This is a genomic window from Flavobacterium sp., assembly GCF_044341265.1.
Taxonomy (GTDB): domain Bacteria; phylum Bacteroidota; class Bacteroidia; order Flavobacteriales; family Flavobacteriaceae; genus Flavobacterium.
In genome coordinates, this window is the sequence record NZ_JBIISA010000009.1 from 1 (window position 1) to 57671 (window position 57671).

The 57671-nt window shown below is 30.6% G+C and carries 49 protein-coding genes and 2 pseudogenes (1 of these 51 running past the window's edge); 18 read left to right on the top strand and 33 right to left on the bottom strand.

Features of this window, described 5'->3' with window-relative positions; genetic code table 11:
- Positions 1-162 precede the first annotated feature (162 nt).
- Positions 163-2415: a M1 family metallopeptidase gene (locus tag ACIQ06_RS06075; RefSeq protein ID WP_396144496.1), complete on the bottom strand. Its 2253-nt coding sequence runs from the start codon at positions 2413-2415 to the stop codon at positions 163-165.
- A 92-nt stretch (positions 2416-2507) separates the two neighbouring features.
- Here ACIQ06_RS06075 and ACIQ06_RS06080 point away from each other — a divergent pair, with 92 nt between their 5' ends.
- The 3 genes from ACIQ06_RS06080 to ACIQ06_RS06090 are packed head-to-tail and all read left to right on the top strand — an operon-like array spanning position 2508 to position 5807.
- The gene (locus tag ACIQ06_RS06080) at positions 2508-3068 is read left to right on the top strand and encodes a GNAT family N-acetyltransferase (protein WP_298306039.1); all 561 of its coding nucleotides are present in this window, start codon (positions 2508-2510) and stop codon (positions 3066-3068) included.
- Positions 3069-3084: 16 nt separating this feature from the next.
- Positions 3085-4248, top strand: coding sequence for an ATP-binding cassette domain-containing protein (locus tag ACIQ06_RS06085; protein ID WP_396144500.1), 1164 nt, complete (start codon positions 3085-3087; stop codon positions 4246-4248).
- A gap of 11 nt (positions 4249-4259) precedes the next feature.
- Positions 4260-5807, top strand: coding sequence for a hypothetical protein (locus tag ACIQ06_RS06090; protein ID WP_396144502.1), 1548 nt, complete (start codon positions 4260-4262; stop codon positions 5805-5807).
- Positions 5808-5835: 28 nt separating this feature from the next.
- Here the strand turns inward: ACIQ06_RS06090 and ACIQ06_RS06095 are convergent, their stop codons facing one another.
- The 3 genes from ACIQ06_RS06095 to ACIQ06_RS06105 form a co-directional block, all read right to left on the bottom strand.
- The gene (locus ACIQ06_RS06095; RefSeq protein WP_396144504.1) at positions 5836-6063 is read right to left on the bottom strand and encodes a VF530 family DNA-binding protein; all 228 of its coding nucleotides are present in this window, start codon (positions 6061-6063) and stop codon (positions 5836-5838) included.
- Between the two features lie 83 nt (positions 6064-6146).
- On the bottom strand, positions 6147-7661 hold the full coding sequence (locus ACIQ06_RS06100; protein ID WP_396144506.1) for a S8 family peptidase: 1515 nt from the start codon (positions 7659-7661) through the stop codon (positions 6147-6149).
- Positions 7662-7804: 143 nt separating this feature from the next.
- Entirely contained in the window at positions 7805-8428 is a 624-nt protein-coding gene (locus tag ACIQ06_RS06105; protein ID WP_396144507.1) for an outer membrane beta-barrel protein, read from the bottom strand.
- 145 nt (positions 8429-8573) lie between these two features.
- On the opposite strand from ACIQ06_RS06105, the gene smpB reads away from it, so the two are divergent.
- Both smpB and ACIQ06_RS06115 read left to right on the top strand, forming a co-directional pair.
- Positions 8574-9029 (top strand): SsrA-binding protein SmpB, encoded by a 456-nt coding sequence (gene smpB / locus ACIQ06_RS06110; RefSeq protein ID WP_396144509.1) that lies wholly within the window; start codon positions 8574-8576, stop codon positions 9027-9029.
- Positions 9030-9114: 85 nt separating this feature from the next.
- Positions 9115-10164 carry a Fic family protein gene (locus ACIQ06_RS06115; RefSeq protein WP_396144511.1) on the top strand — a complete coding sequence of 350 codons (1050 nt, stop codon included), beginning with the start codon at positions 9115-9117 and terminating at the stop codon, positions 10162-10164.
- Positions 10165-10199: 35 nt separating this feature from the next.
- Here the strand turns inward: ACIQ06_RS06115 and ACIQ06_RS06120 are convergent, their stop codons facing one another.
- Complete coding sequence (locus tag ACIQ06_RS06120; RefSeq protein ID WP_396144514.1) at positions 10200-13946, bottom strand: transglutaminase domain-containing protein; 3747 nt, start codon at positions 13944-13946, stop codon at positions 10200-10202.
- 56 nt (positions 13947-14002) lie between these two features.
- The gene (locus ACIQ06_RS06125) at positions 14003-14644 is read right to left on the bottom strand and encodes a protein-L-isoaspartate(D-aspartate) O-methyltransferase (RefSeq protein WP_396144516.1); all 642 of its coding nucleotides are present in this window, start codon (positions 14642-14644) and stop codon (positions 14003-14005) included.
- A 97-nt stretch (positions 14645-14741) separates the two neighbouring features.
- On the opposite strand from ACIQ06_RS06125, the gene ACIQ06_RS06130 reads away from it, so the two are divergent.
- The 8 genes from ACIQ06_RS06130 (at position 14742) to ACIQ06_RS06165 (ending at position 22361) form a co-directional block, all read left to right on the top strand.
- The gene (locus ACIQ06_RS06130) at positions 14742-15710 is read left to right on the top strand and encodes a Gfo/Idh/MocA family protein (RefSeq protein ID WP_396144518.1); all 969 of its coding nucleotides are present in this window, start codon (positions 14742-14744) and stop codon (positions 15708-15710) included.
- Between the two features lie 81 nt (positions 15711-15791).
- Positions 15792-16682, top strand: a complete 891-nt coding sequence (locus tag ACIQ06_RS06135) for a 3-hydroxyacyl-CoA dehydrogenase family protein (RefSeq protein ID WP_396144521.1) — start codon at positions 15792-15794, stop codon at positions 16680-16682.
- 65 nt (positions 16683-16747) lie between these two features.
- On the top strand, positions 16748-17965 hold the full coding sequence (locus ACIQ06_RS06140; protein ID WP_396144523.1) for a DUF1015 domain-containing protein: 1218 nt from the start codon (positions 16748-16750) through the stop codon (positions 17963-17965).
- Between the two features lie 38 nt (positions 17966-18003).
- Complete coding sequence (locus ACIQ06_RS06145) at positions 18004-18552, top strand: hypothetical protein (protein ID WP_396144525.1); 549 nt, start codon at positions 18004-18006, stop codon at positions 18550-18552.
- A complete protein-coding gene (locus ACIQ06_RS06150) occupies positions 18543-19223 on the top strand; it encodes a YggS family pyridoxal phosphate-dependent enzyme (protein WP_396144527.1) in 681 nt (226 codons plus the stop codon). The genes ACIQ06_RS06145 and ACIQ06_RS06150 overlap by 10 nt, the downstream gene beginning before the upstream one ends.
- A 59-nt stretch (positions 19224-19282) precedes the next feature.
- On the top strand, positions 19283-20644 hold the full coding sequence (locus ACIQ06_RS06155) for an exonuclease domain-containing protein (RefSeq protein ID WP_396144529.1): 1362 nt from the start codon (positions 19283-19285) through the stop codon (positions 20642-20644).
- A gap of 36 nt (positions 20645-20680) precedes the next feature.
- Positions 20681-21604, top strand: a complete 924-nt coding sequence (gene miaA, locus ACIQ06_RS06160) for a tRNA (adenosine(37)-N6)-dimethylallyltransferase MiaA (RefSeq protein ID WP_396144531.1) — start codon at positions 20681-20683, stop codon at positions 21602-21604.
- A gap of 28 nt (positions 21605-21632) precedes the next feature.
- Positions 21633-22361, top strand: coding sequence for an acyl-[acyl-carrier-protein] thioesterase (locus ACIQ06_RS06165; protein WP_396144533.1), 729 nt, complete (start codon positions 21633-21635; stop codon positions 22359-22361).
- Between the two features lie 29 nt (positions 22362-22390).
- Here ACIQ06_RS06165 and ACIQ06_RS06170 read toward each other — a convergent pair whose 3' ends face one another.
- The 13 genes and pseudogenes from ACIQ06_RS06170 to ACIQ06_RS06230 all read right to left on the bottom strand — a co-directional run bounded on the left by ACIQ06_RS06170 (position 22391) and on the right by ACIQ06_RS06230 (position 38323).
- Positions 22391-23095 carry a response regulator transcription factor gene (locus ACIQ06_RS06170; RefSeq protein WP_298306159.1) on the bottom strand — a complete coding sequence of 235 codons (705 nt, stop codon included), beginning with the start codon at positions 23093-23095 and terminating at the stop codon, positions 22391-22393.
- Positions 23096-23101: 6 nt separating this feature from the next.
- Positions 23102-24685, bottom strand: coding sequence for a sensor histidine kinase (locus ACIQ06_RS06175; RefSeq protein ID WP_396144536.1), 1584 nt, complete (start codon positions 24683-24685; stop codon positions 23102-23104).
- Between the two features lie 71 nt (positions 24686-24756).
- Positions 24757-25467 carry a dephospho-CoA kinase gene (gene coaE, locus ACIQ06_RS06180; RefSeq protein ID WP_396144746.1) on the bottom strand — a complete coding sequence of 237 codons (711 nt, stop codon included), beginning with the start codon at positions 25465-25467 and terminating at the stop codon, positions 24757-24759.
- A gap of 12 nt (positions 25468-25479) precedes the next feature.
- Positions 25480-26475: pseudogene (locus ACIQ06_RS06185) on the bottom strand (glycosyltransferase); the annotation flags it as partial.
- 88 nt (positions 26476-26563) lie between these two features.
- Complete coding sequence (locus ACIQ06_RS06190) at positions 26564-30565, bottom strand: GEVED domain-containing protein (RefSeq protein ID WP_396144538.1); 4002 nt, start codon at positions 30563-30565, stop codon at positions 26564-26566.
- A 94-nt stretch (positions 30566-30659) separates the two neighbouring features.
- Positions 30660-31850, bottom strand: a complete 1191-nt coding sequence (gene fabV / locus ACIQ06_RS06195; protein WP_396144540.1) for an enoyl-ACP reductase FabV — start codon at positions 31848-31850, stop codon at positions 30660-30662.
- A 61-nt stretch (positions 31851-31911) separates the two neighbouring features.
- Positions 31912-33564, bottom strand: coding sequence for a DNA repair protein RecN (recN, locus tag ACIQ06_RS06200; RefSeq protein WP_396144542.1), 1653 nt, complete (start codon positions 33562-33564; stop codon positions 31912-31914).
- Positions 33565-33585: 21 nt separating this feature from the next.
- Complete coding sequence (locus ACIQ06_RS06205; protein ID WP_396144544.1) at positions 33586-34473, bottom strand: DUF4835 family protein; 888 nt, start codon at positions 34471-34473, stop codon at positions 33586-33588.
- The gene (coaBC, locus tag ACIQ06_RS06210) at positions 34466-35677 is read right to left on the bottom strand and encodes a bifunctional phosphopantothenoylcysteine decarboxylase/phosphopantothenate--cysteine ligase CoaBC (RefSeq protein ID WP_396144546.1); all 1212 of its coding nucleotides are present in this window, start codon (positions 35675-35677) and stop codon (positions 34466-34468) included. Before coaBC ends, ACIQ06_RS06205 begins: the two co-directional genes overlap by 8 nt.
- A gap of 9 nt (positions 35678-35686) precedes the next feature.
- Positions 35687-36004 (bottom strand): DNA-directed RNA polymerase subunit omega, encoded by a 318-nt coding sequence (locus ACIQ06_RS06215; RefSeq protein ID WP_298306181.1) that lies wholly within the window; start codon positions 36002-36004, stop codon positions 35687-35689.
- A gap of 7 nt (positions 36005-36011) precedes the next feature.
- Complete coding sequence (locus ACIQ06_RS06220; protein ID WP_396144549.1) at positions 36012-36806, bottom strand: outer membrane protein assembly factor BamD; 795 nt, start codon at positions 36804-36806, stop codon at positions 36012-36014.
- Positions 36807-36927: 121 nt separating this feature from the next.
- Complete coding sequence (gene dapA, locus ACIQ06_RS06225) at positions 36928-37803, bottom strand: 4-hydroxy-tetrahydrodipicolinate synthase (RefSeq protein ID WP_396144551.1); 876 nt, start codon at positions 37801-37803, stop codon at positions 36928-36930.
- 1 nt (position 37804) lies between these two features.
- Entirely contained in the window at positions 37805-38323 is a 519-nt protein-coding gene (locus ACIQ06_RS06230) for a DUF6913 domain-containing protein (protein ID WP_396144553.1), read from the bottom strand.
- Between the two features lie 78 nt (positions 38324-38401).
- Between ACIQ06_RS06230 and ACIQ06_RS06235 the strand changes: the two genes are divergently transcribed.
- Together ACIQ06_RS06235 and ACIQ06_RS06240 are read left to right on the top strand one after the other, a co-directional pair.
- Positions 38402-39151: a 5'-nucleotidase C-terminal domain-containing protein gene (locus ACIQ06_RS06235; protein ID WP_396144555.1), complete on the top strand. Its 750-nt coding sequence runs from the start codon at positions 38402-38404 to the stop codon at positions 39149-39151.
- A 26-nt stretch (positions 39152-39177) separates the two neighbouring features.
- Positions 39178-40092 carry a metallophosphatase gene (locus tag ACIQ06_RS06240; protein ID WP_344814915.1) on the top strand — a complete coding sequence of 305 codons (915 nt, stop codon included), beginning with the start codon at positions 39178-39180 and terminating at the stop codon, positions 40090-40092.
- Here ACIQ06_RS06240 and ACIQ06_RS06245 read toward each other — a convergent pair.
- From ACIQ06_RS06245 to rpsF, 7 genes are all read right to left on the bottom strand, one after another.
- Positions 40068-40766 carry a hypothetical protein gene (locus tag ACIQ06_RS06245; RefSeq protein WP_396144557.1) on the bottom strand — a complete coding sequence of 233 codons (699 nt, stop codon included), beginning with the start codon at positions 40764-40766 and terminating at the stop codon, positions 40068-40070. The genes ACIQ06_RS06240 and ACIQ06_RS06245 overlap by 25 nt on opposite strands.
- A gap of 48 nt (positions 40767-40814) precedes the next feature.
- On the bottom strand, positions 40815-41426 hold the full coding sequence (locus ACIQ06_RS06250) for a hypothetical protein (protein ID WP_396144559.1): 612 nt from the start codon (positions 41424-41426) through the stop codon (positions 40815-40817).
- Between the two features lie 759 nt (positions 41427-42185).
- Complete coding sequence (gene ligA / locus ACIQ06_RS06255) at positions 42186-44183, bottom strand: NAD-dependent DNA ligase LigA (protein WP_396144561.1); 1998 nt, start codon at positions 44181-44183, stop codon at positions 42186-42188.
- 57 nt (positions 44184-44240) lie between these two features.
- A complete protein-coding gene (locus ACIQ06_RS06260; RefSeq protein ID WP_396144563.1) occupies positions 44241-44714 on the bottom strand; it encodes a DUF6495 family protein in 474 nt (157 codons plus the stop codon).
- Between the two features lie 98 nt (positions 44715-44812).
- The gene (rplI, locus tag ACIQ06_RS06265) at positions 44813-45253 is read right to left on the bottom strand and encodes a 50S ribosomal protein L9 (RefSeq protein WP_396144565.1); all 441 of its coding nucleotides are present in this window, start codon (positions 45251-45253) and stop codon (positions 44813-44815) included.
- A gap of 65 nt (positions 45254-45318) precedes the next feature.
- A complete protein-coding gene (gene rpsR, locus ACIQ06_RS06270; RefSeq protein ID WP_007138295.1) occupies positions 45319-45615 on the bottom strand; it encodes a 30S ribosomal protein S18 in 297 nt (98 codons plus the stop codon).
- Between the two features lie 2 nt (positions 45616-45617).
- On the bottom strand, positions 45618-45959 hold the full coding sequence (gene rpsF, locus ACIQ06_RS06275) for a 30S ribosomal protein S6 (RefSeq protein ID WP_396144571.1): 342 nt from the start codon (positions 45957-45959) through the stop codon (positions 45618-45620).
- A 191-nt stretch (positions 45960-46150) separates the two neighbouring features.
- On the opposite strand from rpsF, the gene ACIQ06_RS06280 reads away from it, so the two are divergent.
- Positions 46151-46846, top strand: a complete 696-nt coding sequence (locus tag ACIQ06_RS06280; RefSeq protein WP_396144573.1) for a LytR/AlgR family response regulator transcription factor — start codon at positions 46151-46153, stop codon at positions 46844-46846.
- On the opposite strand, the gene priA is transcribed toward ACIQ06_RS06280, so the two are convergent.
- The 4 genes from priA to nadC are packed head-to-tail and all read right to left on the bottom strand — an operon-like array spanning position 46843 to position 51650.
- On the bottom strand, positions 46843-49290 hold the full coding sequence (priA, locus tag ACIQ06_RS06285; protein ID WP_396144575.1) for a primosomal protein N': 2448 nt from the start codon (positions 49288-49290) through the stop codon (positions 46843-46845). The two genes, ACIQ06_RS06280 and priA, sit on opposite strands and share 4 nt — an antisense overlap.
- A 48-nt stretch (positions 49291-49338) precedes the next feature.
- Positions 49339-49800: a DUF2147 domain-containing protein gene (locus tag ACIQ06_RS06290; protein ID WP_396144577.1), complete on the bottom strand. Its 462-nt coding sequence runs from the start codon at positions 49798-49800 to the stop codon at positions 49339-49341.
- A gap of 43 nt (positions 49801-49843) precedes the next feature.
- Positions 49844-50788, bottom strand: coding sequence for a YihY/virulence factor BrkB family protein (locus ACIQ06_RS06295; protein WP_396144579.1), 945 nt, complete (start codon positions 50786-50788; stop codon positions 49844-49846).
- 4 nt (positions 50789-50792) lie between these two features.
- Positions 50793-51650, bottom strand: coding sequence for a carboxylating nicotinate-nucleotide diphosphorylase (gene nadC / locus ACIQ06_RS06300; protein ID WP_396144582.1), 858 nt, complete (start codon positions 51648-51650; stop codon positions 50793-50795).
- A gap of 140 nt (positions 51651-51790) precedes the next feature.
- Between nadC and ACIQ06_RS06305 the strand changes: the two genes are divergently transcribed.
- Positions 51791-53431, top strand: coding sequence for an XAC2610-related protein (locus ACIQ06_RS06305; protein WP_396144584.1), 1641 nt, complete (start codon positions 51791-51793; stop codon positions 53429-53431).
- 233 nt (positions 53432-53664) lie between these two features.
- On the opposite strand, the gene ACIQ06_RS06310 is transcribed toward ACIQ06_RS06305, so the two are convergent.
- The 3 genes and pseudogenes from ACIQ06_RS06310 to ACIQ06_RS06320 form a co-directional block, all read right to left on the bottom strand.
- On the bottom strand, positions 53665-54138 hold the full coding sequence (locus ACIQ06_RS06310) for a hypothetical protein (protein WP_396144586.1): 474 nt from the start codon (positions 54136-54138) through the stop codon (positions 53665-53667).
- A gap of 78 nt (positions 54139-54216) precedes the next feature.
- Complete coding sequence (locus ACIQ06_RS06315; protein WP_396144589.1) at positions 54217-55620, bottom strand: FAD-binding oxidoreductase; 1404 nt, start codon at positions 55618-55620, stop codon at positions 54217-54219.
- A gap of 122 nt (positions 55621-55742) precedes the next feature.
- Positions 55743-56953: pseudogene (locus ACIQ06_RS06320) on the bottom strand (MFS transporter).
- A 117-nt stretch (positions 56954-57070) separates the two neighbouring features.
- Between ACIQ06_RS06320 and meaB the strand changes: the two are divergent.
- Positions 57071-57671, top strand: partial view of a methylmalonyl Co-A mutase-associated GTPase MeaB gene (gene meaB / locus ACIQ06_RS06325; protein ID WP_396144592.1) — the 5' portion only. 482 nt of this gene lie beyond the right edge of the window; 601 of the gene's 1083 nt are visible here — the first part of the coding sequence; the start codon lies at positions 57071-57073; its stop codon lies off the right edge, out of view.

The window sequence follows — 57671 nt, forward strand, 5'->3', positions numbered from 1 at the left end:
ACAATAAAAAACAGTTGCAAAAAGTAAAACGCTTATAACGGATGTATAAAATCCTACTATAAGCGTTTTTTTATTCTCTAAAAAACGGTGCTAATCAAAATAAACGATGTTTTTCAGTGCCCTCTAATTAAAACGTACCTTTTTTTATATTTTGATATTTAATTATTTTTTATCCTTAGTAAATTCAAAAGTTTGTCCGCTTATTGAAAGTGTAAAACCATCTTTGGTATTATTGAATTGAACAGTCAAACCTGCTTGTTCTAAAGTAAACTTGCCATTCCCTTTATCGTCTAGAGGAGTTGATGGTTGTCCAGGTGAGTTGATTACCAAACTATCATCCTCTTCAGTAAAACTAATTTTTAAAGGAATTTTAGTACTTGAGTATTCACCAACATAAGCATCAAGACCTTTGCTCTTCTCTACTCCATTCTTAGCGTCTGTCCAAACGTTGTTTTCTTCATTTACATCTGGAAATGATTTATCTGGATCTAAAGTTATTGATTCTAATTCTTCGTTAGTATCTACATTAAAAGTCCATGAGTTGTTGCGTTGCCAAATTTCTACAGGCAATGTTTTTCTTGATGTTTTTCCGGTTTTAGTTTTCATTTCTACTACAACTGGCATAGGCATTTTCTCAAGGTTTTGAATGGTTATTGTAGCACCATTTTTAGCATTACCTTTAACATACTTAACTTTTGTAATAGCTTGGTCTAAAGGCCAATTATTCATAATCCAACCTCTCCAAAACCATCCTAAATCTTCTCCAGTTACATTTTCGAAAGTTCTAAAGAAATCATCTGGTTGTGGATGTTTGTATGCCCAACGCTCAATATAAACTCTAAAAGCTTTGTCAAAACGCTCTGGTCCAACTACAGAATTTCTCAACATTTCTAATCCAGAACCTGGTTTGTAGTAAGCTAAAATTCCTAAGTTAACTTCTTTCAAGTTATCTGGAGCAGCAATTACAGGTTCCATTTCTGGATTACTCAATACAAATGCCGCTTGGTGCATGTCTGTAACTGGTTGCTTGTATTCACCGTTATTAAAATCTTGAGAACTTAAACCATTGATAAACGTGTTAAATCCTTCGTCCATCCATGCAAATAAACGTTCATTAGAACCAACAATCATTGGAAACCAAATATGTCCAAATTCATGATCAGTAACTCCCCATAAATCAGCTCCTCTTGATTCCCAACTACAGAAAACAATTCCAGGATACTCCATTCCACCTTCGTTTCCTGCTACATTAGTTGCTGCTGGATAAGGATATTCAAACCATCTTTTAGAATAATTTTCAATCGAAGCTTTTGTATATTCTGTTGAACGTTCCCAACCATTATTTCCATTACTTTCTACTGGATAAGCAGAAATAGCCAATGATTTTTTCCCACTTGGAAGATTAATTTTAGCAGCATCAACTACAAAAGCAGGTGATGAAGCCCAAGAAAAATCGCGTGAATTTTTAATTTTAAATTTCCAAGTCAAAGTTGTTTTTCCTGCAGGTCTTGATGACGCATTTGTAACCTCATCAGCAGTTCTAATCATAACTGTTTTATCACTTGCTTTAGCTGCAGTCCAACGTTTCTGTTGCTCAGCAGTATAAACTTCATTTTGGTTTAACAATTCACCAGAACCTACCACGATGTGTGATGCTGGAGCAGTAATTGATACATCAAAATCACCATATTCTAAATAAAACTCACCTGCACCTAAATAAGGTCTTGTATTCCAACCGCGAACATCATCATACACACACATTCTTGGATACCATTGCGCCATGGTGAATATTTTTCCATTTTTAGTTTCTAAAACTCCCATTCTATCCGAACCATATTCTGGCGATACGAATGCAAAGTCAATTTTAAGTTTTACAGAAGCACCATTAGCATTTAATCCCTGTGGCAAATCTACTTGCATTCTTGTATCAGTAATAGTAAATTTTGCTTCTTTTTCAGATGATTTTCCAGCAACTGTTGTAACTACTTTTATTGAATTAATTCTGAATCCACCATCAAAATCTTGTCCTTTCGCTCCATTTCTACTTCCTTTTAGTGGAATAATAGCGTTTCCTCTAGAATCTTTTTTGAATAAGTTTTGATCTAAATTCAGCCATAAAAAGCTCAATTTATCTGGACTATTATTAGTATAAGTCAAAACTTCTGAACCTTTAATTTCATTTGTTTTCTCGTCCAAAGAAGCTGTTATAGTATAATCGGCTCTGTTTTGCCAATACTTCGGACCTGGTTGCCCACTTGCCGAACGCGTTTCAGTAGCATTTTTGGTATAAAAATTGTTACCAAATGCTTCATTGTAGTTGTAGTTTGAACTAGCAGGCGTCTGCTGTGCTGTTGCAGTAGAGAAACTTAAAACTAGAGTTCCAAGAGCCAATGCTTTGATAAAAAAGTGTTTCATAAATTGAGTATTTATTTATTAGAGCAAATAAATAAAAAAATGTTACACTAATTTTAGTTTTATGTTTAATTTCACAAAATAATAATTTGTTTATGATTGAAATCAACTTTCATCCCTTTAAAAATCTTGAAACAGAACGTTTGTTATTAAGAAGAGTTTCAATAGATGACCTAAATGAAATACTAGAACTAAGAGGTAATCCTGAAACGATGAAGTTCATTCCGCGTCCTTTAGTTAAAACTGAAGAAGATGCATTAAATCATTTTAAGATGATTGATGAAAAGATTGAAAAAAATGAAGGAATTAATTGGGCTATAACTGTAAAAGGAAATCCAAAACTTATAGGAATTATTGGTCATTATAGAATTCAACCCGAAAATCATCGTTGTGAAATAGGTTATATGATTTTACCACAATATAACGGTCAAGGAATCGTTACAGAAGCTATAAAAGCTGTTTTAGAATATGGCTTCGAGGATATGAATATGCATTCTATTGAAGCTGTTATTGATCCTGACAATATTGCATCAGAACGCGTTCTCCAAAAAAATGGCTTTGTAAAAGAAGCTCACATATTAGAAAATGAATATTATGATGGTAAATTTTGGGACACTGTTATCTATTCAATATTGAAAAGAAATTTTAAAAAATAATCAACCAACACATTACATGAACGAATTTGAAAAACAATACCAAGAGTTATTAAACTTTCTCAAGTTTGATGACTTCACAATTCTTACCAAAAGAATTATTGATTTAACCTTAGATACTGAGGATTTAAATCATTACAAAAAAACTAATGATTTTTTAATTTGGCTAGACCAAAATGAAACTAATGTTGACGGCAAAAAAGAAAAGTATCAAGCTGTTCTTTCAGATTTACATGCTACACTTTCAAATAAACCAATTGCAGAAAAGCAGGTTTTAGTTTCTACAAATAGTTTAGAAAAAAGTTATGGAAGTTCGAGTTTTGGATTAGGTCCAATAGAAATGGAATTGCGTCAAGGAGAAATTCTTGGATTGGTTGGTGAAAATGGAAATGGTAAGACCACACTTTTGCGTTGTTTGTGTGGTGAACTTTATGCAACTGGAGGTACCATCAACTATCATTTTAAATATGATGACCAGTTTGATTTGAGAACAAGATTAGTTTACATTCCGCAAAGGACTGATACTTGGTATGGCTCTATGTTTGAGAACTTACAATTCACAGCCTCAAGTTATGGTTACAAACCTGAAGAAAATGAATTGATCATAGAATTAATCATCGCTCGTTTAGGATTGCGAAAATTCAGAAATCACAGTTGGAAGAGTTTATCTTCTGGATACAAAATGCGTTTTGAATTGGCGCGAATGCTTTTAAGAAAACCAAAAATATTATTGATAGATGAGCCATTGGCAAATTTAGATATCTTAGCACAACAAACTGTACTTGAAGATTTTAAAGCCATTGCAAAATCGCCTTTCCGACCTATTGGAATCGTATTGAGTTCGCAACAATTGTATGAGGTTGAAAAAACTTCTGATCAAGTGATTTTCTTAAAGCATGGAAAACAGAAAAATCTTCACGAAAAATCTGTTTCAGAAAATGAAATTCCGATTGAAAATTATTTGGTTATTGAGTTTGAAAGCGAATGGTCACAAAGCCAACTGGGAGAAACTTTTGGAAAATTAGACTTGGTTTCACTACAATTTAATGGTGGTACTTATATCGTTAGTTTCAAAGAAAGTGTAACTGTATATGATTTTATGAATCTGCTTGTTTCAGAAAAAATTCCGGTGCAGTATTTTAGAAATATTTCCAACTCAACACGTCGCTTTTTTGTATCCTAAATCTAGAAATTATGTTTAAAAATATTCAAAAATACCTCCTAATAAATCATCCCTTACTTTGGAATTTAAAAATTGTTCCTGTGAGTGCGTTTCTTATTTTATTCAATATCATTTTCATCCTTTTGGGTTATTTAAATGGCGCTATTGATTTTACAGAAACCGACAATGATTATTCTAGAAATGATAATGATGATATTATTATTTTCTTTAGTGTGATGATTTCAATTTTAACAGCAATAGTTTGGCTGGTTTATTATTTGAAAAACAATGCTTTAAAATCGTATTATCCTAAGAATAACTTTTCTTTATTTAAGGAATGGTTACTTATTCTTGTCGTTTGTTTTCTTAATAGTTCACTAATAATGGCCTACTTATATGGTAAAGATTTAAAAGTGAGAAGCTATTACACTGAAAGTGAAGCTAAAAAAAGATGTGAAATTTTGAGTCAAGGTTCCTTTTTTGTATCGGGTTCTTATAGTTATCATTACAATAACGATAATTATGAAGGTGATGCCATTGTTGCAGCTGCTAATTATGATGTTGATACAGCGACTGCAGTTGTTGATTCGGTAAAAGTTAAAGATCATTTTTTCTATAGAGGAAGAAAATATTCAAATTTTTCATTGTTAGATAAAAACATTAATTCCTATAGTTTTTTTGGATATAATGAAGATTCTTTGCGAAAAATGAAGATCAAAGATTGGTTGTTTTATAATAAAAAAGATTCTGTAAAATCGTTATTTAAAAATTACTTGGCTATTGTTAAAGAACATAAATTAAAAGCGAATATCGATGAAGAAAAATGGACCGAATTGGTTTATGATTATCCAAAATTTGAGAAGTATAAAAACATTGGAGCAGAAGAATTTGAAGTATCTTATGATTATGAAAATGAAATAAGAAGAAATCAAATAGATACTACCGAACAATACGTAAAGAAAGTTAAAGACACCTATTACTTATATAATAAATATTATGTGCCTGAAAATTCTTTAAAACATTCTTATGAGACAATTTCTAATAGTTGGACAAAACCGAGTGTGAGTATTGATACAATTTTATTGTTATTATACATAGCTATAGGTTTTTCACTAGTATTATTTTCATTTAGAGTAACCTCTGGAAGAAATTTCTTAATTGCTATTGTGGCTCTTGGAGTTGTAAATATTTTAATAGGAATCTTGACCGCGATTATATCCTCTGAATATTTTTATTTAGCAGCGTTATTATTACTTACCATTATTCTTTTTGTTTATTTTATTCTAGTAATACATAGAAAAAAAGGAAAAGGAATTTCTGGAATTACCTTAAATGCAACACTTTGGTTGTTACCATCATTTGGTCCTATAGTTTATGCAATAGTTTTGGAATTAGCCAAAAGCACTACAAATTATTATGAAATTATTGATATTGGTTTGCGAAATGAGAAATTTCCATTCATTTCATTTTTAAAAGATTATGCCTATGAATTATTATGGTTTAATGTTTTATTTATTTTCATAATGATGTTATTCTTTTCTAGAAAAATAAAACAATGGCGAGGAATTGCCGAAAACTAATAACTTTGAAAACCCTTTAAATTAATTTTTAAAGGGTTTTTAATTTTGGTAAAGTTCTAATGTAAAGCTCTTCTACTTTCTTTCTTGCCCAATCTGTTTTTCTTAGAAAGGTAAGACTAGATTTTACACTTGGGTTATCTGAAAAGCATTTGATTCTAATCAATTCTGACAAGGTATCGAATCCATAAAAATCTACTAATTGCTCTACTATTTTTTGTAAAGTTATACCGTGTAGTGGGTCTTTTGATTTTTCCATATCGCAAAAGTACTATTAAAATTGATTGCATAAAAAAACCATCAAAATTTCTCCTGATGGTTTTCTAATCATAATGATATTATTTATTGAACCGCTAAAGCTGCATTTACGTTACCATAACCATAATCTGCATTTCTATTAGGGAAATAAGTAGCTGATTGACGCATTTTATTTAGTACTTGGTCTCTTGTCCAAGTAGGATTTTTAGACCAAACTAACGCAGCAATTCCAGCTGTTGTTGCTGTTGCTACTGAAGAACCTCCTACATAATCATTTTGATTATCATAATAACTTGTAACTGGAACTGTATTACCTGAAGCTGCTCTTTGCATTTGAACAGTAAACTCAATTTTTCCACCTGAGTGGCAAACATCACATTTTTGGTTAGATGTACCTTCTTTAACACCAGTAACGGCAACTGTTTCTGCCATCCAAGCTGGGAAAATAACACCAACAAAATTGGTAAAGCTTGTTGAAGTTCCACCTGCACAGAAGATTAATTTTCCCTTACTATAAGCATATTTCACACCATCTTCAATTTTTCCAGAAGAGAAGATATGTCCCATTGACATAGAAATGATTTTCACACTAGTATTATTTGCTAAAGCAGTGAAAGCATTCTTAACACCATTTTGTTCGTGATATCCATCTAAAACAACATTAGAAGCAGCTCTATAAACAATTAGATTAGAATTGTAGGCAACGCCAACAGGTAAACCATTATCGTTTCTTGGTGCTGCTGCAACAGATGACATACTTGTTCCATGACCACATTGATCATTTGGTCCGTCTGTACTTGTGCTCCAAGGCCAAATTGAATCTACATAAGTACCATATTTTTGAATTGTTCTTCCAGTTGAAAGACCATCATTAAAATTAGTACCTAATAAAGTTTGATTAGGAGAAACTCCTGTGTCAATGATTCCAATTGTGATACCTCTACCTGTAGACGTATTCCAAGCGGTTGGAATATTATGTTGGTAAAACGACCATGGCACTTTAGCACCTGGAGTAACCGTAGTAAAATCGGAAGTACTTAATGTTGACGATTCAAATCCACATCCAGAAGAGCTTGAAGAACTAGATTCTGCTAAAGATACTTTTTGTTGTGCAGTTTCAAAATATTTATAATCACCTGGTTCAACGTAACGTATTTTTGCTGTTTTTCTTAAAGCTATAATTGTTTCTTGTTTTTCAATATAAACATCAACTAAATTCAAATAGCCATCACTTGAAAGCAAAACATCTTCCTTAGACTTTCCTTCATAATGCGCAACTAGATTCAGAATACTAGCTTGTGTTTTAGCATTATCTGCTGATTTACTTCTATCAAAATCTGTAGCTGAATTACCAAAACCAATAGTTATGATATGATTTCCTCTAAATGATGCACTCCAAAGTAAATGATTTGAAGCATTTTTCCAACTGAAGCTTCCTTTTGTAGCAATAGCTTCATCTATTTCAGAATTTACTTGTTGTGCTGTTAATGGATCTCTTTGAGCAGCATCGACTGAAATTTCATCAAATGAATCTTCTTTAGAACATGAAGCAAAGACAAACACTGATAAAATGATAATTTTTAGAAAATTTTTTGTCATACTAGTATTTTTTTAAGGTTGGTTTTACGAATGTAATAATTTTTTAAATATAATAGCAAAAAAAAGTCATCATTAAAAAATGATGACCTTTCCGTCCGAACTAAATCGGGACTAACCAATAACTCTAAATATAATCTAATCTCTTAGAATAAAAATTTAACACCAACTCTTAATCCACCAACACTTCTGTTTCCTGGATTTAAATCGAATGGATTTGCATTAAAACTAAAGTCGCTTGTACTATCACCAACATTTGGATTAGTTGAAGTAGAAGTTAAATTCACTAATGAAAAAGTAGTTTCAACAGTCATCCATTTATTAACGATAAAATCAAAACCTGGAGCAATATCTACTCCAAAAGAAGTAACTTTATCATCAGAAAGTTTATCTTTTCCCATTGTAATAGGAAGTGAAGCTTGACCGAAGAAATAAAATTTTCCTCCAAGACCCCAATACTTTCTTACAAGAGGTTGAATTACTAATGCAGTTACATCATTAGTTGTAGTAGTTGTAGTACCAATAGTTGTTTCTTCTTTTGATCCAATAACACCTATTCCTAATCCTAAAGTTACATCAGGAGATACGAAATAACCAGCAACAGGTAAGATTGTGTTAGAAGTAGTTTTTGTTCCAACTTCTTCATCAGATGAAAAAGATACTTGACCAGCTACCCACCATGTTCCTTCTAATCCTTTGTTTTCTTTCTCTTGTGCATTTGCAGTTAAACCAAATAATGCTATTGCTGCAACTAATAAAATTTTTTTCATTTTGTTTGTAGTTTTAAAATTATAGGACAAATTTATTGTCAAGTTTTCTTAAAAAAACTGATATAAATCATAGTTTGAAATTTTTTTTGATACTAAATAATTTTACTTTTATTTTTCACTATTTAGTTAGTACATTTGCCTCAGAATGATAAAAACAGCCAACATACTTAATAAAAGAGCTAAATTTGATTATGAAATAATCGAAACTTATTCGGCTGGAATCGTTTTGACTGGAACTGAAATAAAATCTATTAGACTAGGAAAAGCCAACATCACTGAAAGTTTTTGTGAGTTTAATGACCATAACGAACTTTTTGCCATTAATACTTCTATAGAGGAATACTCTTTTGGTAATCAGTTTAATCATAAAGCTAGAAGCGAAAGAAAACTACTACTTAATAGAAGAGAGCTTAAATCGTTAGAAAAAAGTATTGATACTAAAGGATTAACCATAATTCCATTACGTTTATTTACTAATGAAAAAGGATTAGCAAAACTCGAAATCGGACTTTGTAGAGGAAAGAAAACCTACGATAAACGCGAATCTTTAAAAGAACAAGATACCAAACGTGATATCGAACGAATTAAAAAATCATTTTAAAATTTTTAAAAAATGTTGTTATTGTTTTTTTTGTCTTGAAAAAATGACTAAATTTGTCAAGACAAAATAAAACATTTTAATTAAAATGAAAACTTTATTAAAAAATGCAAGAGAAGAAAAAGGAATAAAAACTAGAGAGTTAGCACAACTTTTAGGTATTGATCAAGCATTGATTAGTAAGTTTGAAAGCGGATCAAGAAAACCTACTAAAGAACAAGTTGCCAAGTTAGCTCAAGCTTTAGATTTAGATTATGAAACCTTAATGGTTGCTTGGCTAAAAGAGCGAATTCTTTATGAAATTGGTTCAGATGAATTAGCTTTGAAAGCAATGATACTTGCCGAAGAACAAATAAAATATAACGTAAGTTTCGTTAGAAAATCAATTTCTAAAAATTTACAAAATATTTTAAATGAAATTGATGCACTAAAAACAAAATTAAACCAATTTCGTCAATTTGATAGTTTTAGAATTGCACAAGCATTAGAATTAGAATATACTTTTGAAAGTAACAGAATAGAAGGAAACACTCTTACATTACGTGAAACCGATTTGGTTATCAATGAAGGATTGACTATTTCTGGAAAAAGTATGCGTGAACATTTAGAGGCAATTAATCACGTTGAAGCTATAGCCTACATTAAACAATTAATGGAACGCAATTTTCCTTTAAACGAAAGAGAACTACTTTCTGTTCACAATTTAATTTTAAGAGGAATTATTCCTGAAGATGCTGGTCGCTATCGTCGTGTACAAGTTATGATAAAAGGAAGTAGCCACATGCCTCCACAACCTTTTATAGTTGCAAAAGAAATGGAAGACTATTTCATTTGGTATGAAGAAAACAAAAGTAAGATGCACCCAGTTGTTTTAGCAGCAGAAATGCATGAAAGACTAGTTACTATTCATCCTTTCATAGATGGAAATGGTAGAACTTCACGTTTGATAATGAATCTAATTCTTTTACAAAACGGATACGTGATTGCCAATATAAAAGGAGATTACGAAACTAGAATGAACTATTACAAAACGCTTGAAACAGCACAAACTTCAAATAACAAAGAAGATTTTTTACTTTTCATAGCACAAGTAGAAAAAGAATGCTTAGAGCGCTATATAAACATAATTAGTAAATAAAAACCCATTCTGTTTAGGAATGGGTTTCTTTATTTTTATTTAAATCCAACTATCTGTTCTTCTGCGGCAATTACATCTTCAACATATTTTTTATAATCTAAATAATCGGTTGTAGAAATTTTATCCCAATTTAAAGTAACTGTTCTAACTACCTTTAATGTATTTGGTTTTACTAATTCAAAGGCTATTTGGTATTTATGTCCTTTAAAAGTAAACGTTTTACCTTCTGGAACTTCTGTAAACTTTTTGTCTTGTGGAATATTTAAAATTACTTCAGAATTATATTCATTACTTGTTTCATAAGAAAAATAATCAATATCATATTTTCTACTTTCTAAAGAAATAATATCTCTTGTGTAAACTTTATCTAAAAATGGAATATCAGTAATTTTTAGATTTCCAACCGTTTGAATTCTTTCTGAAATTGAAAATTGTGTTTCAAACGTAATGTCTTTATCGTAAGTTTCGTTTTTAATTACTTTAGAAGATTGCAATGAAACAACTTTTTTTAATTTAGAATTATAATCCTCTTCTATTCTTTTCTTACGTACATCTTCTGTAGTTGCATCAGAAAACAATTCATTATAATATGATTTATTGGCTCCGCTTATTGTAAAAGTATTTGTAAAACTTTTTGATTTATCATCAATAGTCATAGTTGTTACTGCATTTGTAACATTTTTCAAAGCATTATCAAATGGAATTCCAATAATTTTAGATTTCTCGTTTTCGGCTTTGTCAAATGAAATTACAAGTGCATTGGCATTGTACAAACTACTAGGTAAAGCTTTAAATGGAAGATACTTATCTGTTAATTCTAAAAAATAATCTTTACCATCAATTGCAACCTTTACGATACAATGATTGAAGTCATTTGATGGCAATAACATAGAAGTAAATCCATTATCGTTTGTGGTCACCAAAACCAAATTAGCTTTCATTCCTGCCAATTGCGATAAAGCGACGAACAAAGTAGAAACATCTTTACAATCTCCAAGTTTTGTTGTAATAGTTTTAGATGGTTTTTGTGGAACATAACCACTTTGTCTAAAATCTAAAGAACTGTATTTAATATTATTTCCTATATAAGAGTATATTTTTTTAGCTATTTCTTCTTGAGAAATTCCAGTTACGCCATTTGGAAAAATTTCGGCAAAAGTTTTCTTAGTTATTTTATCTAATTTCAAATTTTTCTTAACCAAATCAGAATACCAATTTGAAATTTCTTTCCACGATTTAATGGTACTAATTCTAATAGTATTAGTCAAGTCACTAAAATTTGGTGCATAAGATTCAGAAAGAGCCATTGCAGGAACATTAGTTCTCTTCCAAATCATATAAGTTTTATTATTTACTTTTTTAGTTGTTGATGGAACTGTTCCGTTGATAAAATCTGAAATGTATTCTGTTCCTGGAGGATAGATAAATCCAAAAACTGTTTCTACTGCAGGATAATAGCTATTGAAATAACAAGACAAATCAAAATCTTTATAGAATCTTCCATAAGAATTCTCATATCTTTCATATTGAATGTAGATTACATCGCCTACTTTCAAATCGGTAAATACTAATGTTCCATCGCCTTCTTCGGCAGGAACTATAGAACCATCTTGCTTAACAATTTCAGATTTTAAAACACTATTACTGTAAGATTGCAAGCTGTACTCTTTCAGCTCTTCAATTCCTTTTTCTGAAGTAATTTCATAAAGAAAAGTAACTTTAGATTTTCTTCCACCTTCTGGCAAAATATTAACGATGTATTCATCAAGAAGAGTCGTTACTCCAAAATCACCTTTCAAAGTTGAATTTCTTCTTTGTTTAATCACCTTATAGATATCTTTGGTAGCCACCTCTTCTATCTCATCTGGAGTTTTTGTAATATCATAAAGTTTCTTACGCAATGAGCTATTACTAGAATTGTGTGATAGTGATTGTCTAATAAATTTTTCAGCATCTTTAACGTTATTAAGACTATTGTAAATAGTTCCTTTTTTCTCCATCAAAGAAAATGAATACGGAAAATTAGCTAAAGCTCTGTCAACCTCAACCAATGCTTCTGTATATCTTTTTTCATCAACCAAATGATTAATGTAATCTACTCTTAAATCATTAGAATAAGAATATCTAACACTAACGTCATGAATCATTTTTTCAACTTCATCTTTTCTATTTGCATCATCATAATACCCTCTTAATTGATTTAAAGCTATAAGATTCTCCTTTGAAGCAACTAAATCCTCAAGCATTTTTATGGTTTTAGCCTTATCATTTTTTAACTTTTCATAAATCCCAGAAAATGTGGTAACATAGAACTCATTGTTATCCGATTTAGCAAATAAATCTTCCAACTTTTGAATCATTAAATTGATATCAGATTTTCTTGAAGCCAAAATAAAATCAAACAAAGTTGTAACCATTTCTGATTTTACCGAGGTGGTTTTTTCACGAAATTTTTCAAGCTCTACAATGTTTGCTGAACGCATCCAATCTTGATCTTGAATTTTTTTGATGATATTATAATAATAAAACTCATCATTAATCTCCATATTTTTGGCAATCTCTTCAACTTTTTGAGTTTCCTTTTTATTAGAATAATTGGTCATTTGAAGCACTTGCATAAAAGAAGATTTAGGATATTCTTTTATTAATTCTTCAATGATATCATTTGCCAAATCATTTTTACTATTATTAGAATAGGCTTCAAATAATAAAATCTTGTATAAAACATTACTTGGATTTTTAGCAATCAAATCTTTAAAATAATCTTCGAATGTTGGATTCAATTCAACCACATTCAATTGCTCTAAAGTAGATTTATTGTAAGCTTTAAATTTATTTGAAATAGTTACATCTGAAATCTTATTGTTAGTTTCATCTGTTAATGACACAAAGAAATTATCATTACCAGAATTAGTTGAGAATTTTACTAATAACCTATTTGTCCCTTTCAACAACTTGAATTTCAATCTAAAGGCATTCAAATCGGTGTGTTCTGCCATATTATTAGCATAAATTTCAGCATCATTCACAAAGATTTTGATAGAAGAACTAGTACCAAAATTTAAATACACTTCTTTATCAGAAGGTGAATCAATGAATACTTGAGAATACATAATTCCGTCACCATATTCTGACTCATTGCTATAAAAATGATAACCTTCTTCCTGCTTGTCTACAGGAATATACCAACCAATTTTTCCGTTACTATTAGCATCAAATAATTTATCATTGTTTGCATAAACTTCTGGTTCGTATTCTGTTTCTAATCCACTATCGTTTAGGTTTTCAAAAGCACCACAATATTGCCAATCTTCAATAGCGTTCAATTTTTTAATATTATCGCTAAAACCTTGTGGGTTCTTTCTCTTTCTATCGCAAACCGCCTTGAAATAAATAACTAAAGGATCTTTTCCAAAAACTTCTGAAGCAGCTAAAAGATCTATTTTCTTGTAGGTAAAATCATTGTAACCATTGGTATTTGCATTATCCATCATGTAAGGTTTGTACCAAATTGGATACAGATAATTTTTCTCTTTACATGTAGCTAAAAATTGCTTTAAAATTTGATCGTCAAATGCTAGTGTTCCCATTTCATATTGCAACATAGCGTCCAATATCAAATAATCTACATTAGTGTTCATTTTGGCTTTTAACTCTTTATCGAAAAGTTTTCTGGCATCTTCACGCTTGTTTGACAACAACAAATCCCATACTTTTTTTTCAGCTGTTTGTGCCAATGCTATATTGACAAACAGGATACAAATGGCAACGATTTTTTTCATTAATTTGGTTGGTTTAATTTTGGTACAATATAGTAATTCTTGTGAAACGTTGTAAATTAATTCTTATTTTCTAAAAGAGGCACAAATTTAAAATCACCAAATTCGTGTTTTTCAAATTGGGTTTCGTTTTTACGAATTAACATCGTCATGATTTGCTCTTTATCTCCAACAGGAATAACTAATTTACCTCCAATTTTTAATTGTGCCATAAGTGGCTTTGGAATAATTGGAGCACCAGCAGTAACAATAATACTATCGAATGGTGCATGATTTGGCAAACCTTTATAACCATCACCAAATGACAAGTGTTTGGGACGAATTCCAAGTTTTGGTAATAAAAGTGATGTGGTTTTAAATAATTCGTTTTGTCTTTCAACTGAATATACTTTTGCTCCTAAAAGACATAAAACAGCCGTTTGATAACCACTACCCGTCCCAATTTCTAAAATTTTATCATCTTTTTTAACATCTAAAAGTTGACTTTGAAAAGCTACAGTGTAAGGTTGTGAAATAGTTTGTCCAGCACCTATTGGAAAAGCTTTGTCTTGGTAGGCAAAATCTTCAAAACTTGAATTCAAAAACAAGTGCCTTGGAATTTTTTTTATAGCTTCCAAAACATTTTTATCGGTAATTCCTTTTTCTTCAAGCTGTTTAGCAAGTTGATTTCTAAGTCCTTGATGTTTGTTTGTATCTTTCAATTTGGGCAAGTATTTATTTTGTAAAAATAGAAAACAAATTATCAATTATCAATTACGAATTATCAATTAATTACTATTTTTGATAAAATTTTATTTTATGCTTAAAGTTGGCGTTTTAGGTGCCGGTCACCTCGGAAAAATACACTTACGATTGTTGAATCAATCTGAAAAATATGAATTAGTTGGTTTTTATGATGAAAATGCTGAATATGCAGACAAAATAGCTGCTGAATTTGGGTATAAACGTTTCGATACCATTGCCAAATTAATTCACGCTGTTGATGTAATAGATATTGTAACTCCTACTCTTTCTCACTACAAATGCGCTAAAGTTTCTATTAAAAGTGGTAAACATGTTTTTATAGAAAAACCAATTGCAACAACTGTTGCAGAAGCTGAAGAAATTATTGCTTTATCGAAAGAATACAATGTAAAAGGTCAAGTTGGACACGTAGAACGATTCAACCCAGCATTTATAGCTGTAAAAGATATGATTGAAAGCCCAATGTTTATTGAAACGCATCGTTTGGCAGAATTCAATCCTCGTGGTACTGATGTTCCTGTAGTTTTAGATTTGATGATTCATGATATTGATGCAATTTTAAGTGTTGTAAAATCAAAAGTGAAAGCCGTTCACGCAAGTGGAGTTTCAGTTTTGAGTCAATCTCCAGATATTGCTAATGCTCGAATTGAGTTTGAAAATGGTTGCGTTGCCAACATAACTTCAAGCAGAATTTCGATGAAGAACATGCGTAAATCTCGTTTCTTTCAAAAAGACGCCTACATCTCTGTAGATTATTTAGATAAAATTTGTGAAGTTGTAAAAATGAAAGATGCGCCAGAAGTTCCAGGTGATTTTGATATGATTTTACAAAATGCAGAAGGCGAAAAGAAACAAATTTATTTTGCTAATCCAGAAGTTGCTCCAAACAACGCCATTTTAGACGAATTAGAAACTTTTGCTGATGCCATTGTAAATAATACAACTCCAATAGTAACTTTAGAAGACGGAACTGAGGCTTTGAGAGTTGCTTATATGATTATTGATTCGATGAACGAAAAATAATATTGACCGCAAATTCGCAAATTAAAATATAAAATTTGTGAATTTGCGGTGGAAAAAATTAAAACAAACTAAACAAACATAATGAAAACAATAGCTGTAATAGGCGCAGGAACGATGGGCAACGGAATTGCTCACACTTTTGCACAAAGCGGATTTACCGTAAAATTAATCGATATTTCAGAGAAATCTTTAGAAAAAGGAATGGCAATGATAGCTTCCAATCTTGACCGAATGGTTGCTAAAGGAACGATTACTGAAGACGACAAACACAAAACAATCGGAAACATAATCACTTACACCGACATAAAAGACGGTGTTGTTGGAACCGATTTAGTAGTTGAAGCTGCCACAGAAAATGTAACGTTGAAACTAAATATCTTCAAACAATTAAGTGAAGTTTGTGACCATAATGTGATTTTGGCAACAAATACTTCTTCTATTTCTATTACTCAAATAGCTGCGCAAGTAGTTCATCCAGAACGTGTCATTGGAATGCACTTTATGAATCCGGTGCCGATTATGAAATTGGTTGAAATCATTCGTGGTTATTCTACATCTGATGAAGTAACTAAAATTATCATGGATTTATCTGTAAAATTGGGAAAAACGCCAACAGAAGTAAACGATTATCCTGGATTTGTAGCCAACAGAATCTTAATGCCAATGATTAACGAATCTATCGAAACGTTATACAATGGAGTTGCTGGAGTTTCTGAAATCGATACCGTAATGAAATTAGGAATGGCGCATCCAATGGGACCATTACAATTAGCTGATTTTATTGGACTTGACGTTTGTCTTTCTATTCTAAATGTAATGTACGACGGATTCAAAAATCCAAAATATGCTCCTTGCCCACTTTTAGTAAATATGGTAATGGCAGGAAAACTCGGAGTAAAATCTGGTGAAGGTTTCTACGATTATTCTGAAAGTAAAAAAGCAGAAAAAATTGCAAAGCAATTTTCAAAGTAAAGAGTAAAAAGTGATTAGTAAATAGTATTTGCTAATCACTATTCACTAATCACTATTCACTCAAAATGAGCAAAATAATCCCTTTCAAAGCCGTTCGTCCAACTCCTGATAAAGTCGCGTTGGTAACTTGTCGTAATTATGATGACTATTCACCTGCGGAATTGGCTTCGTGGTTGGATTTCAATCCGTATTCGTTTTTGCATGTGATTAATCCTGCCTATGTACATTCGCAGAAGATTACTTTGGACAAACGTTTTAAAGGTGTCGCTCATAAATATCAAGATTTTAAAAACGATGGTATTTTTCTTGAAGATGAAAAACCAGCTTTCTTTTTATATGAAATTCAGACGAAAAGTCAATCTTTTACTGGAATTGTAGCAGGAACTTCAATTGATGATTATAAAAATAATGTCATCAAAAAACATGAAGATACTTTGCAATATCGTGTAGAATTATTCAAAGATTATTTGCATCAAACAGGTTTCAATACAGAACCAGTTTTGATAACTTATCCAGATAAATCGGAAATCAATAATTGGATTTTAGAAAAGAAAAAAGAACAGCCAATTTATCATTTTGCCACAACCAACAAAGAAAAACATACCCTTTGGAAAGTTGATTCTGACTCAGAAATAGCATGGTTAGAAAAACAATTTGAAAACATTCCAGAATTATATATTGCTGATGGTCACCACCGTTCTGCTTCGGCAGAATTATTATTTGATGAAGACAATCATTTAGGAAATCAGAATCTGAATTACTTTATGAGTTTTCTAATTGCTGAAAGTAATGTCAAAATTTATGAATTCAACAGAATCATTCGTGATTTGAATGGTCATTCGAAAGAAGACTTTATTCTAAAGCTATCAGAACATTTCATCATCAAAACCAAAGAACAAGAATTGTGGAAACCACAAGGAAAATTTGAATTCGGAATGTATTTAGATGGTGCTTTTTATGCGCTGTTTTACAAATTAGAAAATAACAAAAATTCATTATTAGAGAATCTTGATGCACAAGTTTTATACGATAAAGTATTGCAACCCATTTTAGGAATAGAAGATTTAAGAAACGACGAACGAATTGAATACATTCCTGGAAAACAATCTATTTTAACCATAAAAGAATTGGTTGACGAAGGCGAATTTGAAGTCGGATTCATGTTATTCCCAAGTGATATTTCAGAAATTAAAGCTTTGGCAGACAACAATTTAATAATGCCTCCAAAATCAACTTATATTGAACCTAAATTTCGTAGTGGATTGATGGTGTATGAACTATAAGTACGAAATACTGAAAAATAGTTATAACAAAATTTAAAATGAGAAAATTACTTCTATTCTTCTTAATTTCGGCTACTTCTTTTTCTCAAAACAAATCACTTACTATTAAGCAGATTGATAGTATTTGTTTAAAATCAAAAAAAAATATTGAACAGAAATTTGAAATTGAAAGGAGTGTGAGTGTTAGTCGTAAAAAGACTTTAAAAATTAAAACTGATGCCTTATTAAAAATATATAAAAAATCATATTTAGATACAATAAAAGTTGATTCAATGGCAATAGTCGGTCCAGATTATCCTATTCCAGAACCTGAAATAATTAAAGCCACTTATGAATATGAAACAATATATAACAAAAAAAGTCTTGAATATGTATTTGTAGAATTATATTATGAAAATAATAAAATTAAAAACATAAAAGTTTTAAACACATATTACAATGGTACTTATAGTATTTTTACAAACTTTTCAAGTTTAGAAAAAGATAATGATATCACATATTTCAGTTTTTGTGAAAGCTTTAATAATTGGATTTATGGTATATCTAAAAAAATAGACAATATTTTTTACGAAAGAAAATGGAAATAATAAAACAAAACCTCCTCAATATACAATCACAACTTCCTAAAAACGTTACATTAGTTGCCGTTTCTAAAACCAAACCTGTAGCTGATTTGATGGAAGCTTATAATGCAGGTCAACGTGTTTTTGGAGAAAATTATGTCCAAGAATTAGTTGAAAAACACGAAGCACTTCCTAAAGATATTCAATGGCATTTTATTGGTCATTTACAATCGAGAAAAGTAAAACTTATTGCTCCATTTGTAAATTTGATTCACGGAGTTGATAGTTTGAAATTATTACACGAAATCAACAAAGAGGCTCAAAAAAATAATCGTGTTATTGATTGTTTACTTCAAATTTTTATTGCCGAAGAAGAAAGTAAATTCGGATTGGATGAAGAAGAATTGAATGGAATTTTAAGATTTATCACTCAGAATAGTGAAATTTATAAAAATATTAGAGTCATTGGTTTAATGGGAATGGCAACGTTTACTGAAAATCAAGACCAAATTAAAAAAGAATTCCAAAACTTGAAAACAATTTTCGACAAAGTAAGTAAACTGAAAACTGAAAACTGCCAACTGAACACTATCTCAATGGGAATGTCTGGCGATTATCAATTAGCAATTGAATGTGGAAGTACAATGGTTCGAATTGGAAGTAGTATCTTTGGGAACAGAAATTATAATAATTAAAGTTGAGATTCCTTCTGAATGACAGACTGAACACTGAAAACTGAACACTGAATACTATTTTGTACTGCATACTCGACATAGAAACCACTGGAGGTCAATTCAACGAAGAAGGAATCACCGAAATCGCCATCTACAAATATGATGGTCACGAAGTCGTGGATCAATTTATCAGTTTGGTCAATCCTGAAAAGGAAATTCAGCCGTTTGTGGTTAAGTTAACTGGAATCAATAATGCTATGTTACGTTCGGCTCCAAAATTTTATGAAGTTGCTAAACGTATTATCGAAATCACTCAAGATTGCATTGTTGTGGCTCACAATTCTTCATTTGATTATCGTATTTTAAGAACCGAATTTACTCGACTGGGTTACGATTTTATTCGTCCAACGCTTTGCACTGTTGAATTATCTAAAAAACTTATTCCCGGAATGGATTCCTATAGTTTGGGAAAATTGGTTCGTGCTTTGGGAATTCCTGTAACCGATAGACATAGAGCTAGTGGTGATGCCTTAGCAACCGTCAAATTGTTCAAATTATTATTATCAAAAGATACTGAAAAAGAGATTTTAATTAGTTCGATAAAAGCAGAAATCAAAAGTGGTTTGACTCCAAAATTGCTTGATATTGTTGAAAGTTTACCCTACAAAACTGGTATTTATTACATTCACAATGAAAAAGGTGATTTGGTTTATATTGGCAAAAGCAAGAACATTAAAAAACGTGTCAATCAACATTTTACAGGAAAAACGAATAAATGTAAAAAGATTCAACTAGAAGTTTTTGCAGTAACTTATGAAGAAACTGGAAGTGAATTGATTGCGCTTTTGAAAGAAAGTGAAGAAATCAAAATCAACAAACCAATTTACAATCGTGCGCAGCGCAAAAGTATTTTTCAATATGCTTTGTATGAAGTTTTAGATGAAAATGGTTACTTGAATTTACGTCTTCAAAAAGCAGATGGTAGAAAGAAAGAAATTACAGCATTTACAACACTTCAAGAAGGAAAAAATGCGTTGTTTAGAATCACAGAGAAGTATAATTTATGTCAGAAATTGAACGGATTGTATGAAACGCAAAACGGATGTTTTCAACACAAAATAAAAGAATGTAATGGCGCTTGTTTGGGAATAGAATCACCTGACGAATATAACCAACGTGTTGAAGATTTTATCAATGAAATGACGTTTGAAAATAACAATATGATTATCATTGATAGAGGTAGAAAAGTTGATGAACGAAGTGCAGTTTTAATAGAAAACGGAATTTACAAAGGCTATTGTTTTTATGATTTGAATTATCAAATTACTAATGTTGAAGTTTTAAAAAACATTATAATTCCAATGCAAAACAATCGAGATACACGAACTATTATTCAGAGTTATTTGAGAAAAAATAAGGTGTTGAAGGTTATGAAGTTTTAAAAAGAGAATAGAAAAAGATTAGAGAAAATAGACCTTTTGAATTATTTAATTACCATTATCGGACCAACAGCTATAGGAAAAACTTCCTTGAGCATTGCCTTGGCTCAACATTTTGGTTGCGATATTATTTCTTGCGATAGTCGTCAGTTTTTTAAGGAAATGAAAATTGGTACTGCGGTTCCAAGTGATGAAGAATTGGCGAGTGCAACACATCATTTTATTCAAAATAAATCCATTTTTGAAAATTACACTGTTGGAGATTTCGAAAAGGAAGCTATTGCCAAATTAGACGAATTATTTCAAAAAAATAATATCCAAATCATGGTTGGCGGTTCGGGTTTGTATGTTGATGCTGTTCTTAAAGGATTTGATAGTTTTCCTGAAATCGATTTGAAAGTTCGAGATGAAGTTCGATTGAATTATGAAGAAAAAGGAATCGATTATCTTCAAAATCAGTTGCAAGTATTAGATAGTGACTATTTCAATTTTATAACAGAAACAAATCCACAAACATTACAAAATCCACAACGAATGATGCGTTTTGTAGAAGTCTGTATCGGAACAGGAAAACCTTATTCGTCATTTCTAAATAAAGAGAAGAACAAAAGAAACTTCACGCCTATTATAATCGGATTGGAAGCCGAAAGGTCAATAATGTATGAAAGAATCAACCAAAGAGTTGATATTATGATAAATGAAGGATTGCTTGCAGAAGCAGAAAAGTTGTTTCCAAATAAAGATTTGAATGCCTTACAAACGGTTGGCTACAGAGAATTATTCGATTATTTTGAAGAAAAAACTGCTATAGATTTTGCCATCGAAGAAATCAAGAAAAATACAAGACGCTTTTCAAAACGTCAATTGACTTGGTTCAAAAGAACCGAAAATACGGTTTGGTTTGATTATCTAACTGATAGAAAAGTTATAATTAATCATATAAATCAATACTTTAAGTCCTAATACTTAATACTCAAATCTTAATATTTCCATGCCAATTTCACCAAACTTCACCTCTATTCTAACCAAAGATTGGGAAATTAATTTTCTACAATGTTATCCAAATGGCTATTTGAAATATACTGAATTGTGCAATCTTTTTCAGTTGACAGCAGCAACACATTCGGAAGTTGGAGGCATTAGTTTTAGCGATATGCAAGAGTTTCATCAAGCTTGGGTTTTGAGTAAAATGCGAGTTGAAATTAAGCGTTTGCCAAAATGGAAAGATAAAGTAACAGTTAAAACTTGGATAAAATCGTTGGAGAATTCGCGTTCTACACGTTGTTTAGAATTGTATATCGGCGATGACAAAATTGTGGGTTGCGAAACCTTTTGGGCAGTTTTTAATACCAAAACACGTCGTCCGGAAGCTTTAGCATTGCCACACGAGCATTTTGAAAAATATCCTAATGTTAGTGCAACTGAAAAAAGTTATGCAAAAATAGATCTTCAGCAAGAATTTGAAATAGTTGCAGAACGAACTGTTTTACTATCTGATTTAGATATTGTTAATCATGCCAATAGTGTAAAATATTTAGAGTGGTGTTTGGATTGTGTAGATTCTAAAAAGCTTTTGAACCAAGAATTGACTGCTTTTGAAATGAATTACTTAAAAGAAGTTTCGATGAATGAAGTATTTACAATTGGTAAGAATAAGAACGTTTTTACAGTTAGTAAAGATGAAAAAGTGTGTTTTGGATTGGAACTTGAATTGAAATAAAAAAGCCCCAATTTCTTGGAGCTTTCTGTTTATTTTTTTACGACTAATCTAAATCCCTCACCGTGAATGTTTAAAATTTCTACATTTGGATCTTCTTTTAGATATTTTCTTAGTTTAGCGATGTAAACGTCCATACTTCTTGAAGTGAAGTAGTTATCGTCTCTCCAAATTTTTGTTAATGCTAATTCTCTTGGCATTAAATCTTCCACATAAAGTGCTAACATTTTTAGCAATTCGTTTTCTTTTGGTGACAATTTTATTGGTTCGTTACCTGGAAAATTCAAGAAACGCAACTTAGAATTCAAATGAAATTTACCTATTTGGAATTCAAACTGAACATTTTCAGCTTTAGTTTCAGATGATTTTCTTTGCATGATGGCTTTGATTTTCATTAACAAAACTTCTGAATCGAATGGCTTGTTTAGATAATCGTCTGCTCCTACTTTGTATCCTTTCAATACGTCTTCTTTCATGGTTTTAGCCGTTAAGAACACGATAGGCACTTCTTTATTTTTCTCACGGATTTCTTTAGCTAAAGTATATCCATCTTTGTAAGGCATCATTACGTCAAGAATGCACAAATCGTAAGTGTCTTTTTTAAACTTTTCAAAACCTTCCATCCCATTTTTTGCCAATACAACATCAAAATCATTTAACATTAAATAATCTTTCAGAATGGCTCCAAAGTTTTGATCGTCTTCAACTAATAATATTTTTTTATTTTCTTTTTCCATAATTTTTTAATTTATCAATGGGACTTTTATAATAAATGTACTTCCTTTTCCTTTTTCGCTTTCAACAAAAACTTGACCATTGTGGTCTTCCACAATTCGTTTTACGTAAGCTAGACCTAAACCGTGTCCTTTTACGTTGTGAATATCGCCTGTGTGTTCGCGATAAAACTTTTCAAAAATTCTTTTTTGAGCCACTTTGCTCATTCCTGCGCCTTGATCTTTTACTTTAATTAGTATAAAATCTTTGATGTTCTCTGTGTATATATCTATAACGGGCACATCTGGCGAATATTTTATAGCATTGTCTAAAATATTAACAATTACATTTGTAAAATGTACATCATTTAGTAATACTGTGGTTCTATTTGCCTCAAAATGAGTTGTAATAGCACCTTGTCTATCTTCAATAATTAAATGCACATGATCTATTGCTTCTTCAATAATATCTTGAACGTCTAATGGTTCTTTTGTAATCTCTAATTCTTTTTTCTCTAGTTTTGAAATCCTAAGGACATTCTCTACTTGAGCATGCATTCGTTTATTTTCGTCTCTAATCATTTGGAGATACCTATAAACTTTTTCTTTATCATCAATTACTTTAGGATTTTTAATAGCATCTAAAGCTAAATTGATAGTTGCAATTGGCGTTTTAAACTCATGCGTCATGTTATTAATAAAATCAGTTTTGATTTCAGAAATTTGACGTTGTTTGATTAATTGGTGTAACGCATTGGCATAAGCTATAATTATTATTAAAGTAAAAACTACCGATAACAGCGTTATAGCAAGAATCTCTGAAAACAAAAACTTCTTTTTCTGAGGAAATGTAACTAGCAACATATACTTATTATTTCCATCATTATCTATAAAAACAGGAATCGAATAAGTAGCATATTTATCAAAATTGAAATGCTCTGATTTTATTTTTGTTGCTAATCCATTACTGTAAATATTGAACTCATAAGGAGTTTTGATTCCATATTCCTTAAGTTCTTTATCTAATAATTCATTTAATTGTTCTTTAGAAACACGTTCGTTTATTGGATAATTAGCTACAACATCTTTGTAGGCAATTTCAAATTGAGCATCTTCAAGAATCTTTAAATCTCCTGCTTTTTCAATAGTCAAATCAGGAATAATTGTGTTTTGAATTCCAGAATTATCAAATGAATTATTGTTAAATACTTTAGTTTTTCTTTTAGCTGTGTAATTTTTTACTTTAAGACTATCAAGTCTTTTATCAAAGAACGTAGAAAACATATCATAATCCTCAGAAATAATGCTGTTGGAATAAATTATTGTTTTATTCGTTTTAGCATTTCTTTCGTAGTAACCGTATTCTAATAAATCTTCACTTTTTGGAGATTTTTTAGCATTATCTTTAAATCTTCCGTTTTTTTTATAAAAAGCATAACGCTCTTTATTTTGGAGTTTGTTGGCAACGCTACCTAAAACCTGTTTTACATGAAACTTAAATTGTTCTTCGTTGTTTTCTAATGAAGTATTAAACCAATATACTTGGACTAAAATTATCCCAAGTAAGGATAAACTCATTAATAATACCAACAGCCGAAAAACAAACTTATTCATCACAACAAATTTAGTATTTTAACATTTATTCTGTTAATGTATTAACCAAACATTAACATAGAGGTAAATAATTATCTATTTTTCAATAAATTGACGATTTCGTCGACTTGTTTTTTAGTTTCCTCAAAATTTTCGTTTTTAATTACAAAATTACTTCTTGCAATTCTTTCTTCATCAGACAATTGATTGTTAATTCTTTGTAATACTTTTTCTCTAGTAGTCGAATCACGCTTCAATACACGCGCTATTCTTAACTCTAGTGGTGCTGATACAGTAATAATTTTATCACAATCTTTATAACTACCACTTTCAAACAATATAGCCGCTTCTTTTACTAAAATTGGATGGTTTTGATTTGTAGCAATCCAATTATCAAAGTGTTTTTTTACTGCCGGATGAACAATAGCATTAAGTTGTTTCAACTTTTCTGGAGCATTAAAAACAATTGCTGCAAGTTTCTCTCTATCTAAAGTTTGATTATCTGTAATTAATTCATTTCCAAAAGTTTGTACAATTTGAGAAATAATTTCAGGAAATTCCATTACTTTTTTGGCTTCTACATCGGAAATATAAACTGGAATGCCTTTAGAAATAAGATATTTTGCAACCGTAGTTTTACCACTACCTATTCCACCTGTTAGACCGATTATTTTTGATTTTGTTACAACTGGTTCAACAATTTTATTAATAGGAGTAACAATTTTATCAATAACTTTTTCTACCGATTTTTGAATTGGAGTTTCCATTTGTTTTTCAAAAATCAACTCTTTTTCAGCTTCCATTGGATTGGAATTTATTTTAAAGAACAATTCAGGAAAAGCGTCTTGAGGTTTTTTTCTGAGAATATTAATCTTGAAAAATGATTTTAAAAATCCAAAGCCGTAACCAAAAAATTGCTTCCAAACAGCTACTATAGATAATAAACCAATTATTGGATTTCTGTTTTGAATACTTGATACAATAAAGATTATCACGAAATATAAAAAATATAGTTTTAATCCCCAATCAAATAGAATTATTAAAAGCCCAACAGAGATTATAAATCCAATAACAAATAAAGAAGGTAACCAATACGTGAGTTTACTATATTCTGGATACCAGTGATTTAAAATTGGTCTTGCTTTTCCAAATTTTGATACTTGAAGTGTAAATTTATCCCAGTCAATTCTTCTTTTATGATAAACAAAAGCAGAAGAAAAAAGTCTAGTTTGATAACCTAATTTCCATAATCTGATGGATAAATCTGGATCTTCACCTGGATGAATGTTTCCAAATCCTTTAGATTCTTCAAATGCTTTTTTAGAAATTCCCATATTGAAACTTCTTGGTTGAAATTTATCTATTTTCTCAGAACCACCTCTTATTCCTCCTGTTGTTAGAAAAGAAGTCATTGAAAAGTTGATAGCTTTTTGAATATTAGAAAATGATTTTAATGCTTTATCAGGTCCACCAAAACAATCTACGTAATTGGATTTTAATTCTTTATCAACTTCAGAAAGATAGTTGTTTGGAATAATACAATCGGAATCAAATATGATAAAGTAATCACCTTTGGCTTTCTGCATTCCAAAATTTCTAGAATCTCCTGGACCAGAATTTGCTTTATAATAATATGAAATAGATAATTTATCTGTGAATTTCTTTATTACCTCTTCACAGGATATTGAAGAACCGTCTTCTACAATTACAATTTCATAATTGCTTTTGTAAGTAGATAATAGTAAACTTTCTAGCAGTTCGTTTATTTCGTCAGGTCTATTATAGACTGGAATAATAATTGAAAAATACATTCGAAAAAATTTTAACAAAGATACTCTTTCTATAAAACAAAAGTCCCGCCGAAGCAGGACTTTTTATTTATTTAAGAATAAGTTATAATTATTCTTTCACAACTTTAATCGTTTTTACTTGATTTTCAGATGTTAATCTTACTAAATAAGTTCCAGATGGAAGATTCGACATATCAATTGCAGCTTGAGTAGCATTGATTGATTTAGCAGAAACTTCTTGACCTAAAATATTCATAATTTGAACAGTATCAATATTTTTTGAATAAGATAAGTTCAATACATCTTTAACAGGATTAGGATAGAATGTAAAGTTTGAACTATCAAAACTATTTGTTCCTAATGAAGCGTCATAAGCTGAAATTGAGAATGAACCTGGTAAATCATTGTTGTACTCATAAACTCTCAATAATATTGTATTACCTGGAGTTTGACCAGTTAATGTAAGTAATGAAAATCCTACTGCAGTTTCAGTTGCACCATCATCATCACAACCTATTTGATTTAAAACTGCACAATCTCCTGTGTAAGCAGTAACAACAGTATCAATTCCAGTTCCTCCTGCTATAGGAGCACCAGTTTCAATTGTAAGGTTACCACTTGCTGGAACAACTACACTAAACCAAACATCACCACCACTATATCCAAAACAAGTTGCAGGATTAGCTTGAGAAGATGCTGTTGCACCGAAAGTAGTACCATCAACATCATTATCTGTATAAACACCACCTGCAATCAATGCATTTGGAGCTGAACAATTATCATTTAAAGGAGCTGGTGGAGGTGTACCACATAATATTGCTCTTGTTCTAGGAGTTGTATTTGCTGCACAAGTATTGTCAACATGAGTGTAAAATCTTATTACACCTGTTAAACTTGATGTCCAAACTACACTACCAGTTCCAAAAGTGTAAGCAACTGTTCCATTCTCATCACTTATTGTAACAATATCTGTAGCAATTGAACTTGTAAAAGTATATTGAACACCTGTAGTTACATTTACTTTAGAATATTCACCTGCATAACCCGCAGTAGTTATTGTTTGAGATGTTCCTAAACAAGCTGGAGTAAATGTTGCTGCTGGCCATTGATTATTTGGAGCTGATAAACATCCAGCAAATGGACAGTTTTCAGTTACAGTTACAGCTAAACGTGTTAAACTTTCACAACTATTTTCTATTTGAGAAGCATAATAAGTTGTACCTGATACTAATGCAGTTGATGAAGGCAAAATAGTACCCAAAGTTGCAGCATTATACCAAACTAAACTAGTTCCAGTAATAACTACTGTTAAATCATCTAAAGTACTAGCTCCACAATATGTTTGAGCAGCATCACCAGTTGGAGCTAAAGTTGATGTTATATTTAATATTAATTCCGCTATATTATAACAACCATTTGCATTTTCAACTCTTACGAAAACAATTTGACCATTCGTACCTACAAATGTTGTAGGATTTGCTATAGCATTAGAAGCGTTTTCAGCATCAAATAAATCTACATAATGCGTATAAACCACTCCAGATTCTGAACTAACAGCTGTATTAGCTGAAGTTAAATTAAAAACTGCTGTACTTGTTCCACTATCACAAACTGAGAGTGTAGCTGTATTAACTACTGGGAAAGAAGATACAATAACATTTACTGCCAATCTACTAAAACTTTCACAGTTTACAGTTTGCGTAGCATAATACATTCCAGAAACAAGATTATCTGTTGCTAATAATGGAGTTCCGCCTGTTGCAGAAGAATACCATTGTATAGTTGTTCCGTCGGCAAATAAATCACCTACAGTACCTGCGCTACAAAATGTTTGCGTTGCATCACCAGTTGGAGCTGGAGTTGTAGAAGGGCAATCATAAGCTGATACTAAAAATTGTCCAAAGTTATCATTTGAATAATCCCACACATTTACATATAAAACTTCACCTGGAGTTCTTCCGGTTAATGCAATTAATGAAAAATTTCCATTAGTACTATCATCATCATCACACTCTACAAAAGTAAGTGAACCACAAGTTCCTGAATAAACTGCCATACCAGTATCAGTAATAACACTTGTAGCTGCTGGATTAGTTTCAATAGTTACTGAACCAGAAGCAGGAACAGTTACAGAATACCAAACATCACCTCCTAAGAAACTTGCACAATTTGGCGCAGGAGGATTTGAATTTGTTGCAGCAACATTAGTTCCAGTAACATCGTTATCTGCAAAAACATTTCCTACAGTTAAAGCAACTGCCCCAGCACAATTATCGTTTGCTGGAGAAGTAACAAAATAAAATGGTCCAGTCCAAAGACTTACTCCATTAGTAGTACAATCTGCACTTACATAAAAATCGTAAGCTGTTCCTGGTGTTAAACCATTTACAACAAAAGGATTAACTACGCTTGAATATGTTGGAGTTGTTGGAGCCGCTCCACCAGCTGTAGTTACATAAACATTCCATGCTGTTTCAACACAACCAGCTGTCCATCCTAAAACTGCAGAAGTACCAGTTACATTAGTAACTAATAAATTTGAAGGCTGAGGACAAGCAACAGCAGCAGAAATAGTTACATCGTAATCTTCTGTTTCACCATAACCATAATTAAGGCATGGATCAATATTAATACCTGAAGTATTCCAAACATCTCTTACTCTCATTCTGTGAGTTCCAAGTGGTGGATTACATGCTAAACTGATTGAAAAAGCAGCTGAACCATTACCAGCAATTGAAGCTGTAGTATATCCAACTCTTTCCGATGTTGCAAAAACACCATCGTCGTTATAATCAATCCAAACAGCTACATTTTGACCTCCAAAAGTTCCTACAGAAACATTTACAGTGTAAGAAGAACCTGCTTGTAAAGTTCCAGTATAGTTTGGTTGACCTGTAAAGTAAGTATACGCTGGATTTGTTGGATTTGTACCAGTATTATTCGCTAAAGTAGTACCTGTTATTGAGATATTTGAAATTAAATCTCCATCTGTTTTACCGGTTGTATATGTTGGGATGCAATAGCAATTTGATGGAGTGTTTAATCCAACCATTACAGGTGTACTAGTTGTGCTTAATCCTGATGCAGTACATGTTACAACACATTGGTAATATGTTACTGCTGTTTGATTTGCAGTATAAGTAGGATCTGTTGATGCTCCACTTGCATTAGTGTAAGCTATACCATCAGAAGAAGTTTGCCATTGGTAAGTTACTCCAGAACCTGAAGTACTATTTTGTAATGAAAGATTAAAACCAACACCACTACAAGCTAAAGCCGTTGATGAAATTGTATTTCCTGGCGCTGGAGTTCCAGAGCAAGATGGCGGCGGTGTATAAGCAAATACTAAACCAGCAGGTGGAAAAATAACATTTGATAATAACATAGTATCAGTTGCAGCTGCGCTTGCAGTTGTACCAAACCAATCTACGGCAGTAGTTCTTCCAACAAAATTTGTTGCTACATTATTTGGATTAGCTCTTAAACCAGTTTGTGCAACTGTTGAAGTCCCATTATTAGTCATTGTTCCGTAAACAATTTCAACTTTATTGGTTGTTTCGTACAATTTTATTTGAAAATTATAAGAATCTCCAACAGCTAAATATTTAGCATAATTAGTCCATTGAACAACTAAAACCTGATTAGGAGCAGTTCCTGTCAATTCATACCTAATCTCACCTCCATTTTGTGACATTAAATCTCTTGTAAAAGCAGAAATTCTTGCTACTAATGGATTTGATACCGTAGTACTTACTGAAGAAATTGGCTCGTAAGAAGATGTTGAATTCATATCAACTGAGGGAGTCAATAATGATGAACCTAAAGAAATCCATCCGTTTGCATTTACACCAAAACGATTATAAGTATAACCATTAAATGTGAAATTGAAACCAATTGGTAGACCAACTCCTGTAAAATTTGCCGCTCCAAGTGGAACTGCAGGATCTAAAAATCTTTGGTCATCTGAAGTTGTTGACCCAAGTATTGTTCCTCCAGTTATAGCCGTGTAAGTCGAGTTACTTTGTGAAAAAGTATACTGTGATAAACTTTGACTAAAACCTAGTTGGAACAAACAAAAAAATAATGCTACTAAAAAGTAATTTTTCTTCATGTTGTTTTTATAAGTTAAATTTAAAGCTATAAAAATAAACAAAAAAAGCTCACAAATAATTGTGAGCCTTTAAATCTATAAAATTTTAACAATTTTATTTTATACTTGGTACAGAAACTAATTCATTTGCATCTGCATCATAATCAACACCATTAAAACCAAATCCAAATAAATTTAGAAAATCTTGTTTGTAACCTGCTAAATCTCCTATTTCTACTAGAGATTCTGTTGTTGCTTTATCCCATAAATTTGAAACTTGCGCTTGAACATCTTCTCTCATTTCCCAATCATCAATTCTTATTCTTCCGTTTTCATCAGTTGGAACTTCTTTACCGGTATATAATCTTTCACTATAAAGTCTTTGAATTTGCTCGATACATCCTTCATGAATTCCTTGAGCTTTCATAATTTTATACAACAATGAAATATATAGCGGAATTACCGGAATTGCAGAACTTGCTTGAGTAACTAATGCTTTATTCACAGAAACATATGCCTTTCCGCCTAATTCTTTTAAATCATCAGTAATTGTAAAAGCTGTTGCTTCTAGATGATCTTTAGCTCTACCAATAGTTCCTTTTCTATAAACTGCTTCAGTAACTGATGGTCCTATATAAGAATAGGCTATGGTAGTTGCTCCTGGAGCCAATAAACCTGCATCTTTCAAGTCATTCATCCACATTGACCAATCTTCTCCACCCATAACAACAACCGTATTATCAATATCATCTTGATTAGCTGGCTCAATAGATACTTGAGTTACATTTCCTGTGTGAAAATCGACAGTTTTGTTAGTAAAAGTTGTTCCTATTGGCTTTAATGTTGAACGATGTAAAACTCCTGTTTCAGGATGCATTCTTACTGGTGAAGCCAAACTATAAATAACTAAATCAACTTGACCTAAATCATTTTTAATCAAATCGATAGTCTGTTGCTTTACTTCTTTAGAAAAAGCATCACCATTGATACTCTTTGCATATAAACCTGCTTTGTGAGCCTCATTCTCAAATGCTGCAGAATTATACCAACCTGGAGAAGCCGTTTTTCCTTCTGAAGCTGGTTTTTCAAAGAAAACTCCAATTGTTGCTGCATCACATCCGAAAGCACTAGAAATTCTAGAGGCTAATCCGAATCCAGTTGACGCTCCAATAACTAAAACGCGTTTAGCTCCATCTATCTTACCTTTTGACTTAACGTAATCTATTTGATTTTTAACATTTTGCTCGCAACCCTTTGGATGAGCTGTCAAACAAATAAATCCGCGCATTCTTGGTTCTATAATCATATCTTTAACTTTATTCGTTTATTTAGTTTGTCTTTGAAAAAACAAATATAATTCTATATTTTTAGTTAAGCAATTCCTTTGCATGAATTAAGGCAGAATCTGAAATAACTGAACCTGACAACATTTGAGCAATTTCAATAATTCGCTCATCATCAGACAACAACTTCAATTCAGAGTGTGTTTGGTTATCTTTAATCACTTTAAAAACTTTAAAATGATCTTTTCCTTTACTGGCTATTTGTGGTAGGTGAGTTATGGCAAAAACTTGCATATTACTGCTCATGTTTTTCATTATTTCTGCCATTTTATGAGCGATTTCTCCAGAAACTCCAGTATCAATTTCATCAAATATTATTGTAGGAAGATTAGAGAATTGAGATAAAATTGCTTTCACTGCCAACATAATCCTAGACATTTCTCCACCAGAAGCAACTTTTTTCAACAATCCAAAATCGGATCCTTTATTGGCTGAAAACAAAAATATAATTTCGTCTTTTCCATTATTATAAAAGTCCTCTTTCAAATCTAGCTGGATGTTAAACCTTGCATTAGGCATTCCTAAATTTGATAAAAATGAAGCTAATTTATCGGTTAAAACTGGTATTGCTTTTTCTCGATTATCATGAATTTGATTAGCCAAAATATTTAATTGATTTTCAAATTGAATAATTTGATTTTCAATTTCAACAATTTCAGATTCTAATGTCGTCACAGAAACCACTTTATTATCTAAATCACTTTGAATAATTAATAGCTCATCAATTGTATTTACTTGATGTTTTTTAAATAAAGTGTAAATCAATTGCAACTTCTGATTTGTTAAATCTAAAGCCTCAGGATCAGAAAAAATTGTTTCTGAAAGTTGATTTAATTCTTTTTCGATATCATCAAATTCTATTAAAGTGCTATTTACTCTTTCAAAAAGTAAATTATATTCAGTTGAAAGTACGGCTATTTTTTGCAAAGAGGCTTTTACTTCTTTTAAATTTTGAATCAAACCAAATTGCTCATCATTAGCTATTGCCAAAGATTTTACTAGAGTTTCTTTGATAAATTCAACATTATTAAGCTTTTCAAAACTTGATTCAAGCTCTTCTAATTCACCAGATTTTAATTGTGCAGAAAGTAATTCTTCCAAAAGAAAAGTATTATAATCTTGTTCTTTTAAAACAGAGGAAAGCGATTCTTTTTTAGATTTTAAATCTGATTTCAGTCTTTTATATTCCTTAAGTTGGATTGAATATTGAGAAATAAAATCAAAATTAGATGCAACAGAATCGATTATTTGAAATTGAACCGCATCATCTGACAATTCTTGAGTTTGATGTTGTGAATGAATATCAATTAAATAATTACTTAATTCTTGTAATTCATTTAAATTGACAGGTGTATCATTAATAAAAGCTCTTGATTTTCCGGAAGGTAATATTTCTCTTCTAATGATTGTTTCGTCTTCGTAGTCAAGGTCATTTGAAACAAAAAAAGATTTCAAATTGTAATTTTTAATTTGAAAATGTGCTTCAATAATACATTTCTCTTCTTTATTCTTCAGAGAAGTTAAATCGGCTCTTTTTCCTAAGACTAAGCCTAATGCTCCTAGAAGAATTGATTTTCCTGCACCAGTTTCACCAGTAATAACAGAAAATCCATCTGTGAATTTAACAGATAGCTTTTCAATTAAAGCAAAATTTTCAATAGATAATGATGTAATCATTGGTAAAGATTTAACTCCTAATTAAAACTTTATATTCAACCATTTAGAAGAATTCGTAGGTGAAATTTTAGATAATTTATCAACCAAACCATCAATAGTAACACTTGGACCACCAGAAAAAATGGATACAATTTCATCTGACTTTGCATCGAAAAATATCCTTGTTAAATAGGCATTTGGTCTAACACCATGAACCGTTGACAAAGTATTTATAGCTGAAACTATTTCTTCTTTAGATTTTTTTAAATCTTTATGCATGTTATCTAAACCATTAAAATGATATTGAAACAATGCTTCCCTTAATGGTCTGAAAGTCGTTGACATAACATCATTTACTAGATAAAATCGATTTTGTGTTTTCTCGGTTTGTGACCATCCTTTACCACCAGTTGGTGCAGCAATACTAACAATTTCTTGTGCTAATTGAAAATATGGAGTACCACTATCTAAAGCAAAACTTTCTGCATCAAAACCTAATATCATATAATTATAAAAAGCAATTACAGAAACTAAGTTAGAATCATAACTATTAGGATTGTAGAACAAATTTTGAAATTCTACATATTGAAAACTAAAATCCTTATCGTTTATATTTAGTAAAGGACTTGAAAAGTTTGAATTATATATTGGACGTGAAGATTGTACTTGAATACTTGCTTCAAAATTATTATTTTCAAATGAATTGACAGTAATAAAATAGGTACAGCTTATTTTTTCATTTTCTTTAAATGTTTTTTCTGTCCAAACAGTTTTATTTACAAAATCGTTTAGAGAAGTTTCTAGATTTTTAAAGATTTGAGTATTTACGTTAGTAATTTTATCATAATTCACAATTACTTTACAATTAAGTTCTTGCGATTGAACGTTAGCAAATAGAAACAAAAAAACTAAAATTAAAATACTACGCATGATAATGATTTATTATTTTATTTATTATATCAACAGCTACATCTTCTTTAGATTTCAATTCCATTGGCTCGATGGCAAAATCTTTGTCAATGAAAGTAACTTTGTTAGTTGGCTTTCCAAAACCAGCTCCTTCATCTTGAAGCGAATTTAAAACAATCAAATCTAAGTTTTTTTTCTGAATTTTCAACTTAGCATTTTCAATTTCATTTTCAGTTTCTAAAGCGAAACCAATTAAAAATTGATTTTTCTTTATTTCTCCCAAAGAAGCTAAAATATCTTTAGTTTTTTCTAATTCAATTGTAAAAGAAGCTTCACTCTTTTTAATCTTTTGTTCCGCAACATTCTTTGGTCTATAATCAGCAACCGCAGCTGCTGCAATAGCAACATCAACATCATTATAAAACTCATGACAAGCTTCATACATTTGTTGAGCTGAAACTACTCTAACCAAATTGATTTGGCTATTCTTCACTTTAAAATGAGTAGGACCAGAAATCAAAATAACTTCCGCACCTAGATTTGCTGCCTCATTTGCAATATCAAAACCCATTTTTCCAGAAGAATGATTTCCTATAAAACGTACAGGATCTATTGCTTCGTATGTTGGACCAGCAGTAATTAGTATTTTTTTTCCTTTTAAAGGTAATTTGCTTGATAAATCGGCTTCTAAGAAAGCAACAATATTTTCAGGTTCTGCCATTCTACCTTCACCAGAAAGTCCGCTTGCTAGTTCGCCTGATTCGGCTGGTATTATCGTATTTCCAAATTGTTGTAATGTTCTAAAAGAACTTACTGTCGAAGGATGTTTGTACATATCCAAATCCATTGCTGGCGCAAAATAAACTGGACATTTTGCAGATAAATAGGTTGCAATTAATAAGTTATCACAATTTCCATTGACCATTTTGGATAGTGTATTGGCTGTTGCAGGTGCAATAACCATTAAATCTGCCCATAAACCTAATTCAACGTGATTGTTCCATTGAGCATTCTCATCTTCTTCATTGTAAAATGAAGAATGAACTGGGTTTTTAGACAATGTGGATAATGTTAATGGTGTTACAAAATCCTTAGAAGCAGGTGTCATTATCACTTGGACATGTGCACCTGCTTTTATAAATAGACGAACTAATGTTGCTGTTTTGTATGCGGCAATTCCACCAGAAACACCTAGTATTATTTTTTTACCGCTTAAAACTGACATTGTCTTATATTATTTGTTTGTATCTTTATGATAAATCTTTCCATCCAACCATTCTTGAACTGCAAGAGCGTGTGGTTTTGGAAGTTTTTCATAAAATTTAGAAACTTCAATTTGTTCTTTGTTTTCAAAGACTTCTTCTAAGCTATCATTGTAAGTTGCAAACTCATCTAACTTTTCAATCAATTCTTTTTTGATTTCAGTGTTAATTTGGTTTGCTCTTTTAGCCATAATAGTTATTGCTTCATAAACATTCCCGGTAGGTTCTTCAATAACATTTTTGTTGTAAGTTATTGTGTTTACTGGTGCATTGGTCTTTTTTAAATCCATGACTTTTTTATTTAGAAAATTGTTTTAAATCGTTATCAATCTTAGCCAACATTTCATCGGCTTGTGCTTTATATTTTGTGCTTGCGTTAAACTTAATCAAGCTATTATATGCAGATTTCGCCACATTTAATCGTTCTTCCATTTTTTGTTCAACACTATTTACTGCCAATTTATAGGCAGAATCTAATTTGTAAAACAAAGCATCCTCCTTAAATGGTGTTCCTGGATAATCGCTTATAAAATTATCTAAAGCAATTTGAGCTGCTTTAAAATCTGATATTGTATTGTATTGTTTAGCGTTTTCAAAAGCTTTTTTCTCTAACTTATTTCTTAAATCAATCGCTACTTTGTTTGCTTCAGGCAAATAAGTTGAATTAGGATATTCGTCAATAAAACTTTGCAATTTAGCTATCGCTTTATCAGTATCTACCTGATCTAAACTATAAACAGGAGATAATTTTGAATAACATAATGCTCCTAAATATTTTGCTTCTTCTTGCTTTTCACTTTTTGGATAACTTGAAGCAAAACTTTCAAATTGATATCCAGCTAGGTAATACTGTTTTGTTTTGTAATACGATTGTGAAAACATGTAAAACATTTTCTCTGCCTGAGGCTTCCCTTTGTATCCTGGAGCAATTTGCTCGAACAAACGTATTGCTTTGCTATATTTACCATTGTCGTACATTTTTGCAGCAACATCATACTTAGCAGCAACATCTTCATTCTTCAATGCTTTTTGATATTCGCTACAAGACGAAAAAAGAACAACCAATACGATAAGAGAAACTATTTTCTTCATTTTTATTTTTATGGATACAGGTTTTTAAAGGATTTTACTTCTCAAAAAAACGAACTGCAAAATTAGTTAATAATTAGATACTATGAAAGATTTTTTTTAATTGTATTTTTTTATAAAAAAACTAAAGACTTTTTACAAATTTATTCAATCGATCTGCTAAATCTTGATTAACATTTACCAATGGCAAACGCACTGTATTCTCAGATAAGCCTAGTGTTTTAAACACTTCTTTGATACCTGCAGGATTTCCTTGTTCAAAAATCATATCAATTGCTTCTGCTAAAAGATAATGCAATTTATAAGCTTCATCAACTTTTCTTTCTAATCCTAAACGTACCATATCTGAAAATTGTCTTGGAAATCCTTCACCAATTACAGAAATAACTCCACTTCCGCCTGCTAAAACCATTGGCAAAGTGACCATATCATCTCCAGAAATAACTAAAAATCCTTCAGGCTTTCCTTGAATTAATTTCATTGCTTGAACAATATCACCAGCTGCTTCTTTTATTGCAACAACATTTTTAAAATCATTAGCCAATCTTAAAACCGTTGAAGGCAACATATTGCTTGCAGTTCTTCCTGGAACATTATATAAAATGACAGAAATTGGAGAAGCTTCTGCAACAGCTTTGAAATGTTGATAAATTCCTTCTTGAGTTGGTTTATTATAATAAGGAGATACAGAAAGAACAGCAACAAAATTTGAAAAATCTCTTGTTTTAAGTTCTTCAACCACTTTATAAGTATTGTTACCTCCTACTCCTAACACCAATGGCAACCTGCCTTTATTCGCATCAATAACAGTAGTAATAACCAATTCTTTTTCTTCTTGACTTAACGTAGCGTTTTCAGCAGTAGTTCCTAGTACAACAAGGTAATCAATTCCGTTATCAATTTGAAAATTTACTATTCTTGTTAGTGCCTCAGTATCTACAGAAAAGTCTTTTTTGAATGGTGTTACAAGTGCAACTCCAGTACCAATTAGTGATTGCATATTATAGTTTGTTTAGTATTTTTAAATATTTAAATAATTCGTCTATAAAAACGGTATAATTCTCAGCATTTGTATCAATCATAAAATGATTTAATCTTTTATCAATTGAGGTAAATCCCACTTTAAAATTTGATTTTGAAAGATTGGTTACCAATAATAATGGTGCTTTTTCAGTATCGTAATAGCTAATAAGTAAATCAAAATTATCGTTTATAAAATCATTTACCTCTTTACTATCAAATGTGGCATTCCAATTAATATTTTTATAAGTAAAAACATTGTAGTCGAAAGTTTCATTCTTTTTTACCTTGTTTTTAAACACCAAAAACTTAATGTTTTCAGAATAAATTCCATTTTTCACAAGCTGTTCTATTAATTTTTCCTTTTCATAAAAATAACTCTCATCGAAAATTATCCCAACTTTTTTAATAGAACTATCTGAATTTATATGCTTTACATTTGATAACCGTTTCTTAACTATTTTTTTTGTCCAAAAATCCTTTATTTTACTTAAAAACATAGTACTTTTACTTGGTTACAAATTTAATTAAATTTAGTCGTATTTGAGATGGTAAATCTAAAAAACTATAACGTTGTTTTGAAACATTTTGTTTTATTATTAACATTTATTTCTTTGATCGCTTGTTCGAGTCAAAAGTATCAAGTTACAAAAATTGAAGGTAAGAAAATAGGTATTACAGAAACACAACAAAGTAAGACTGAAATTGAGAACTATATTAAACCCTATAGAGAACATATTGATAAAGATTTAAGTGAAGTTTTAGCTTACAATCCTGAAACATTAGACAAATCTAAAGGAGAATGGCAAACTAATATTGGTTGTTTTTTGGCAGATATTACCATAGAAAAAAGCAATACTATTTTTCAAAAACGCGAAAATAAAACAATAGATATTTGTCTATTAAATCATGGAGGAATTAGAACTTTAATTCCAAAAGGAAATGTTACCGCAAGAAATGCTTATGAAGTAATGCCATTCGAAAACAGCGCAATCATTGTTGCTCTTAAAGGAGAACAAATTATTGAATTAGCCAATCACATTATTGCTGAAAAAAAACCACATCCATTGTCTGGATTAAATTTTACAGTTTCTAAAGATTTAAAAGCAACAAAATTATTAGTTCAAGGAAAACCACTAGAAAATGATAAAATTTACTATGTAGTAACGTCTGATTATTTATCAAATGGTGGTGATAACATGACTTTCTTTAAAAAAGGAATTGAAAAATTTGATATTGATTACAAACTTAGAAACATTATGATTGATTATTTTAAGGATGTTGACACTTTAAGAATCAATAACAATGTTAGAATAATAAAAGAATAATACTGAACTAAATAAAGCCAAAAGAAATGAAAAGAAGAGATTTTATTCAAAAAACAGTAGCAAGTTCAGCTTTACTAAGTTTGACAGGACTTTCTTTAAGTAGTTTTAAAAGTAACGATTTAAAACACATTACAATTTTACACACAAATGATGTTCACAGTTATATCGATCCATTTCCTGCAGATCATCCAAGAAACCCAAATATGGGTGGCGTTGCAAGAAGAGCTTCACTTATCGAAACTATTCGTAAAGAAAACCCAAATGTATTATTACTAGATGCAGGAGATATTTTTCAAGGAACTCCTTACTTTAATTATTATGGAGGTGAATTAGAGTTCAAATTAATGAGCATGATGGGTTATGATGTCGCAACATTAGGAAACCACGACTTTGATAATGGAATTGATGGTTTCTATGCTCAATTACATAATGCTAAATTTGATTTTGTATCTGCTAATTATGATTTCAAAAACACTATCCTTGATGGTCATGTAAAACCTTATAAAATCAAAACGATTGATGGTATAAAAATTGGGATTTTCGGACTTGGTGTTGAACTAGAAGGATTGGTAGACAAAAAGAATTACAAAGAAACTGTATATAATAATCCGATAGAAGTGGCTACAGATATGGCTAGAATTCTAAAACAAGAGGAGAAATGCGATTTAGTAATTTGCCTTTCTCATATAGGATTTAAATACAAAGAAGATCCTAATAAAGTTTGCGATATTTTATTAGCAAAACAAACAAAAGATATTGACTTAATCATTGGTGGACACACTCACACTTTTCTTGACAAACCAATTATTGAGAAAAATAGTGAAGGAAAGCAAGTATTGATTAATCAAGTTGGTTGCTATGGCTTGAATTTAGGTAGAATAGATTTCTATTTATCTAATGATAAAGAACTTCAATCTCAAGGTAAATCAATAGTTGTCTGATTTTTTTCAGAAATAACTACAAACTGATAAAACATATAAAAAGCAAGGATATTCAAGGTCATTGCTAATGGTCGAAGTATGTAAGAATGTGAATCTACCATATAATACTTTTCAATATAAATTACCAATTGTAAACCTAAAAACAACAATACACTTATTAATAAATAAGAGTTTTGTTTACTGTCATTCATGACATAAGAAGAAATTGCAACGCCTCCTAAAACTGCTGCAATAAGATTATGGAAAAAGATTAAATAATAAGAATTTTCAGGAACATCTGAGGCAGCAAAAAGATAGAAAAATATAAATCCTAGTGGTAAAGTAGCCAAGAAAAAAGGAATATAATCTTTAATTTTTATAATTCTAAAAATTAATATCAGTAAAAATATTCTATGAATTGTATAGGTAATAACTCCATAAAAAAGAGAGTCTGCTGTATTAGGAATAAATAGAAGATTGGTTAGCAAAGAAAAAAACATTATCACATAAAACAATTTGCAATTGCTCTTTGAAGTATAAAAATACAAAACCATTAATAGTATAGGTATTAATGGTTTTGTAATGAAAATTATTGGTTCGTAAGAAAAAGTTTCTGCTATAACTTCAACAATAGCATTGAAGAAATAAAAGAATGAAATAATTTTAATTATATTATTTTTAACACTTAAACTCATTTAGTAAAATTAAGAAAAAAATTATTAAAAATACAACAAAAAGAATTTTTATTTTTGATTAATTATAAAAAAGTTTTCTTTTTCTGATAATATCATAAAATTTAATAGCGAAAAATGTCCTAAAATAAAAAATACCATTGACATTGGTTTCAAAAATGGCAAATCTAAATAATAGAATTTAACTCCTAAAATCAAAATATTAAAAGTATAAAAAATTGCACTAACCAAAAGCAGTTTACTTGTCTTGTCATTTTTCATAATATAATTTCCTAGTGCAATTCCTCCCATAAATGACATGCTTATACTATGAAAAATTGTAATAATGAAAACTTGAAAACTTATCTCTTCAAAAATTAAAAAATTCAAATAGATAAACATAAAAATAAATGGAATTGTTCCAATAACAAACGGAAACAATGTGGGCAATTTTACTTCTTTATACACTTTTAAAAGAATAAATAGCCTACTAATAATAAACAACACAGAAGCAGCAGTTACATAGTTAATAGCTTCTGATAAGAATAACACATTTGATATCCAATTCAAAAAAAGCGCAAAAATATATACACTGGATACTTTGCTTGATCTAATTAGATATAAACTTAAAAGTAAAGGCAATAAAATTGGTTTGGAAATAGCAATCCATAATTTATTTTCCAAAAATTCGGACACAATTTCAATTATTGCTAAAAGAAAAAATAACAATAATAATTTTTTATATACGTAAGACTTATTAATTGCGAGAGATATCATTGATTATTATAAGATAATTTTTCTCTATTAATAATAGAATTTACAAAAAATAAATAGGAAAAAATTTGACATGAAAAATGAATTGAATCGAAAATTAACAACTTAGCCTGAAAATTGTAAAGTATATAAAAAACATCCGATATTAATACACAAAAAACACACAAAAGTAAATACAAATTGGAAGTAGTAACTTTATTAATGATTTTATATGAAGCTAAAAATGAAATTAAAAATAACGCTATTCCATAGATTGCAATTTTCAATTGTAAACCTTCAGTAAATTTAAAAATATCAACAACAGTATGCCATAAATATCCTAAAAAAAGACTCACAATTAACATTGATATTAAGTTGAAAACTGTTGGTCTAAATTTTTCAATCCTTTTTAACATTATAAAAATTAATAAAATATTACATATAAAAAAAGGTATAATTAAATATTGAATCTCATCTTTAAAATCAAAAATCCCAATAGAATCTCCTATAAAATTAAAAAAAAGATACGCACAAGATAAAAAATCTACTTTCTTTACATTTCCAATATAGTAAAAAAACAAAACAGGAATTAGCATCGATTTTGAAAACAATTTCAAACCATAAAGCTCAAAAAAGTTAGCAAAAATTGCAACAAAACATAAAATTAAATATCCAATTAAGGCAATTCTATCAATTTTCATTTATCATTTGTATAAAATCGTCTTCCGATATTATGGAAATCCCGAGTTGATTTGCTTTTTCTAATTTGGCAGGTCCCATATTATCTCCTGCAACCACAAAATCAGTTTTTGCAGAAATTGAACTTCCTACTTTTCCTCCATTATCCTCTATGGCTTTCTTTAAGTCATCTCGAGAAAATTTTTCAAAGACTCCTGAAACTACAAAGGTTTTTCCAGAAAGTTTTACTGTTGCATTAGGATTAAATTTTTCAATTATTTCAAATTGAACTCCAAAAGATTTGAGTCGTTCAATAATAGTTCTGTTTTCTTGATTTTCAAAAAACTCTATAACACTTTGAGCAATTCTATCTCCTATTTCATCAACTAAAATTAAATCCATTACAGAAGCTTGACTCAAAGCATCTATAGTTTTATAGTGTTTCGCTAATTTCTTAGCAACAGTTTCTCCAACATATCTTATTCCTAAAGCAAACAAAACTCTTTCAAAAGGAATCTCTTTTGACTTTTCAATTCCATTTACAAGATTTTCAGCACTTTTTTGCGCCATTCTTTCTAATGGAATTACATCTTCTACTTTCAATTCATACAAATCGGAATAATCTTTTACTAATCCATTATTGAATAATAAAGCTACAGTTTCGCCACCTAGACCTTCAATATCCATAGCTTTTCTAGAAATGTAGTGCTGAATTCTTCCGATAATTTGAGGTGGACAACCATAGAAATTTGGACAATAATGTTGTGCCTCGCCTTCTTTTCTAATCAATTCCGTTTGACATTCTGGACAATGGGTAATATATTTCGTTGGTTCAACCTCTGTTCCTCTTTTGGCAACACCAATAATTTTCGGAATGATTTCGCCTCCTTTTTCAACAAAAACTTCATCGCCTACTCTAATGTCTAATTTTTCAATTTGATCTGCATTGTGTAAGGAAGCTCTTTTTACAATTGTTCCTGCCAATTGCACAGGTTCTAAATTAGCAACTGGAGTTATCGCTCCTGTTCGCCCAACTTGATAGGAAATTGAGTTTAAAGTTGTAGTAACTTGCTCTGATTTAAACTTGTAAGCAATTGCCCAACGAGGAGATTTTGCAGTATAACCTAATTCATTTTGATGATTAAAATCGTTGACTTTTATTACAACGCCATCGGTTTCATAAGGTAAATCGTGACGATGTACATCCCAATAGTTAATAAATTCAAAAACTTCATCAAGGTTATTCGCCAATTTTGATTGCGTTGGAACTTTGAAACCCCAATTTCTAGCGGTTTCTAATCCTTTAAATTGCGTATCAAAAGGCAAATTATTACCTGTAATAAAATATAACAAGCAATCTAATGGACGTTTAGCAACTTCGGCACTATCTTGTAACTTTAAACTACCTGAAGCCGTATTTCTTGGATTTGAATAAGGAGTCTCACCAATATCAATCAATTCCTGATTCATTTTTTCAAATCCTTCAAAAGGAAGAATAATCTCTCCTCTAATATCAAATTTAGATGGAAAATTCCCTTTCAATTGCAATGGAATAGATTTTATAGTTTTGATATTATTAGTAACATCATCACCCTGAAAACCATCACCGCGAGTAACCGCTTTGGAAAGTTTTCCATTTTCATAAGTTATAGAAATAGATGCACCATCATATTTTAACTCACAAGTATATTGTAAATCTACATTTCCTAAAACCTTTTGAATTTTGGTTTCCCAATCCTGTAAATCTTCTTTAGAATAAGAATTATCTAACGAATACATTCTATTTTCGTGAATAACAGTTTGAAAATTCTTTGTAATTGTTCCACCAACTCGTTGTGAAGGCGAATTTTCTTCAAAAAACTCAGGATGTTGAGCTTCTAAATCTTGTAACTCCTTTAATTTTTGATCAAATTCAAAATCAGAAATAGTTGCATTATCAAGCACATAGTAATTGTGATTGTGCAAGTTAAGTTCTTCGCGTAAGTCTTGAATTTTTTTAAGAATGTCCATAAAACCAAAAAATATATTTCTTCACTAAAGTAGGTAAATATTTCTAAATTCAGGAAATTATGATTGAATTATAGTATTAATTTGAACATATAATTGTCCGTCACTCAAAATCGCACCTTGAGTAATTAAATCAAATATTGATTCTTTTCTTTCGGCATCATAATTCTTTTTTCCAACATGAATTTCTACAACATCGGTGAATAGATTTTCACTTAGCCATTGTAAACCATCTTTAGTAAGAAAGTCGACATCTGGTACTAATGATTTTATTACCATTGAGTCAATATAGTCTTCTTGACAATGAAAAAGGAAAATATGGTTTTTAGAAAAATGTTCTAAAAACTGAGAATTAGACAAAACACCTTCCCAAATTAAATCAGAGAAAACGTCTAATTCTTGTTCGGCAACTTCGGGTTTGTTCGCTTTAATTTCGTCCCATTCTTTTTTATCAATAGATTGAGAAGCAAGAAAATTTGCAAATTCTTGATGCAAAGCTTCAAATTGTTCTTTGGTTAATCTTTTGTATTTCAATTGAAAAAGTTTAAGTGTTTATAAGTTTAAAAGTTAAAAACTTATTTATAAAAAAAATCCCGACTTTCATCGGGATTTAGATTGTTTGTAGTGAGCTGTTAAACTTCAGCTACGATTTCGTATGGTAATTCAACAACTACATCTCTGTGTAATCTTACAGAAGCAGTGTATTTTCCAGTTCTTTTTACAGTTCCACTAGTGATAAATTTTCTATCAACAGGTTGACCAGCAGCTTCTAATGCAGCAGCGATATCAATATTGGTTACAGAACCAAATAATTTTTCACCACCAGCTTTTGAAGTAATTTTAATCTCTAAAGCTTTTAATGCATCTGCAATTTTAGTAGCATCTGCAACAACTTTAGCTTCTTTGTGAGCTTTTTGCTTTAAGTTTTCAGCTAATACTTTCTTTGCAGAAGGTGTAGCTAATTGAGCAAATCCTTGTGGAATTAAGTAATTACGACCGTATCCAGCTTTTACTGTAACGATATCATCTTTAAATCCTACGTTTTGAACGTCTTGTTTTAATATAAGTTCCATGTTGTTGTCCTTATTATAGAAGTTAGGTTTCCTTTATTGGAAAACCAACAACTGTTGATTTTAAATTATTTTAATAAATCTGCTACATATGGCATTAAAGCTAAGTGACGAGCTCTTTTTACAGCTACTGACACTTTTCTTTGATACTTCAATGAAGTTCCTGTTAAACGTCTTGGTAAAATTTTACCTTGCTCGTTAACGAATTTTAATAAGAAATCTGCATCTTTATAATCGATGTATTTGATTCCAGATTTTTTGAAACGACAATACTTTTTAGTTTTGTTAGTTTCTATGTTCAAAGGCGTTAAATATCTGATATCTCCGTCTTTTTTTCCTGAAGCTGATTGTTGTAATGTTGCCATGATTAAGCTTTTGCTACTTTAAGTTTTTCTCTTCTTCTCTCTGCCCATGAAATTGCATGTTTGTCTAAACTTACTGTTAAGAAACGCATGATACGTTCGTCACGTCTAAATTCAGTTTCAAAAGCAATTAATACTTCTGGAGCTACTTGGAATTCAAATAAATGGTAAAAACCACTTTTTTTGTTTTGGATTTCGTAAGCTAATTTTTTTAAGCCCCAATCCTCTTTTGATACCATCTTTGCTCCTCTACTTGTAAGAAAATCTTCAAATTTGCTTACTGTTTCCTTTACCTGAACATCAGATAAAACGGGATTTAAGATGAAAACAGTTTCGTAATGATTCATAATAAATATGTTTTAATTATATAAAATTGGGTGCAAAGGTAGAAATAAATATTAGTTTAACAACTCAAAAACATAAAATATCGCCTAAATGCAAAAAAATACTGCTTAAAAGCAAAAAAAATCGATAAACGTTATTTTCTTTAAAAAAAAGTACTATATTTGTCTCACCAAATCTATAATAATACTGAATTATGAAATTAAATTGTGTAGTAGTCGATGACAGTTCTCTACAGAGGATGGTCATTGCAAAGTTAGTAAATAATCATCCGAATCTACAATTAGTGGGTGATTTTTCTAATGCAATTGAAGCAAAAAATTGTATGACGGTGCATACCGTTGACCTAATCTTTTTAGATGTAGAGATGCCTGTAATTAGCGGTTTTGATTTTATTGATGGTTTAAAAGTTAAACCTCAAGTAATTTTCATTACTTCTAAAGCTGAGTATGCCTTGAAAGCATTTGATTATGATGCAACAGATTATTTGCAAAAACCAATTGTACTAGAGCGTTTCAATGCTTCTGTAAAAAGAGCATTAGACCATTATATGTTACGTCAAGACAATCATGACGATGAAGGTGATCACATCTTTATTAAGAGTAATCTTAAAAAGTTGAAAGTTTTTACCAATAAAATCAAATGGATTGAAGCTTACGGCGATTATGTAAAAGTTGTTACAGAAGAAGATACAAACCTTGTTCTATCAACTATGAAATCTTTTGAAAAAGACTTATCTAAAGATAAATTTATTAGAGTTCACAAATCGTATATCATTAATATCGACAAAGTAGAACGTTTCAATAGTAAATTTGCTGAAATTGGAGTTACTAAAATTCCATTAAGTCGTAATAAGAAAGAAGATTTAATAAGAGCTTTAGCAATTGCTTAATAAAAATCTACGTTTGCAGTAACTTTTATAGTTCTGTATTGCGGAATAACATCAAAACTATTCAGAATTTTCTGGATAGTTTTTTTTGTGTTTGGAATGGACACATTTTGAGGAATCTTAACCATAATAGTACGAAAATATTCATTACGAATACGGTTAATCCCTGGCTCTTCTGGACCTAAAACTGGTAGTTGCAAATGTTGCTGCATCACTTGATACAACCACATCGAACCTTCTTTTAATTTGTCAAAATCTTTGTGCTTCAACGTCAACTTTATCAAACGGAAATAAGGTGGATACTTATAAATCTGACGCTCATACAATTGCTCTTTATACATTCCAACATAATCATTGTGAGTTACTTCCTGAATAATATTATGATTCACATTGTACGTTTGAATAATAACTTTTCCACGTTTATCTGAACGACCTGCACGACCAGAAACTTGTGTCATCATTTGAAAACTTCTTTCAAAAGCTCTAAAATCAGGATGATATAACATTGTGTCAGCGTTCATAATTCCTACTAACGACACATTATCAAAATCTAATCCTTTAGCAAGCATTTGGGTTCCAACCAAAATATCAATTTCACGATTTTTAAAACTATCAATTAATTTTTCAAAACTGTATTTTCCACGAGTGGTGTCTTGATCCATTCGTTTGATGTTTTTTGTTGGAAATAATTCGGCTAATTCTAATTCAATTTGCTCTGTACCAAAACCTTTAGCAGAGATATCTACACTTGAACAAGCGTGGCAATTAGTTGGTTTTGCAATGGAATAACCACAATAATGACATCGCAATTGATTTTTAAATTTATGATACGTCAAACTCACATTGCAACTAGTACATTGCGGAATATGACCACAAGTCATACATTCTAAAACCGGAGAAAAACCTCGTCGATTTTGAAATAAAATGATTTGTTCACCCAAACTCAAAGCTTCCGTTATGGCTTCAATTAGCGTCAAACTGAAATGACCTTTCATTCGTTTTTTGAAGTAATTTTCTTTTAAATCTACCAATTCAACTTCGGGTAAAGGTGCTTTTCCGAAACGTTCAGAAATTGAAATCATTCCGAATTTTCCTGATTGCGCGTTGAAATACGTTTCAATACTTGGCGTTGCTGAACCTAATAAAACCTTAGCTTTTTGTGAATTTGCTAAAACAATTGCGGCATCACGCGCATGATATCTTGGTGCAGGATCTTGTTGCTTAAAAGTTTGTTCGTGTTCTTCATCAATGATTATCAATCCTAAATTGGAAAAAGGTAAAAACAAAGACGACCTTGCTCCTATTACGATTTTAGCTTTTTCTGAATTTTCCAGAACTTGATTCCAAACTTCAACACGTTCATTATTAGAATATTTAGAATGGAAAACAGCAACTTGATTTCCGAAATGCGCCGTTAAACGAGAAACCAATTGCGTGGTCAAAGCAATTTCGGGAAGTAAGTACAAAACCTGTTTGCCTTGAGCGATATATTCTTCTATTAATTTGGTATAAATTTCGGTTTTTCCTGATGAAGTAACACCATGAAGTAGCGAGACATCTTTCGAAAGAAAACTCTCTTTAATTTCTGCAAAGGCCTTTTGTTGTGCTTCACTTAAAACTAAATTATTTTCAATTTTATTTTTATCAAAATTGACTCTGTCTTCTTGAATGTAATATTCTTCAAAAATATTTTTATCTATCAAAGTTTTAATTGTAGTAGAAGTTGACTGCGAAATTTCGGTTAATTGCTTTACCGAAATTGGCTTTTTTTCTTGTGCATTTAACTGAAAATAATGCATCAGAACTTCCTTTTGCTTTGCTCCTTTTAAAGAATCTAACAACGAAATCAGACTTTCATCAGAAGTATAATCTTCATGTAAACGAATGTATCTAATTAGCTTTGGTTTGTATTCTTCTTGAAGTTCTTCTTGAAGTGAAAGCACATTTTTATTAAGCAATTTCTGAACTATAGGAAAAATATTCTTCTTGTTCAAAATTGCACTGATATCCTGAACTTTTAATGAACTTTGATGTTGAAGTGCTTCAAAAATTAGAAATTCATCATCGGATAATTCGGATTCATTTACATTGAAATCTTTCTTTTGGGAAATTATAGTTTCGCTTTCTAAAATAAAAGCTGATGGCATTGCACCTCGAAAAACGTCACCAAGATTACACATATAATACGTCGCAATCCATTGCCAATGCAGAATTTGAAATTCATTTACAATTGGTTTTTCATCTAAAATTTGATGAATTTCTTTGGCTTCGTATAATGTTGGTGGAATTTGGTGCAAATCTAAAACCAATCCTGTATAGATTTTACTTTTCCCAAATGGAACCGCAGCACGCATTCCGATTTTGATGTAATTGTACTCGGCTTCCGAAACGCTGTAGGTGAACGTTTTGGGTAAAGAAAGCGGTAAAATTACTTCAATGAAATGCATTTTTTAGAATAAAGAGAATAGAAAATAGATGAAAGAGACTAAAACTAACTAACTTTTCACTCGTTTCCAATATTGGGTTCTTCCTAAAAGAGAAATTCCAATATAACCCCGAACTTTTAGTTTGTCATTGCCTTCCAATGTGATATAACATTTGTATAGCTTACCGTTTTTTGGATCTAAAATTTTTCCACCACTATATTCTTCGCCATCTTTAGTCAATCCTTTGATAAAAATCAAGCCCATAATTGGTTTATCTTTATCTGTTCCTTGACATAATGTACATTTTTTGAATCGATGTTCAGCTTCTAAAATTTCAACGATTCTTCCGTAGATTTTTCCGTCTACTTCATAGATTTCTACAATGCTCTTTTCTTTACCAGTTTCATCATCAATAGTTTTCCATTTTCCTAAAACAGATTGACTTTGCACTATTTGAAAAAACAAAACAAAAAGTAAAACTAAACTATTCTTGAGTTTGAACATTTTTAACGTCTTCATAACTGGATTCATTTTTTAATTGTGATTTTTTATTATTGACTTATGACTTAATATATTAATTTGAACTATTTTCTGCTTCTAATTCGAGTGCTTTTTCTCTTTTCAGTTTTTGAATTAAGGCATTCAATTCGAATCCTAATAAAAGAATCATACAATTAATCCAAATGTAAAACATTACTACTAAAAGTGTCCCAATAGAACCATAAAGTTCATTGTATTTTGAGAATTTTACTACCCAAATTCCGAAGACATAGGAAGATAAAATGATTAAAATTGTTGTAAAAACCGAACCTATTGAAATAAAGGCACGTTTGCCATTTCTTTTAATTCCGAATTTAAAGAGCAATGAAGTTGTGATTAGAATCATCAGAATTAAGAAAATATAACGACTCATTTCAATTATTGGAATATTTTCTGAAAGTACATCTTGAATTTTAGTTTTTTGAATTAAAACCTCAAAGATTACGATTGTTGCAACAGTAATTATCAATAGTAAAGAAAGTAAAATTGACATTCCGAGCGAAACAAAATATTGTCTAAAAAAGGCACGTTTTAAAGTGATATGCTGTGAGTTTTCAAATCCTCCTAATATTGCGTTTACACCATTAGTCATTAATAAAATAGCCATTACAACCCCAGTCGAAATTAATCCTGAATTACTATTATGAAGAATATCATCTATAATTTTTGATATTGCATCATAAGTTGTTGGTGGAACGCCATCTTTAACAAATCCGAGGAAATCTTCTTGAAAACCTTCAATTGGAATGTACGGAATCAAATTCAGAATAAACAAAGCAAAAGGAAACAACGCCATAAAGAAACTGAAGGCAATTGCAGCAGCACGATAAGACAAAGCGCCTTCTATAATTCCTGTAATGTATAACTCTAAAAGTTCATATAACGACAACCCATGTAGCCAAGGCAATTTGATTGAATTACCAAAAGCTATAAGTTGCTTAATTACTGGAAAACCTTTTATTTTTTCTTCGAGAGTCATTTTTTTAGATTGCTTTTAAGCTTAAATCCATGTTATAAACAGAATGTGTCAAAGCACCAGATGAAATGTAATTCACTCCACACTCAGCATATTGACGAATGGTATTTTCATTGATGTTTCCTGATGATTCAGTTAAACATTTTGTTCCAATTAATTCGACAGCTTTTTTGGTATCATCAAAATTAAAATTGTCGATTAAAATTCTATAAACCCCATCGTTTTGCAAAATTTCTTTTATTTCATCAAGATTTCTAGCTTCAACTATAATTTTTAAATCTTTATTGTTGGCTTTTAGATATTCTTTTGTTTTGTTGATTGCTTTTGTAATTCCACCAGCAAAATCGTTGTGATTGTCTTTTAGCATTACCATATCGTACAAAGCAAATCGGTGATTTTCACCTCCACCAATTTTTACAGCCCATTTTTCACAAGCTCTAAAACCTGGCGTTGTTTTTCTTGTGTCGAGAACTTTTGTATTTGTTCCTTCCAGCAAATCAACATATTTTCTTGTTTTAGTTGCAATCGCACTCATTCTTTGCATCGAATTCAACACTAATCGTTCTGCTTTTAAAATTGATTGCGAACTTCCCGAAACATGGAAAACTACGTCGCCATATTTCACTGTTGAACCATCATTGATAAACGTTTCTACTTTCATGTTGGCATCAACATAATTGAAAACCATTTTAGCAAACTCTACTCCGGCAATAATTCCATTGTCTTTTACTAATAGTTTAGCTTTTCCTTGTGCATCAGCCGGAATACATGCTAGTGAAGAATGATCGCCATCGCCAACATCTTCTCGAATGGCATTTTGTATAATTAATTGGAGTTCGTTTTGAATTTGTGCTTCTGAAATCATAATCTAAATTTGAATGGCTAAAATAATTAAAAATGTTGATTTGCGTTATGATATAAATCTGAAATTATAAATAGATTAACTAAAAATATTCAATTACATTTTTTTATACATTTGATAGCCTTTAATAACTTCAAAAACTCATGAAGAATAGTAATTATTTTATACTTTCTCTTTACATTCTTCTGCTGATTAACGGCTGCAAATCTATTGTCACAAAGCAAATTAAAAAAAACAGCATTGTCGAAGAAGTTGAAGCAAAAATTCCACCATTTGAATATAGAAGATCTGAACAAGATTCTATTTTATTGAAACGTTTTTTAGGTCATTACAAAGATATTTATAATAAAGACTCAACACAGTTAAATTATTATAGTGCCGAAATATTTTACGAAAAAGATTCCATTTTTAAAGTTATAAATCTTTATGGAGAGTATGTTGGAGCAACCTATAATCCAGTTGCTGAAAGTCATATTGTTTATAGAAATAACTTGTATAAGGAATATATTAGTGGCGAAACCTTTAGAATTGATAAATTATCGCCTTCTAAATACCTTTTATATACCGATGATTATAATAGATTATCAAGTAATTTTCATTTTTATAACGTAACATTTAACAACGATTCTATAGTAATTGAAGAAACTAGAGAACACAAAAATTTCATTTATAGTTTTATTGACAAGAAAAAAGAATCAATGGATAACTATCTTGAAGAGATAAAAAATTCAAGAAAATTGGAAAAAAATGAACTTTATCAACTTGGAATAGATTCTACAAAAGTTGAAGTCAATGAAAAATATTACAGATCACCTGATGCCTTTTTATCTAGAGAAAATCCATACTATTATGGCTCGATTTATTATCGTCAAAAATATGGTGATGAAACTATGAAAGTGCTTCAATTCAATCATAATGACACTATAAAAGAAATTACTTTAGGAATAGTTGGAGGTGATTCTGATAGTTATAAAATGACTTCAGAGTTTGTAAACGATTCAATTTTCATTCAATCACTTGTTAATCAAGAAACTATTGTAGACACCAATGATACAATGGGATATGCATTTGACTCTATTGTGACAAAATTCAAATACAATGAAAGATTTGAATTAGATACCTTTATTAAAGACACTTTTAAATATAAAAAATACCAATTCAAAAAATATGGTGCTCCAGCAGAAAATCATATTTATTATAGTAAGCCAATCAAAATCAATAATCTTGAATGTTATTGGGAGACTAAAGTCGAAATTACTTTTGATGACAATAAAAAACCTTTAAAAGCCAAAAATATTACACGAAAATTAATCAATAGTAAAACTAGAAAGACTCTTTTGATTTCTCAACCAGACATGATTATTCGTGATGAAAAGAGTTTATTCTATTCGTCATCTGATGATTTTAAAGATTTCAATTTTGATGGATATGCAGATTTTTCAATTTATAACTCTACAAGTTCAGGAGCTAGTCATGCATTTTATGACAACTATCTATTCAATCCTAAGACTAAGAAATTTGATTACAGCAAAAAACTATCTGGTTCAGAAATAACTGTCGATAACAAATTAAGAACCATAACTTTATACTACAATATGGGAAGGTCTTATCATGTTGAACATATCATCCATTATGATTTAAAAGGTAAAATTCTATTTGAAGAAAAATTCATTGAAGAATTATTAAAAGAAAAAAACGCAGACGAATATTACTATTTGAAAACGTATCAAAAAATTAAAAAAAATAAAATTATTTTGAAAGAAATAGAAAAAGAAAAAATCTGAGCAGATAAAACTGTAATTCTTACAAATATTTACTACATTTACTTATTAGCAATATTAAAACCATAAATCATGGCAAAAAGTCAAGACGCAAAGAAAACCGTAAAAAAGGAACCTCTTAAAACGGCGAAAGAGAAAAAAGAAGAAAAAAGAATTAAGAAAAACACTCCGAAAAGAGATTAAATAGAAAAGGCACAAATTTTAAAGTTTGTGCCTTTTAATTTTTGAAATTTATATTAAAATTTATATTCAGTTCCAATGAATATTCCGCTAATGCTTACATCTCCCATTCCCATGGAATATTTTGCATTTATTCCGAAATCCTCTGAAATTTCATAAGTAGCACCAAAATCTAAATTTAGTTTAAATTGATCTTCTGTTGCATCAAGATAATAATTCAAACTTGGTCCAGCTAAAACACCAAATTTTTCAGAAACAGAATATTTTCCTAAGATAGGAACACTCAAAAAATTGAAATCTGTAATAGCTACAAACAAAAGTTCTGGTTGCACAGAAAAAGATTCTGAAACTCCAATATTTGCAAATCCACCTGCAAAGTATCCTGTTTCACTTGCTGTTGCAGTTGTTCCTCCAATTTTTACTTTAACTGTTGCTATGTCAACACCAGCTTTTGCACCAAAAGTTGTTTCTTGTGCATTTGAATAAAAAATTGTTCCTAATAAAATTGCTGTAAAAAATAATTTTTTCATCATGAAAATATTTAAAGATTAGTATGATGTAAAACTATTTTACTTTGAAAAAACATGAAATACGTATAAAATCGTATTTTAAACTTCATCAGGAAATATCTTTCCAGGATTTAAAATATTGTTTGGGTCAAAGACATATTTAATGCGTTCCATTAATTCTAAATGAACTTTTGAAAAAGCAATATCCATAAAGTTTTTTTGAACAAAACCAATTCCGTGTTCGCCAGAAAGTGTTCCTTTTAGAGCAACAGTTAATTCAAATATTTCACGAATTCCTTTAGGCACTTCTTTCTCCCAATTTTCATCATTCATTTCACCTTTAATGATATTTACATGCAAATTTCCATCACCTGCATGACCATAACAAACCGATTTGAATCCGTATTTATTTCCTATTTTTTTGATTCCGTTTAATAATTCAGGTAACACATATCTAGGAACAACAGTATCTTCTTCTTTATAAATTGAATTCGATTTTACTGCTTCAGCAACAGAACGTCTCATTTTCCAAAGTGCATTTTTTTGATCTTCAGTATCAGCAAATAAAACCTCATCTATTTCAAATTGTTCCACAACTGACATAATTTTTTCAGCTTCCGAAAAAAGAATTTCTGGATAATTTCCGTCAACTTCAATCAATAAATGTGCTTGAACATTGTCTTTGACAGTGATGTTGATATTGTCATTGTATTTCAATGTCCAATCAATGGCATCGCGTTCCATAAACTCTAAAGCACTTGGAATAATTCCGGCTCTAAAAATGGCAGAAACGGCTTCACACGCTTGACTTGCTTTGAAAAAAGGAACCAACATTAAAACATTATGTGTGTTTTGAGGAAGAAGTTTGAGTACAATTTTAGTAATAACACCCAAAGTACCTTCACTACCAACCATTAGTTGAGTAAGATTATATCCTGTAGAATTTTTTAAGGTATTTGCACCTGTCCAGATGATCTCTCCGTTGGGTAAAACTACTTCCAAGTTTATTACATAATCCTTAGTAACACCATATTTAACGGCACGAGCACCACCAGAATTTTCAGCAACATTTCCTCCAATCCAGCAACTTCCTTGACTACTTGGATCGACTGGATAAAACAAACCTTTCTCTGCAACTGCTTCACGTAAAACTTGAGTAATTACTGCAGGCTCGGCAGTAACTTGAAGGTTTTGTTCGTCAATTTCAATTATTTTGTTCAAACGTTCCATTGAAAGCCCAATTCCTTGATAAATAGACAAAGCACCGCCACTCAATCCAGTTCTTGCACCGATTGGTGTTGTTGGAATTTTATATTCGTTGGCAACTTTCAAGATTTCTGAAATTTCCTTAGTATTTGCTGGTTTTAATACAACATTTGGAGGAAAAACATAATCTTCGGTTTCATCGTGACCATAATGATTGCGCGTTTCTATATCGGTAAAAATATAAGACTCACCTACTATAGACGTTAGCTTATTTAATATTTCTGGATTTAATTGCATTTTGTATAAATTGTGAAGTAAAAATAGAAAAAGAAAATAGAATAGAGAATAAAGAAAATAGATTTTTAAAGCTTAATTGCTTTTGAAATTTTTCATTTACAAAATACGACCTCAAACTAGCCTTAATCTATCTTTTTTTTCAAATTTGGTAAAAAATAACAAATGATACCTATTAGTGGAAGGAAAGAACAAACGTGGTAAACGTATTGTATTGAAGTTGCATCGGCAAGTTTTCCAAGTAAAGCTGAGCCTAATGCACCCATTCCGAAGGCAAAACCATAGAATAATCCGGAGACCATTCCGAGTTTTTTGGGAACTAACTCTTGCGCATAAACCAAAATTGCAGGAAAAGCTGAAGAAATGATTATTCCGATTACAACCATTAAAACATCAGTCCAAAATAAATCTACATAAGGTAATGCTAAAGCAAATGGAAATGCTCCAAAAACTGATAACCAAATAACATATTTCCTTCCAATTTTATCGCCTAAAGGTCCACCAAGAATGGTTCCAACTGCATACGAAAACAAGTAAATAAACATGTGAAACTGCGCTTGTTTTATAGTTAACCCAAATTTATCAATGATATAAAATTGATAATAACTTGAAAGACTTGCCGAATAGAAAAACTTTGAAAAAATTACTATTAATAAAATCGCAATAGAAATTTGAACTTTCTTTTTAGGCAGATTGTGCAAATCGATGAAAGGTTGGACTTTATTTTTTCTAAAAACAAGATGTTCTTTGTACCAAAAGGCAATTTTGCTTAAAATAAGTAGTCCTAAAGCGGCAACAATAACAAACCAAAGGATATACTTTTGAGAATTAGGAACAACAATTAAAGCAACCAAAAGTGGTCCAAGAGCCGTTCCGAAGTTGCCTCCTACTTGAAAAATAGATTGTGCCAAACCGCGTTTTCCGCCAGAAGCTAAATTAGAAATTCGAGCCGACTCAGGATGAAAAATAGACGAACCAGTTCCAATTAAAACTACAGAAGCAATTATCCAATAAAAATTATTGGCAAAAGAAATTGAAATGATTCCTGCCATTGAAAAAAGCATTCCATAAATTTGAGAAAATGTTTTGGATTTTTATCGGTGTAATAACCAACCAAAGGTTGAAAAATTGAGGCAGAAAATTGAAAAGCAAAAGTGATTAATCCGATTTGAGAAAATGTTAGATGATAACTTTCCTTAATTATTGGATAAATAGATGGAATAATGGCTTGAATTAAATCGTTGAGCAAGTGAGCAAAACTGATAGAAAACAGAATAGAGTAAACCGTTTTATTAAGTAAATCCTCTTTGTTTAATGTTGCAGATTGATTTTGCACAGTTGTAAATTTTGATACTGCAAAAATACTTTTTTTAACGGCAAAGAAGCAAAATTTTATTGCAAAGTTCATAACGAAAATATTTTACCTAAATTTGTAATAGAAATACCATTACTATTGGAACAATCATCAAAAAAATCGGCTTTATCGGAAAAAGATGGCGTTAATCAACCACAGAGTTTGAGTAATTCTTCGGTTGAAGTAATTAAACAAATGCGAAGAAAACAACCTTCTGCGCAAGAGTTGATTGATGGTATTTTGGCAAAAGATAAAGTAGCTTTAAGTCGAGCCATTACACTCGTAGAAAGTACCAATCCTGAACATTTAGAAAAAGCTAATGCTATAATTCAAGCGTGTTTACCTCATGCCAATAAATCAATACGCATAGGAATTACAGGCGTTCCTGGAGTAGGAAAAAGTACTTTTATAGAAGCTTTTGGAAAACATATCACTTCCTTAGGAAGAAAAGTTGCCGTTTTGGCTGTCGATCCAAGTAGTACCATTTCTCACGGAAGTATTCTTGGTGATAAAACCCGAATGGAAGAATTGGTAAAAGATGAAAATGCATTTATTCGTCCGAGTGCTTCTGGTGAAACACTTGGCGGAGTTGCAAGAAAAACACGTGAAACCATAATTCTTTGTGAAGCCTGCGGATTTGATACAATTATCATTGAAACTGTTGGCGTTGGACAGAGCGAAACTGCTGTTCATAGTATGG

Coding starts and splice junctions, on each gene's coding strand:
- ACIQ06_RS06075 (WP_396144496.1), bottom strand. CDS start 2,415: ATGAAACACTTTTTTATCAAAGCATTGGCTCTTGGAACTCTAGTTTTA.
- ACIQ06_RS06080 (WP_298306039.1), top strand. CDS start 2,508: ATGATTGAAATCAACTTTCATCCCTTTAAAAATCTTGAAACAGAACGT.
- ACIQ06_RS06085 (WP_396144500.1), top strand. CDS start 3,085: ATGAACGAATTTGAAAAACAATACCAAGAGTTATTAAACTTTCTCAAG.
- ACIQ06_RS06090 (WP_396144502.1), top strand. CDS start 4,260: ATGTTTAAAAATATTCAAAAATACCTCCTAATAAATCATCCCTTACTT.
- ACIQ06_RS06095 (WP_396144504.1), bottom strand. CDS start 6,063: ATGGAAAAATCAAAAGACCCACTACACGGTATAACTTTACAAAAAATA.
- ACIQ06_RS06100 (WP_396144506.1), bottom strand. CDS start 7,661: ATGACAAAAAATTTTCTAAAAATTATCATTTTATCAGTGTTTGTCTTT.
- ACIQ06_RS06105 (WP_396144507.1), bottom strand. CDS start 8,428: ATGAAAAAAATTTTATTAGTTGCAGCAATAGCATTATTTGGTTTAACT.
- smpB (WP_396144509.1), top strand. CDS start 8,574: ATGATAAAAACAGCCAACATACTTAATAAAAGAGCTAAATTTGATTAT.
- ACIQ06_RS06115 (WP_396144511.1), top strand. CDS start 9,115: ATGAAAACTTTATTAAAAAATGCAAGAGAAGAAAAAGGAATAAAAACT.
- ACIQ06_RS06120 (WP_396144514.1), bottom strand. CDS start 13,946: ATGAAAAAAATCGTTGCCATTTGTATCCTGTTTGTCAATATAGCATTG.
- ACIQ06_RS06130 (WP_396144518.1), top strand. CDS start 14,742: ATGCTTAAAGTTGGCGTTTTAGGTGCCGGTCACCTCGGAAAAATACAC.
- ACIQ06_RS06135 (WP_396144521.1), top strand. CDS start 15,792: ATGAAAACAATAGCTGTAATAGGCGCAGGAACGATGGGCAACGGAATT.
- ACIQ06_RS06140 (WP_396144523.1), top strand. CDS start 16,748: ATGAGCAAAATAATCCCTTTCAAAGCCGTTCGTCCAACTCCTGATAAA.
- ACIQ06_RS06145 (WP_396144525.1), top strand. CDS start 18,004: ATGAGAAAATTACTTCTATTCTTCTTAATTTCGGCTACTTCTTTTTCT.
- ACIQ06_RS06150 (WP_396144527.1), top strand. CDS start 18,543: ATGGAAATAATAAAACAAAACCTCCTCAATATACAATCACAACTTCCT.
- ACIQ06_RS06165 (WP_396144533.1), top strand. CDS start 21,633: ATGCCAATTTCACCAAACTTCACCTCTATTCTAACCAAAGATTGGGAA.
- ACIQ06_RS06170 (WP_298306159.1), bottom strand. CDS start 23,095: ATGGAAAAAGAAAATAAAAAAATATTATTAGTTGAAGACGATCAAAAC.
- ACIQ06_RS06175 (WP_396144536.1), bottom strand. CDS start 24,685: ATGAATAAGTTTGTTTTTCGGCTGTTGGTATTATTAATGAGTTTATCC.
- coaE (WP_396144746.1), bottom strand. CDS start 25,467: ATGGAAGCTGAAAAAGAGTTGATTTTTGAAAAACAAATGGAAACTCCA.
- ACIQ06_RS06190 (WP_396144538.1), bottom strand. CDS start 30,565: ATGAAGAAAAATTACTTTTTAGTAGCATTATTTTTTTGTTTGTTCCAA.
- fabV (WP_396144540.1), bottom strand. CDS start 31,850: ATGATTATAGAACCAAGAATGCGCGGATTTATTTGTTTGACAGCTCAT.
- recN (WP_396144542.1), bottom strand. CDS start 33,564: ATGATTACATCATTATCTATTGAAAATTTTGCTTTAATTGAAAAGCTA.
- ACIQ06_RS06205 (WP_396144544.1), bottom strand. CDS start 34,473: ATGCGTAGTATTTTAATTTTAGTTTTTTTGTTTCTATTTGCTAACGTT.
- coaBC (WP_396144546.1), bottom strand. CDS start 35,677: ATGTCAGTTTTAAGCGGTAAAAAAATAATACTAGGTGTTTCTGGTGGA.
- ACIQ06_RS06215 (WP_298306181.1), bottom strand. CDS start 36,004: ATGGATTTAAAAAAGACCAATGCACCAGTAAACACAATAACTTACAAC.
- ACIQ06_RS06220 (WP_396144549.1), bottom strand. CDS start 36,806: ATGAAGAAAATAGTTTCTCTTATCGTATTGGTTGTTCTTTTTTCGTCT.
- dapA (WP_396144551.1), bottom strand. CDS start 37,803: ATGCAATCACTAATTGGTACTGGAGTTGCACTTGTAACACCATTCAAA.
- ACIQ06_RS06230 (WP_396144553.1), bottom strand. CDS start 38,323: ATGTTTTTAAGTAAAATAAAGGATTTTTGGACAAAAAAAATAGTTAAG.
- ACIQ06_RS06240 (WP_344814915.1), top strand. CDS start 39,178: ATGAAAAGAAGAGATTTTATTCAAAAAACAGTAGCAAGTTCAGCTTTA.
- ACIQ06_RS06245 (WP_396144557.1), bottom strand. CDS start 40,766: ATGAGTTTAAGTGTTAAAAATAATATAATTAAAATTATTTCATTCTTT.
- ligA (WP_396144561.1), bottom strand. CDS start 44,183: ATGGACATTCTTAAAAAAATTCAAGACTTACGCGAAGAACTTAACTTG.
- rplI (WP_396144565.1), bottom strand. CDS start 45,253: ATGGAACTTATATTAAAACAAGACGTTCAAAACGTAGGATTTAAAGAT.
- rpsR (WP_007138295.1), bottom strand. CDS start 45,615: ATGGCAACATTACAACAATCAGCTTCAGGAAAAAAAGACGGAGATATC.
- rpsF (WP_396144571.1), bottom strand. CDS start 45,959: ATGAATCATTACGAAACTGTTTTCATCTTAAATCCCGTTTTATCTGAT.
- ACIQ06_RS06280 (WP_396144573.1), top strand. CDS start 46,151: ATGAAATTAAATTGTGTAGTAGTCGATGACAGTTCTCTACAGAGGATG.
- priA (WP_396144575.1), bottom strand. CDS start 49,290: ATGCATTTCATTGAAGTAATTTTACCGCTTTCTTTACCCAAAACGTTC.
- ACIQ06_RS06290 (WP_396144577.1), bottom strand. CDS start 49,800: ATGAATCCAGTTATGAAGACGTTAAAAATGTTCAAACTCAAGAATAGT.
- ACIQ06_RS06295 (WP_396144579.1), bottom strand. CDS start 50,788: ATGACTCTCGAAGAAAAAATAAAAGGTTTTCCAGTAATTAAGCAACTT.
- nadC (WP_396144582.1), bottom strand. CDS start 51,650: ATGATTTCAGAAGCACAAATTCAAAACGAACTCCAATTAATTATACAA.
- ACIQ06_RS06305 (WP_396144584.1), top strand. CDS start 51,791: ATGAAGAATAGTAATTATTTTATACTTTCTCTTTACATTCTTCTGCTG.
- ACIQ06_RS06310 (WP_396144586.1), bottom strand. CDS start 54,138: ATGAAAAAATTATTTTTTACAGCAATTTTATTAGGAACAATTTTTTAT.
- ACIQ06_RS06315 (WP_396144589.1), bottom strand. CDS start 55,620: ATGCAATTAAATCCAGAAATATTAAATAAGCTAACGTCTATAGTAGGT.